Source organism: Helicobacter sp. T3_23-1059, assembly GCF_053654515.1.
The window spans coordinates 1-50,218 of record NZ_JBSIUV010000020.1; the positions used below are offsets into that span (position 1 = coordinate 1).

Sequence of the window (50,218 nt, forward strand, 5' to 3'; positions counted from 1 at the left end):
CAGATGCTTTATCTATACTACAAAGCAAAAAATAATGCAAAAAAGCGCAAAAAGACAAATGCGATTGTAACAAAAAAAAAAAAAACGAGTTTAAAAAAGAGGCAATCAAATTGGTTTTGAAAAAGTTTTAAGGAAAAAGAGCTAGCGGGACTTTTAGGACGGTTTTAAAAACTTCTGGGATTTTTTTGGCAGTAGCACCACCAAAATCTTCTAGCCCAAGCCCACCTGCGTGGACATCTTGCGGGAAAAATACCGCCAAAGTGCCTGCATTTAGAAAAAGTTTGGAGCAATGATTGGGCGTTTTATACACGAGCAAATCCCGCTCGGCATCGTATTTTTCCTCAATGGTGCATTCGCTACTAGGGGCTATCAAAAAATACTCCTGCCCACGCACAATCAGCTGAAAATCTACAAATTCTTTATGGCTTTCAAAAAACGCTTTAGATTCTAGCTTGAGGGGGTAGCTTTGTTCAATGGCATAGATATTTTTGGTGATTTGGATTTTGCTCTCGCCCTTTGTGGATAGGATTCGCTGGTGGATAGGACTTTTGGGCGTGAGTGCTTCTAGCATATATGGATACACATATTGCAATGCTTCAAATACATTTGGAGGCTCTTCATTTACGCTATTTGGTTTGATTTGCGCTTGATTTTCATTTAGATTTAGACTATCAAAAAACTCTGGTGCAAAGACTTGCAAAAGCCCACCTGCTTTACCAAATACTGCCATTTTTTACCCCTTGTTTTGCTCCGTTTTGCAACGAAAGTATGCTAGATTTCCCTTTATTATAGCGTGATTGCAAAATCTTTTTGCAATATTTTTTTGCTATCCTTTATTTATGTGTTTTTATATTGCGTTTATTTCATCTGCGCAGCGACTTCATCAGCGAAATTTTCAGCCTTTTTTTCTATCCCCTCGCCAAGCTCAAATCTCACATATTCTAGGATTTTTATATTATCGTTCCATTCTTTTGACTTATCGCTCAAAACTTGGGCTATGGTTTTTTTGTCATCTAGGACAAAAAACTGCCCTAACAAAGTCAGCCTTTGGTCAATTAGCGTATTATCCGAGATAAATCGCTCAATTTGCCCGGGGATAATCTTATCCCATATCGCTTCAGGCTTTCCCTGCTTGGCTAGATTTTCTTTTAGTTTGGATTCTTGTTTTGCTAGCACATCATCGCTAAGCTGGGCGCGTGAAACATACTCTGGCACATTTTTTAGAGGCTTGCCAAGTCGCTTTAGCTCCTCATTTTCTTTTTCTATTTCAGCTGCAAGTGCTACGCATTCTTTTTGCAAAAACTCATCACTAAATCCCGTATAATCAAGCACTGTTGGCTTCATAGCCGCTGCGTGCATACATAGATTTCGCACAAGTTCGGCGATTTTTTCTGTATTTGCACTATTGTCAAATTTCGTGCTGATAAGCACCCCTACCCGCCCATTAAAATGCACATATCCATTTACAAGCGTATTTTTGCCTGCATTTATGCTTTTGATCCTGCGGACGATGATATTTTCGCCAATCTTTGCGATTTGACTTTTTAGATAATCATCGAAGTTAGCGCAATCCACTTGCAGTTGTTGCAAATCTTGCACATCATTCACAGAATTTTGATAAGCAAGCGAAGTTGTCTTTGATACTAAGTCTTTGAAATTATCATTTTTAGCGACAAAATCTGTTTCGCTATTTATCTCTACGAGTGTGGCTTTGGAAAAATCTTTTGCTACTTCCACAGAGATGACACCCTCCGCGGCTACTCTATCGGCTTTTTTTGCCGCCTTGCTTAAGCCTTTTTCACGCAGATACTCTACTGCCTTTTCCAAATCGCCATTTACTTCTACAAGAGCCTTTTTGCAGTCCATCATTCCTGCATCTGTCATTTCTCTTAGCTGTTTTACAAGCTGTGCGCTAATCTCACTCATTTTCGTCCCCTTGCGTCTTGCTAGGTTGTGCCTTTGTCGCTCTTGGCGTGCGAGTGGCTCTAGGCGTCCTAGCGCGTGGTTTTGCCTCATCTGTCTCGCTTGTATTTCTTGTGCTTCTTGCTTTATCTACGCTAGATTCCCTCTCTAAGCCTTTTTCTAAATCTTTGTTTGATTCTTGCATTGCTTCTTGCAAGACTTCTTGCTTTTCTTTATCGCTTGCTGGCACTCGCTCACTAGATTCTGCAAAATCATTTTCATTTAGATTATCCGCATTCATCTCGCGCCCCTCAATGATAGCCTCACTCATTTCCTTACAAAAAAGCTGTATGGAGCGGATAGCATCATCATTCCCCGGGATTGGATAATCCACTTTGTCAGGGTCGCAATTTGTATCAAGCGGTGCTACTACGGGTATGCCTAGCCTGCGCGCTTCTGCTACGGCGATTTTTTCTTTTACCACATCGATGACAAAAAGCATATCAGGGGCTTTTTTTAGATGTCGCACACCGCCTAGATATTGTGTTAGTTTTTCTTTTTTGCGAAGTAGCATTAGTTTTTCTTTTTTGGTTAGCAAATCGATTTGTCCGCTAGATTCCATTTCTTCGATGATTTCTAGCTTTCTCACGGAGCGTTTAATCGTGCTAAAATTGGTTAGCATACCGCCTAGCCAACGATAATTCACATAGGAGACATTTACTTTTTGTGCTACCTCTTTGATAGCATCGCTTGCCTGCCTTTTTGTCCCTACAAACATTATCACTTTGCCTTGCGAAGCTGCCTCTCGCACGATATTGTAAGTGTATCGAAAGTATCTTAAAGTTTTTTGTAAGTCGATAATGTGGATATTTTTTCTCACTCCAAAGATAAATGGTTTCATCTTTGGATTCCACCGCCTTGTCTGATGCCCAAAATGCACGCCGCATTCAAGCAAATCTTTCATCGTTACCATTGTAAATTCTCCTCTTTAGATTGGTTTGTCCTCCACGCTCTTTAACGCTAGAATCCTATGCCAAAATCCATACTATAAAATGGCGATAAATAGCGATTTTAGATTCTATAACGCAACGCAAATAAGGAATAAGCGTGTGTGAAATATGCCCAAATATCATAAAATATTTTGGCAAAAAGACGAGGGGGATTTTAGCCTAGTATTCCTAATTTTTTGCTTAAATCTAGCAAAATCAAAGCAAATCCATCGCGCAAAACAAAACAAACAAAACAAATTTAGCTTTTTGCGATAAAATGCGCGTTTTATCGATTGGGGCAATCAACTAAAACAAAGATTAGATTTTGTATATTTTGATTTAGGAAGTTTGGGCTATGCAAAAGCGTTCGTATTTTATGCTTGGGATTGAGCTATATATGGAGGATTTTTCGCCATTAGAAATGTATGCAAAGCTAGGACTTCGCCCAAATGAGTGCAAAATTGCTAAAAAAGAAGCGATAATTTTAAGCTACAAAGAATGGAAAAAACAATTAGAAAAATACGAAAAATCCACACAAGACGCGCAAGATAAAACCACGCTAAATGACATAAAAATCGAAGATACAAACGCCATAAAAGGATTTTACAAAATCCGCTCCAAAATCTTTAATGCTAGCTCTTTTCGCAAAGAATGCGATAGATTTATCTCTAAACTAGAAAAAAAGAAAAAAACCCTGCTTAGCATAAAGCAAACACACAACGCATTTATCGTGCTTAGAATCTATGCTTTTGTAAATAAAAAAGATTTTCTAGGGCTAAATCTATCCACAAATGCTAGCAGATTTTGCGCAAGTGTGAATGCTAGGATTTTGACGCAAATAAAAGTGCTATGAAGCAAAATCTAACATATAAAATCATTAAAATAAAAAACGCAAAAAAACATTTAAGAATCAAAAAAAGGCAAAAATCCAAAATCACAAATGAAATCAAACTTAAGGAATCAAAATGCAACAACTCCCCGACACAAAAACCACCGATTCTACCCCAACGATAACGCCAAACACGCTACCAAAAAAGCCAAGCAAAATGCCATTAAAAGTAATGCTTATTAGCTCGCTACTTTTAAGTAGCATAATCATCATCGCAAACTACACCGTGCAGTTTAAGATAGGCTCTACGCCACTCACTTTTGGTGCGCTAACTTATCCTTTTAGCTTTTTGTTGCTTGATATTTTGAGCGAAAAATACGGCAAACAAGAAGTGATAAAAGTGCTATTTTTGGGACTTTTGATAGCTTTTTATCCCTCATATTTTGCCTCCACCCCGCAAATCGCCTTTGCTTCAATCATCGCTTTTTGCGTATCCCAACCACTTGATGTGGCGATTTTTTACGCGCTTAAGACTTACGCGCCAAAGCATTGGTGGCTACGAAATGGAGGCTCGACACTAAGCGCGCAATTTATCGATACGATGGTGTTTTTTTGCGTGGCTTTTTGGGCTGTGCAAAGCGTGGGAGAATCGCTACAAATGGCATTGGCGGATTATTGTATTAAGACTATTGTAAGCCTTGCAAATACGCCATTTTTTTACATTCTTGCCATTCGCGCCAAACGGATTTGGCAACATATTACTTAGGATTTTGAAAATATTTTCAAGCGACAAAAAATCGTTTTTAGATTTTGCATAGCACAAAATCTAGCAAGATTTTAGCAATAAAAATCAATGATGAAATAACGCTATTTATTTAATTGAGCCTTAAGTTTTATTGTTTTGTCATACTAAAAGGCTAAGCCCGAAGCATTTAAAAAACACATTCTGCAAAAACGCCACCTTTTAACATAATGCAACATTTAAAAATTTGGATACTTTGCTTGCTAAAGTATGATAAGAATCCACACAACAAAATCTAACCTCAAAGCAAAGACAAATCAACAAAACAAAACCACACTCCCAATACCACTATTTTTAAGAAAATACTATAATTCACCTCTGCAAAAAATGCAAAATTTTTACAAAAAAATCTAAAAACACCAAACCACAAAAATCCCCTAAGGAGCATAAGTCTAATGTTTGCAAAAGTTAAAAACACATTTGGTATCAAAATCTTGCTAGTGCTAGCAATGATGGGCTGGGGGCTTGTGTGGGCATTATCCAAAGTGCTTTTAGAGTATGCCTCCCCCGCGCAAGTTGCCTGCGTTAGATTTCTTATCGTTTCTATTTGTTTTATCCCGCTTTTTTTTGTCCTAAAAATATCTTTTAAAATCCCTCCCAAAGCCTACGCCCCGCTAGCTTTTACCTCGCTTTTTCATATTGCTTACTCTTATGCTATGTATGCGGGTATGGAGTTTGGCGATGCGGGTAGTGCGGGGGTGATTACCGAAGTGTTGCCTCCCATTATCGCGGCGTTTTTATGGAGTGTGTGGAGGAAGCAAAGCCTACTAAGGCGTGAAAAATGGGGGCTAGCACTTGGCATATTAGCAGGTGCGTTTCTCACAAATCTTTTTGGCGACATAAGCGCGATTTTCCACCCTTTTAATGCCATCTATCTTTTTGCCTCGCTTGGCTGGGCATTTGTGATGATAGGCTCTCGCCTAGCAAGTGAGAATCTAAACCCGCTTTGCGTAAATTTTTATATTTGCATTATTAGCGCGCTTGCTTTTTTGCCATCACTTTTTATGCTAGATTCTAGCGGGGTTAGCGGATTTAGCAAAATCTTAGAGGCAGATTTTATCTTTTGGGTTAGCATTATCACAGCGGCTTTGTTTTGCACGGTGTTTTCTACGAGTGTGTTTTATCACGGGCTATTTGTGCTAGGCGTTACTCAAGGTGGGATTTACGCGCTACTAACGCCTGTGTTTGCGCTGATTTTTGCGTATTTTATATTGGGCGAGATTCCGCAGTATTACACGATTGTAGGTGGTGTGCTAGCAGTGGGGAGCGTGTGCGTGATAAATCGCATAGATTTTGGAATCTTTACGCGCAAAAAGCCACAAAAAACATAAATCCACATTAACCAACTTATAAAGCAATTTATGCTATGATACTTCCCTAGAATCCAAACACAAAACTCACAAACAAACAAAAACAAAGGAGACAAAATGAAAATGATGAAAATCTTACTAGCAGCTACGCTTACTACTAGCGCGTTTAGCACATTGGCAATCGCAGATGAAGACCTCACAATGTATAAAGTCGCAAATATGCTAAAACAAGGCAAAGGCAATGTCTGCAAAACCCCAACTAAGCGCAAAAATGTAACCGCAGTATGCTACAACAACCTTGTCTATCTCTACAATATCAAAGAATCCGTAGAGCTACACCCAGAGCTAGATAACAACGGCAAAAAGCTAGAATGCAAATGCCCTCCTAGAAAAAAATAGCCTCTTTTGGTTTTATAGATTTTGAGGCTTTGGAGGGGGGATTTTAGCTTTTACCACTTTTTACTTCATACTACTTTTTACCACGACTTTATTTCACTTTTACGCATTTTGGTTTTAGCTGATTTTTAATGACTTAAGGAGGCATAAATGCCATTTGTCAATATTCGTATCACAAAAGAAAACGGAGAACCCACAAAAGAGCAAAAAGCTCGTCTCATCGAGGGTGTAACGGATTTGCTAGCCCAAGTGCTAGGCAAAAACAAATCTAGCACCGTGGTAATAATCGATGAAATCCACACCGATGACTACGGGCTAGGAGGCAAGCCAATCACGCAAGTGCGCAAAGAACAAGCAAAAGCACAAAGCAAATCCCAAGCAAAAAAGCTCAAATAATGCGAATCTATCTAGCGGGCGGGTGCTTTTGGGGTGTGCAGGCGTATTTTGATTTAATCAAAGGCGTGCTTGATTCTCAAGTGGGCTATGCAAACGCGCTCCCGCAATACACTAAGAATCCAAGCCAAAAATTAAGCTATGAAGTGGTGTGTAGCGGGCTAAGTGGCGCGGTAGAAGCAGTGGAGATTGACTTTGATGAGGGGATTTTGCCTTTACATTCTCTGCTTGCGAGGTTTTTTAGTATCATAAATCCCACAAGCATAAATAGACAGGGCAACGACATAGGCACGCAATATCGTAGCGGAATCTACGCGCTAGATGAGCGCATTTTAGCGCGTGCAAAAGAATTTATCGCTAGCAAGATCGCTCCACAAATCGCCCTAAAAGCCTCTTTGAGAATTTCCCCTTTGACAACGCCCCCTTTGACAACGCCTTTGCAAATCGCCACCGAAGTCCTGCCTTTAGCCAACTTCACACCCGCAGAATCCTACCACCAAAAATACCTCGCAAAAAACCCCAATGGCTACTGCCACATTGATATAACAAAGGCATTAGAGCCACTACAAACAATCTAAAATCTATTTAGCAAAATATGCTACAATCTAGCCTATTTCATTGCGCTTTGATTGCGACTAAGTGGCGGCTAAGAAAGACAAAAGCCCACCAAGCAAAGCCCTAAATAGGCGTTTATAGCAAAAAATCGTTGATACAACGAAACAAAGGAGTGTGAAATGGCTGAAAAACCTAGCAAAATCAATGTCCCAAGAATCAAAGAAAAAAATGTAAAGCTAGATTTAAAAGATGAGAGTGAAATCAAAAAAGGCGATGACGCGGTTATGCTTTATGTCATCGGCGGGATTTTAATCGTCATAATGTTTATCGTGCTATTTCTAAACGGAGTATAAGCAGTGTAGGCACAAACGCCAAAACACAAAAAACGATGATTTTAAGCACTAGGGCGCAAAGTGCAAGGCTATATTTTACACACACAAAAGCAAAAAGGAGAAGACTTAATCGTCTATATCCTTACTGATTCTGCCATAAAAACGCTATATCGATTCTATGGTGCGAGGCATTCAGCCATTCATCTTGGGCATAGAATCGACTTTGTCCAAGAATCAAATGGGCTTTTTATGCCAAAACTTCGTAGCGTTATGCACTTAGGATTTCTCTGGGAGAGGGAGCTAGATCGCGTGTATGTGTGGCAGAGATTTATCGGGCTACTTCACAAACATTTGCAAGATATTTTTGAGGTTGAGGGGTTTTATATGGAGATTTTAGATGAGGCAGCACACAAGCTAGAGCGACAAAACCCTATGCGCGTGATGATAGAAGCCTACTGCCAAATCCTCCAAAAAGAGGGGCGAAATCCAAACCAAACCCACCATAACCAATGTTTTTTATGTGGCGAAAAGCTGGGCGAGGACATAGCCCTTGTGCGCTCGTTTTTGCCTGCACATAGGCATTGTGCCAATGGATTGCACACACAAAAAAGCAAAATCAAAGATTTTTTTAGCACGCAAAGTAGCCTAAATCTAAGCGATGATGAGGTGCGGGGATTTTATGAAGTGCTGTTGCTAGGATTTTAGATTTTGTGCTTTATGGGCATTTTTATGTGGTATTCTTGTCGTTTTAGATTTTTTGATTTACACAGATTTAGATACAATCTTTTTTTGTTTTGCATAATATTTTGCATTTGATGTTGATGTCCAAAATGTTAAGGAGTTTTTTTGCATAGATTTGGTAGTTTTGGTAGATTTTACTCTGTTTTGGTGGCGGCTTTTATAGTGGCTTTTAGCAGTGGCTGTGCCACAAAAGACAAAAACCAAACAACCCTCACTCAAACAAACTCCACGCAAAAAAACCTCACTAAAGTAATCCTAAATATCTCTAGCTACACCGATGGATACAAAAAACAAAAATCCGTCCTATCATATTGGTGCAAACTAGAATCTAACTTAGAATCTAATTTGGAATCTAGCGCAAATTTAGCTGATAATATAGATTTACAAGATGCCAACACCACGATAGATTCTCCAAAATCCCCCGCACAATCCCAAACCACAAAATCTAGCACAAAAACTTCTACCACAAAAACTACTGCCACCCCACACAAATGCAAAGCCATTGGCGGTGCAAATGCGTTTTTTCGTGCATTTGGGACTTCATCGTTTCGCGCTCCTAGAGATGAGGTGGTGGAGCTAGAGGCAGGAGAGTATTACCTAGCAGCATTTGAGATAGAGACAAAAAAAACCATTATGCAATCCTGTGATAGCCTAGCTAGGCAAAATCCAAAAGACGCCTATAAATGCGGAGGGTGGGATTATGAGGCAAATAAACCTAGATTTTTATCATTTAGTGTAGGCGAAATTGCGACAACGCAAACAAGCGAGCCAAAACCAAATCCATCGCCAATCATATTGCCAAAAGTCCAAATCCACCTAAAAGCTAAAGAGCAAGCAAACAACGCAAAATCCACCACGCAAGCAAAATCTAGTAAAAAAAGAAATGAGGATTATGAAGTAGTGTTTATTGTGGAGGATTTTGACAAAAATATCAATGGGCAGGATTTAGAACAGGCTAACGATGTGCAACAAGATTTAGCACAAAATGTGGCACAAGATGGCACACCACAAGATGAAAAAAGCGCGCAAAACTCCCAAAATCTAGCACAAAATGCACAAAATCACTCATATAAAGCCAACTCTAAGCGTGGTAATGCTATATTTTCGCTTGGCTCTAGTGTGAGATTTGAGTTTGCAGATTTTGCAAATCAAAAAAACGATAAAAACAATCAAAAAAAGCAAGTCCTGCCAAACAAATCGCAAGATAACGCCCCTGCAAATATCGATTCTAGCGCAAATCCCACACAGGATACGACCAAAATAGACACTCAAACAAACGGAATATAACTTGCTTTAAACCAAACAACTCCACAAACTAACAACATAAAAGAGGTGCATAAATGTCTGAAGTCATAACGATTACTTCTGGTAAGGGAGGCGTAGGCAAATCTACTGCTACGGCAAATATCGCAGTAGGGCTTGCCCAGATGGGACAAAAAGTCGTAGCAGTAGATTTTGATATAGGACTGCGAAACTTAGATATGATTTTGGGGCTAGAAAATCGCATAGTCTATGATGTCATCGATGTGATGGAGGGGAAATGCAAACTATCCCAAGCCCTTATCCAAGACAAAAAAACACCAACCCTACACTTCCTCCCCGCAAGTCAAAGCAAAGACAAAAATATCCTAGACAAAGCCAAAGTCCAAACACTTATCGAAGAGCTAAAGCAAAGTTTTGATTTTATCTTGCTAGATTCTCCTGCGGGGATTGAGGGGGGGTTTGAGCATTCGATTTTTTGGGCAGATAGAGTGCTAGTGGTGGTTACCCCTGAGGTAAGCTCTGTGAGGGATAGCGATAGAGTCATAGGGCTTATCAACGCAAAATCTTACAAAGCAAGCGAGGGCGTAAAAATCCCTATCCACCTTATCATAAACCGCATAAAGCCCGAGCTAGTAGAATCTGGCAAAATGATAAGCACGCAAGATGTGATAAAAACCCTTGCCATCGAGCTTATCGGGCTTATCCCCGAAGATGACAAAGTAGTAACTGCTACCAACAAAGGCGAACCTGTCATCTATGACAAAAATAGCATAAGCGGGGAATGCTACAAGCGCATAGTCGCTAGAGTGCTAGGCGAAGAAGTGGATTTTGTAGAGTTTAAATCTAGCGGTGGGTTTTTAAAATCACTTGGCAGGATTTTTAAATAACCCCACACAACAAGCAAAAAAAGACAAATCAAACAAAAACTAAGCAAAAGGGATAGACAATGGGCATCATAAGTTACTTTACCAATAGAGACAATAGCGCGAAAGTCGCCACAGATAGATTGCAGTTTATCCTAGCCCACGAGCGCACCGCCAAAATCCCCTACATCGAGCAAATGAAGCAAGAGATTTTAGCCGTAGTCAAAAAATACACAAACACCGATAATATCTCTATCAAAGCCGATTCTAACCAAGACATTAGCACACTTGAAGTAGAAATCATTTTAGACAACAAATAATCCATAAAGGCGAACTTTGGAGGTTTGAGATGCGTATATTTGGCAAAAAAATAAGCACGATTCTTATCGTGCTACTGATGGCTGGTATCGGGCTATATTCGTATAAAATTTATGAAGAAGACACCGCAACTAGCCGAGAAAAAGCAAAAGTCCAAAAACAAGCCCAAACAGATTCTAAAGAATCTAGCTGGGGAAATCTTTTTGAAAAAGGGCAAAAATTTATCAGCGACAAAGTCAGTGGCGCGACAAATGCTTTTAGCAAAAAACCCTACCTTGCTATCATAATGGACGACATAGCCTATCCTAAACAATTTGATGAGCTTCAAAAACTAGGGCTAAAAATCACACCTTCATTTTTCCCTGTAAGCTATTATTCTCCCGAGACTGCGAGGCTTGCTGCAAAAAGTGAATTTTATATGGTGCATTTGCCACTAGAAGCGATGAATGCCCAAAGTCCTAAATTTGAATGGATGCGCGTAAATATGGACATAAGCAAAATCCAAGAAATCATCGCCAAAATCAAAAAAGATTTCCCCAAGCTAGAATATATCAACAACCACACGGGCAGCAAGTTTAGCTCTAGTTTTAGAGATATGCAGCGACTGCTTTATGTGATGGATTTGTATGGGATTGATTTTGTGGATTCTCGCACGAGTGCCAATACCCAAGCCCCTAGAATCTATGAAGAAAGCAAAAGACCCCTGCTAAGTCGAGATGTGTTTTTGGATAATGAGCAATCTGTCTCATACATAAACTACCAAATAAGCCAAGCCATAGAAACTGCCAAGCAAAAAGGCTATGCCATAGCGATTTGCCACCCGCATTCTGCGACTTTTCGTGCGCTAAAAGAGGCAAAATCTACGATTTTAAATGAAGTAAATCTAGTCTATGTAAAGGATTTGCCCATAGCCAAACAACATCGCCCGCGACTCCAAATCGCCCTAGATGACAAAACAAAATCTAAAATCAACCCAAAACTATTTGAGGGTATCCCTGATTCTCGCTATGCAAACATAGACAACACAATGTTTATAGAGAGCAAAAGAGAAAAAACTAACCCCCAAATAACCCCCGCTAATGCCTCTCCTAGTGTCGCCAAACAAGCTGGCTTTAGCCAAACCCCCGCTAAAGAATCAGAAGTAGCCCAAATGGCAAAATACAACAAATCCACAAAAGATAATTCCATAAAATCCCAAGCAGGCATTCTAAGCACGCAAACAAGCCCGACTAACACTACTCAAAACATAGCTTTACAAAAATCTTTCCCCACCCAAAATCCCCAAAAGCCCACCCCCAAACCCACTAAACCACACCTAGCCCAAAACCAAAATCCACCAAGTATTGCCAATACACAAACACCACAAAGACGCTACACCCCACCCACACCACCAAAATCAAAGCCCAGCTCTATCTGCTCAGGCAATGAGCTAGAAGCGTTTGTCTCAGGCTGTGCAAATGGTGGCGATATGAGCGTGAGCGCACGCGAGTATGAAAAAAGCCAAAAAAATAACCAACATTTCTTAAACGTCTCAATGTGTAAAGACGCGGGTGGCAAATGGCAAAATGGCAAATGTCAGCAACCAAAAGGTGCGCACTCTTTTAGCTCACAAAGCATATCAATAGAGGGATTTTAGCCACCAAATGCAAAGCCATTTTTCTAGCTTTTTGTTAGATATTCCAAACGAATTTCTTAGCTTAAAAAACCCTCCCCAAAAGCTATTTTTCACAGGGGATAAATCCCTGCTAGATTTTACCCCAAAAGTCGCTATCATCGGCTCTAGGAAGCCAAACCAATACGCACAAATCCAAACAGCAAACCTTGCAAAATCTATCATTCGCGCAGGCGGAGTGGTGGTAAGCGGAGGTGCTTTGGGAGTGGATATTATCGCCCATAGCGCAGCACTTCCGCGCACGATTATGTTTTCTCCTTCTAGCCTTGATACGATATATCCTGCAAATAATGCAAATATTATCCGCCAAATCGCCACAAACGGACTAATAATCAGCGAATACGAAAACAATCCCCATCCAAAACGATACGAATTTTTGCACAGAAATCGCCTTGTTATTGGCATTAGCGACATAGTGATAATCCCTCAAGCAGATAGGGCAAGTGGCTCTCTCTACTCCGCAAATCTCGCCATAGAATCAAAAAAACCCCTCTTTGTCCTATCCCATCGTATCGGCGAATCACTCGGCACACAAGATTTACTCATAAAAAACAAAGCACAAGCCATTTTTAGCATAGAATCATTCCTAGAGTGCGTAGGACTAAAATCTAGCATTGCCCCCCATGCAAACCAAACCAAAAACACAGAATCTACCACCAATCTTATCTCCCAAGACGCATCACAACAAAACTCTAGTCAAATCTCTAGCCCAAACTCTAGTGATGCTATTTTAGATTTTTGCAAAAACAATCCCAGCTTTGAAGAGGCGTATTTACGCTATGGCGAAGAGATTTTATCCCTAGAGCTAGAGGGGATCATCTCACGCGTAAATGGACGAGTAGTTTTGCTATGAAAACGCATTTAATAACTTTGTAACGCCACAAAAAGATTCTATGAATGCAAAATCTTAGCCAAAACCACAATCAATCCCCAATCATCGCCTGTGATATAGGACTAAAGCGCATAGGGCTTGCTACCATTATAGAGGGCATTATCTTGCCCCTAGAGCCGATATTTCGCAAAAATCGCAACCAAGCCGCACAAGACTTGCGCAAAATACTACAAAAGCGCGGTGCAAAAAGGCTAATCGTAGGTTTGCCAGAGGACATACAAGACAAACAAAATGCTAGCCCAAACGACACCACACTTAGCCAAAATCCCACCTCCACGCGCATAAAGCATTTTATATCCTTGCTAGATTGTGCTAGTTTGAGCTGCGAAGTAGTCTTTGTAGATGAGAGTTTTAGCTCACAATTCGCCTTAGAAAATTTATCTCACGCCACAAAATCTACCCGAAAAAAAGCAAGCAAAGATGGCAGGCTAGATTCTCTCGCAGCGTGTGAAATCCTCCGCCGATACATAGCCTCTCTAGCTACATAGTTTTTTGTGCTATTTTGCCCGCTATTTTAGTAGCACGACACAGGCGCGATATTTTTTGCAAAATCGATTTTACAAAGGCAATTTTTGTCGCGTTTTTTAGACAAAATGTTAGGCGTAAATCATTTTTTTACTCTAAAAAGCCTAAATTGTGCGTTTTGAAAAATGAGATTTGTGCGCTCTATAAAATCGCTTGAATCTATGTTTATCCCACCATAGCCCTCCCACAAGCTAACCTCCCACAGCACAAAATCCACCTCATCAAATCTAGCGATATTATTACTTGCAAAGGCGATTCTGCCCGTGTTTAGATACAGGACACGCGGTTTGTGAAATAAAATCACCGCTTCTTGTGGCGTATGTTGCTTGATAAAATCCCATACTTCACGCGCTTCCTTTGTATATGCCCCAGAGGTAGAAACTTTGTGTGTAAAGCTAATGTTTTTTGCACCAAATGCAAAATATGCCAGCACAAAAGCCAAAAGCACACTCATAATTCGCCCAAATAATGCCTTTTTACCATTTAGGTAAATTAGCCCTTTTGCGCCCCAAAACACAGCAAAAGGTAGCACCAAATACACAAAGCGAATCCCTTGAGTGCCTATCCACAAGAGTAAAAGCAGCATAAACCCACATACAAAAACTACATAAAAAATATTCTCACTAGCATTTGCCCCCTTTAGATTCTCTCTAATCCCAAGATAAATTAGCGGCACACTTAAAAGAATAAAAATTCGTAAAAATTTATGCGCTTTTTCTGCGACAAAAAAATCACCAAAAGTCTTTACATAATACCCAATATGATGAAAAATGATTTTTGCATTTGTGTTTGCAATCTCGCTAAAATGCCCGCTACCACCGCTTGAGAGATGGAGGGCAACGACTAAAAATCCAATCGCAAAAATGATATAAGGAATGGCGTGAATATGCGGTGGGTATGGCGAATGCACGCGCTCCAAAAACTGCAATGCGCGGATTTTAAAGATTTGTGGCGCAAATTGATTTGCTAAAAGTATCCCCTGCATTGTTATCAACACACACAAAATCACAAAACCATTCATACGAATAAGACTTGCAAAAAGCATAAAAACCCCACCAAAAATAGCGATACACAAGCCGTGAAATTCCCCCTCCATTGCGGAGTGGGTTAGGGGGTGGGTAGAATTGTTATTGTTAAATTTTGCGTCATTATTTTTTTGTGTGTTACACCCACCCCCTTTATCCCCCTCTGCAATGGAGGAAGAATGCCCAAAATCGCAAAACAACTTTGCCAAAATGACAAGCGCGACAAATCCAAATAGCAAAAATGACACATCACTTAGCACATTATTTGCTACAAACCCCGTCATAGAGGGATTTATCGCAAAAAATAGCGTAGCAATCAGCGCGTAGATTCTAAGCAATCTCTTTGCGCAAAAAATATAAAAAATCCCCACAAAAATAGCGTAGCAAACAATATTTATCGCCTTAAAAGCGACTAGATTAAAACCAAAGATTTTATAAATAATCGCAATAAATAGCGGAAACCCCCACGGATACGCATAAGGACCATAAAGCCAATCGCACTTATCCATCATTAGCGTATTTTCGCTTATGTATTGCTCCGTTGTGCCTTGCACTAGGGCGATTGCCTGTGCGATATATCCGCTAAAATCCCCACCCCAATTATGCCCGCTATCCATTTTCCCCACACATAAAAAAGCCGTGATTATCACCAAAATCAGCGCGATTACATAATCAACCCTACCAAAAGATACAAGTTGAAAATTTGCTAGATTTTGCTTAATGTTTATGTGATTTTTCATTTTTTGCCTTATTTTAATTTTTAATGTTCATTACTTTTTTTCGCGCACTTCGTGGTAGCTCTCTTCTGCATTTACCTGCCAAACCGCGCTTTTTTCACTGCTAGATTCTATTATGCACTTTGCCACTTCAAAAGCACTTAGCATCGAGTGATCCATATTATTGTAGCGGTGCATTCCATTGCGTCCGCATACAAAGAGATTTTCCACACTATCCAAAAACTCCCTAACCACCCCAAACTCGCTATATGCGCCACTATATGATGGATATGCTTTTTTAATGCGTGCGATATGCGTGTCGATTATGTCATTATCTTGCGCAAATCCTAGCTTTTTTAGCTCATCTATGCCAAATCTGGCAAACTCCTCATCACTCATTTTCCATAGCCAATCGCCCTCAAAGCACATATATTCCATTCCCACAAAGCAATGGTTAGAATTTGCCACCATATATTCACTCCAATTATGAAAAAACTGAAGCCTAGCCACTCGCACAAAAGGCTCTTGTATATAAATCCAATTATCCTTTATCGCACTCTGTCCCAAATCTATGCGCTTTAGCAGCACCCCCATAGTGATAAAGTCCCTATATTCTAGCTTTGTAGCGATATTAGCGATATTTTTGGGTGCATTTGACATAGCGACAAACAAATCTTTTATCGGCATCGTAGAGATGAAAAAATCCGCGTTGATTTCTCGCGTCTCATTTTTTGCAGATTTCACTTGCACGCAATCTATCTTATTATTTTTTAAATCCAAATGCACAATTTCGGCATTTTTATAAATCTTTCCACCCATTTTGATGATTTCATCTGCTACGCATTCCCATAGTTGCCCCGGACCAAATTTAGGATATAAAAACTGCTCAATTAGGCTTGTCTCAATATTTTTTTGCTTAAAATCTTTTGGTTTTGGCTTTAGCGCGCTTAATATCGCTTTGTAAATTGATAGCCCTTTCACGCGCTGTGCACCCCAGTCAGGGGAAATCTCGCTAGGCTTTATCCCCCACACTTTGTAAGTGTAATCACGGAAAAATAGATTATAAAGCTCCCTCCCAAAGCGATTTATGTAAAATTTCTCCAAACTATCGACATTTTTGTATGGAAAAAGCACTGCTCTTGCGTAGCTAAAGCCGATTTTCACACACCGCCAAAATCCTAGATTTTTTACTAAATCCACACTTAAACTTAACGGATAATTAAACAGCTTTTTTAAAAAATAGATTCTACTCAAACGACTACGAATAAGCATAACTTTATCCACACTCTCGGGGTTTAGCTTCTCATTTTGCAATGGCATAATATTTGTCCAAAAGTCCATAACCCTATCGCTTTTGCTAAAAAATCTATGCCCGCCAATATCCATTCGATTGTCCTTATACTCAATCGTTTGTGAGATGCCCCCTATGGCATTACTTGCTTCAAAAATCTCTACTTCAAAATCCTTAGCTTTTGTCAAAATCTCATATCCAGCACTTAGCCCCGCAGGACCAGCCCCAATGATTACTACTTTTTTCTTAACACTCATTTTCTATCCTTTCGTCTTAAAAGATTTGTATCCCTAAAACTAAAAAATTTATGCCCCAAAAAATTGCAAACAAAGCAAAAGCCTATCCCGCAAATATGCGCGATTAGCTTTTGCCACTCAAGCGAAATACCCATTTCATTTACAAGGCTTGCGCCCTGCAAGATTTCAAGCACAAAAATTGCAATACCTGTTTGCACAAAAAGCCCCACACACGCCACAAGAGAGAATCTCACAAAGGCGATTTTGGTGCTTTTGTATTTATCTTTTGGGAAAATATATTTTTGGCTTATGGCAAAATTTACAAAATGCCCACTTACATAGCCCAGCGCGACACTCACGCCAAAGCCAAAAAATAGCTCATAAAAAATGCGCGAGGCTAGATTCACACACATTGCCACAAACGCCGAGCAAAAATAGCGCAAAAATTGTGAATGAAAAAGATTAGCAATAAACATAAACAATCTCAAAAGTAGATTTTGCACAAAATACAAAGGCTCAAGACAACTTAAGCGGTTGTTTTCTTATCATTTTTAGTAAGATTTTATACAAATCTTGCTGTCTAATTTGAGTATTATATCTAAATTCTGTTTCTTTTAAATGAAGCAAGAAATTCTCTTTTTTGATTCTTTTAAATTTGCTTAATCTATGTTTTGCATAGCCACTTTTGCTTGTAGTTGCAAGTGAAATGAAGCAAAAACACAGAAGTTTTTTTGCCAGCTTCTCACCCTCTTTTGCCTCTCACTCTTTTAGCACCCAAAATCTATATCAAAAGGTTGCTTTCATCAACTTCAATTTCACCTTGCATTTTAGAAGTTTTCTCATATTCTTTGGCGATTAAAATGCGGATTTGATTGATGATTTTATTGACACTTTGGCGAGAAATGTTGCTTAATTTTGCAATTTTAATGGCTTCAATATCAAGACTTCTTGCAAAAGCTACGAATGTAAGCGAAGTAGAAATATATTTAAGAATCTTTTTTTAAATCTCTCTTGTGTTTGATTCTCTTAGATTCTTAAATTCTTGCAAAGGTTTTTTATTATGTGGTGGATATACTTGTTTTTCATCGTGTGCATCATAACTTAAGACTCCTTTATGTGAGGTTAAGTTGTCTTGAGCCTTGAAAATTAGTTTTTGCAAAAAATGTCAAAACTAGCTAATATCGCTCCATAGCGATTACGCCACTACGCAAAACCTCTTTGGGTTTAAATTTGCTTAGGGCTTTGATTAGGCTTGTTATGCGGTGGGGTTTTTCGGTGGCTACGATGATTATGTATTTTTCATTAGCGTTAGCGATTTTGCCATTATAAGCGCGGACTAATGCCTCTATCCCTGCCAAATCCTCATCAATCCCCACTTTGATAAGCGCGGTTTCTTTTTCTAGCAAATCATCATCATCGCTTACTTTTAGCACGGGGATAAGTTTGTGAAGCTGTTTTATGATTTGCTCTAGGACGCGAGAATCACCCTCTGTGGCAATGGTGATACGAGATAAATCCGTATTTGGTATGGGGGCTACGGTTAAGGATTCGATATTATACCCCCTCCCTGCAAAAAGCCCAGATACACGCGCTAAGACGCTGTGTTCATTGACTACGGTCACGCTTATGATTTTTCTTGCCTGCATTGTTTGCCTTTTTAAGTATGTGTGGATTTTGGTATGTAGCGTAATAAAAATACAAATTTTCCAAACGCGTATTTTAGCGCAAAATCCGCAAAAATCTATGTAAATCCAACAATCTAATACAAATCTATGTATTAAGTCTAATAAAAATTTAAACAAAATATATTACAATTTTAGGATTTTTGCGCTTATAAAATCTGCGTTGCTTGTATTTAGATTTTGTGAAAACCTGCATAAATAAAAGGAGAAAAAATGTTTGATGCTTTGAGTGCTTCTTTTAAATCTATCGCTTCTAAAATCCGCTTTAATGATGATGAAAAAGCTCTAAATCGCGCTTTAGATGAGCTAAAAAAAGCCCTATTAAAAAACGATGTCCATCACAAAGTAGTAAAATCCCTGCTAGAATCTATTTCATTAAAAACTAAGCAAAAAGGCATAGGCAAGCAAAGTTTTTTGGAGGCGATGAGTGAGGGGCTAAATGAGATTTTGACTACGAGTGGAAATTATGGCTTTGTGTATGCGCCTCGCCCCCCTACAATCGTGCTAATGTGTGGTTTGCAAGGAAGTGGCAAAACCACTACTAGCGCAAAGCTGGCAAACTACCTCAAAACTCGCAATAAAAAGGTGCTACTTGTGGCGTGTGATTTGGCACGGCTTGCAGCAGTTAGTCAGCTAAAGATTTTAGGAGAGCAAATACAAGTGGAGGTGTTTAGCCCTGAAAATCTTGCCACAAAAAGCGTGAAATCTGGCGTGAAATCTAGCGCAAAAACTGATGAAAATATAACGCCACAAATGGTGGCAAAAGCTGCAAAAGAGCGGGCTTTGCAGGGGGGATTTGATGTGATGATAGTCGATAGCGCGGGCAGGCTAGCAATCGATGAAAATCTAATGAATGAGCTAGAGGAGGTAAAAAAAGCGATTTTGCCTAATGAGGTGTTTTATGTCGCAGATTCTCTAAGCGGGCAAGATGGCATAAGGAGTGCGGAGGCATTTCACAAAAAAGTCGCTTTAAGTGGTGTGATTTTGAGTAAATTTGATAGCGATTCAAAAGGGGGAATCGCCCTAAATATCGCTTATCAACTACAAATCCCGCTTAGATTTATAGGCAATGGAGAGAAAATCCCAGATTTAGACATCGCAATACCTGATAGAATCACATCTAGGCTTATGGGCGCGGGAGATATTATCTCTTTGGCTGAAAAAACTGCCACTGTGATTGATGAAAAAGAAGCAAAAGACATAACCAAAAAGCTAAAAAAAGGGCAGTTTGGGCTTGAGGATTTTCTCTCTCAAATCGAAAATGTCAAAAAACTAGGCTCTATGAGTTCGCTAGTATCAATGATACCAGGGCTATCTCAAGTCGCAGGGGGGCTAAAAAATATTGATTTAGACAACTCAAAAGAAATCAAAAATATCCGCGCAATGGTGGATTCTATGACAAAAAAAGAGAGGGCAGATGTGAGTTTGCTAAATGGCTCTAGACGCAAGAGAATCGCGCAAGGTGCGGGGCTAGAAGTCGCCGATATAAATCGCATAATAAAGCAGTTTGATAATGCGGCTAAGATGGCAAAACGATTTAGTGGCAAAGGTGGAATGCAAGAGCTAATGGGGCTTATGGGGCAGATGAAGCAGGCAAAACAAATGCGCTAGATTTTATGTGTGCTAGATTTTATGAAATTTATTATTGTTTGACTTTGGGTTGTTTTGGATAAAAAGTAAATAAAATGCGTGTGAAAGCGCGTAAATGCGGTGTTTCTAAATAGTGTTATAATGCGCTTTTTATTTTAACGCAGAGGAGACATTGCTATGAAAACAAAGACAACAAAAACAAGCCAGCCTAGTGCAGCAGGATTTATTATAGCTTATCAATTATTATTAGGATATGAAACAAACTATAACTTTCGTAGATTTTCCATAGAAGATAACACAATGTATGATTTGGCACAAATGGCTGAATTTTTGCAATATGAGACAGAAAAATTACTAAGCACAAACAATGACTTAAAAGAAGCATTTGATAAAACGCAACAAACATTTACAGCCTACAAAGAGGCAAAAACAAAGGCTTTTGAAGTGGCAATGCAAGCAATGGAAGATTTAGATAAAAGTGCTTCAAGAAAAGAAACGATAAAAAAATGCGATGAGTGCTTGGGGGAATTGGTAGAAAAAATGGCTACGCATAATCAAACATTAACAGCATACATAGAAATCGCAAAAAATCTCATACCACAACAATCAAGCAACACAGACATTCAAAACTAATCATTTTGTAAAAATGCAAAAAAATACTAGAATCTAAAGTGCGTAAAATGGCATTTACGCAGCTAAAAAACTATGCAAGCAAAGAATCTATGTATGCTAAATCATTGATTTTTTTAAATACAAATGCGTTTTGAATACTTTGCGAATTATCAAAAATCTCTATTTTTTCACAAAGTGGGGCGATTTTTTTTAGATTTTGCAATGATTGTGTATATCGTTTTTCAATTAAATAAGACTCAATATTATGCCCACCTTTTTTCACGCGCATTGCTACACGCTGCTTTGCCAAAGCGATAGAATCTAGCACGATATAATAAAGATAGATTTTATACCCCACCTTTTGCAAATGGTGAAATAATCGCATAATCCCCTTGCCACAAAGCGTAGTTTCTTGGTTGAAACTTTGTTTGTTGGCTATGTAGTTTGCGCGGATTTTTAGAGCGATTTTAGAAGCGCGAAATTGGTCTTTTGCCTCACGCCAATCCCCAAAAGAGCTTACAATCTCATCAATATTTATGCGAAATCCAAAATGCTCCCCTTTTTCTAATTTATCATAATAAAATGTGGTTTTGCCCGCGCCATTTACCCCCGCAAAAATATATGCTCTTGGGGCAGGATTTGTTTTTTTGGTTTTTTTACTCATCGTGTCGCCTTAAGGAGTTTGATAAATGTGTGGTTTTCTTTTTAGATTTTGGATTATAGCACAAAAATTTTGTATGTAAATTTTTGCAAAATTCTTTAACAATTTGTAGCAAAAAGTCAATGAAGTCCAAAAAAACATAACAAGATTTTAAGATATAATGCAAAATCTTAAAACAAAAATCCCATAAAAAAGGATAATAAATGCAAGTAACACCCCTAAAACCTATCACAAACGCCGACTTAGAAAAGCTAGGATTATCGTGGCATACCGATGCAGATAGCACGCCATATATCGAGCCTGAAATGGTGGAAATAAGCGAGGAGCAAAGCGAGGCGTTTTATAATGCTGGAAATGAGCTGTATGATATGTTTTGCGAAGCGGCAGAATATGTCATAAACGAAAATCTATACTTTGAGCTAGATATACCAAACGCGCTAATCCCTATGATAGAGCAAAGCTGGGAAGAGGAGGTGCATTGGCATTTGTATGGGAGGTTTGATTTTAGCGGGGGGCTAGATGGCAAGCCTATAAAACTGCTAGAATTTAACGCTGATACGCCAACCCTGCTGTATGAAAGCTCCGTGATAGCGTGGGCTATGCTAAAGGCAAATGGCTATGATGAAAATGCGCAATTTAACAACATTTATGAGGCTTTGGGTGAAAATTTTAAGCGAATCATCACGCTTGGCGAGGATACAGCTAGATTTAGCGAAATCTATGAGGGGTGGAAAATCCTCTTTGCAAGTATAAAAGGCAATGCAGAAGAAGAAAAAACGACAAAATTTTTGCAAGAAATCGCACAAGGCGCGGGTTTTGCTACCAATTTTTGCTACATTGATGAGGTGAAATTTAGCGAGAGTGAGGGGGTGTTTTTTAACGATGAGAATTATGAATTTTTATTTAAGCTACTTCCGTGGGAATCTATCGCTATTGACGAGCCAGAGCTAGCATTGCTTATGCGCGGGATAATGCAAAATAAAGCAGGGATTTTCCTAAATCCAGCCTATACGCTACTTTTTCAAAGCAAGCGAATGCTAAAGATTTTGTGGGATTTGTTTCCAAACCATCGCTTGCTTTTGCCCGCTAGCTTTGAGCCACTAAGCAATACTAAGCAAGTCAAAAAAGCGAGCTTTGGCAGAGAGGGCGGGGGGATAGAAATCATTGATGAAAATGGGGCGATTATCGCGCAAAATCTAGGCGAATATGACAACTTTAAGCCCGTGTATCAAGAGTTTTGCGAGCTAAATGAACATAATGGATTTTACTACCAGCCAAATATATTTTTTGCGTATGAGTCTTGTGGGCTAGGATTTCGCAAAAGTGCTAAAAGCGGCAAAGATGGGCTAATTTTGGATAATTATTCAAAATTTGTAAGTCATAGGATTGTGTAGGTTTTGTGTGGCTTGCATTGCGCTTGATGGCGAAACACGCGTGTGGCAATTTATTTTGTTTTTGCATTTTAATGTGGATTGCCACACTCTTTTCGCTCGCTCGCAATGACGGAGTTTTCTTTGTCATTGTTTATAATAACAAAATCTTCTTTCGTCATATTGAGCGCGTGAGCGCGAAATATCTCTATTTGTGTTTGTAGATTTTATAAAGAAGTTGTGCTTTGAGATTGCTTCGCTAATGCTCAGTATAACAAATGTTTTTTGGCGCAAAAAAGTTGTCGTCATTGCGAGCGATTAGAATATGCTTTTTACGCAGATTCTAATGCGTGGAAATCCAAAATAAGCCCCTCCCTTGAAAGAGTGGCAATGCTTCTTAAATCCCCCTCCCTTAGCACGAGGGGGATTTATCCTTTTGCCCCCTCCCATTGCGGAGGGGGTTTGGGGGTGGGTAGATTTTGCGCTAGCAAAATTTGCATTATTAGATTTTGCATTTGCAATATCCGCCTTGCTAGAATCTGCTTTTTCTTGTTTTTGTAGGTTTTGGCTTTTTAAGAAAGCGGGTGATTTGGATACTTCTAAAGATACCCACCCCCTTAATCCCCCTCCGCAAGGGAGGGGGAAATAAAACCACCTCCAAAAGTCCAAGCCTAAACCCTCTCTTTACAAACGCTCCAAGATTTGCCCAAAAATAAGACTTACCCATCAATGTAATAAACCTTTTTCTTAGATTTCTTTTCTTTCTTTTTCTTTGACTTTTTGGACTTCTTAGACTTTTTGCTTCCCTCGACTATGCTTCTAGCTACGGCGTTGCCGTCTTTATCCGTTACATAGTCTGTGCCACCAAACCAATGAGCATATTTTAGATTTAGTGCCGTGCTTACGCCATTAAATTTATCAGACACTTCTTTGCCAAATTTGTTTGCGTAAAATAGCCCATTATACCCGAAACTTAGCTCGTGGTTTTTCTTTACCACCCAGATAAAATCAAGCACTAGATTCCCATACACCGCAGGCAAAGTGATTTCCCCCACGCCACTTAAACCACCGATACGAAAGCTAGATTCAGGTTTGTTTAGTATGTTGTATCGTAGCCCTGCTACAAGGTTTGTGCGAAATGTATTTCCCCATACTTTAAAATACTTCATACTAGCACTTAGTTGAGGCAAATGCCAATACTGCGTATCGTAGTATTCATTCCCACCTAGATTGTATTTTGCTTTTTCTAGCTTCATACCCACTAGGCTTAGCATATCATAGCCTAGCCCGATTTCAGGGCTTACATAGCTATTTCTCTTAAATTGATAAAAAGTAAGCCCTCCTCGCACTTCTGCCCCTAGACTCCACATAAGAGGTATTTTTACTCCTTTTGTGTTAGATTCTAGTTGAAATTTAATATTTGGCAATGGGCTTTGGGTAGTGAGTTGGGGTAAGTCTATGCCTAACCTCACATCAGATTTTATATGCGCTTCCCAAGTCTTTCCTGTGATGGGAAAAAGCCTAAAATAGCTTACCCCACCTTGCAAAGCGTTTGTATGTATAGGTGTGTTTGCACCGAGCATTTGCGTGGTGTTGTAAGCGTATTCATAGCTAAGATAGCTTGTTAGGATTCCATTTGCCCTTAGGTTTCTTTGGATACCACCTACTGCGCCACCTGCCCATTCCACAGAGGTATTATCTAGCCCTATATCTGAGTAGCTATGACTAGCATAAGGCACAGCAAAAAATCTCCAATCTCTACGCCCCGTATAAGGGATAAAAATCGCATCTAGTTGGTCTATTAGCTCAAAATTATTATAGCCCTTATCAAGATTTTGCCCTTTAGATTGCTCTAAAGTGAGTTTGGCGATTTTCTCACGCGCTTTATCGACTTTCTTTTGATTTTTGCGTGTGTTTTTGGCAAATTTGCTAGAACGATTTGTAAGGCGAGACATATCATATTGCAATAGCCGAAGTTCTACTTCTTGGTTGTAATATCTATCGCTATGAAATGTCTTTGTCGTCATCGTATCGATGATATTTTTTACCATTATGCTTCTTCTAGCGTAGCTAAGTGCTAATGAGCGATACAAAGCAGAGCCATAGCTAGTGGCAGGGTCTGCACTAAGTCTAAATTTACCATTACCTAAATCCGTAATCTTAGTCCCTAGCCCCGCTCGCAAAGAGCTAAAATCAACTTTGTTGTTATTGCCATTGCTATCCACCATTATGACTTTGTTGTAACTATAAGCATTGTCTTTTTCTTTTACACCCTGGCCTATGTTGATTCTTATCGCTCCTGCTCCTATGGTGCCTACATTACCATTTTGAAACGATATATGTTGGTATCCATCATTAGTGTTGTGCGTATGACTATCCCAAGTAGCACTATCTGCATCGATGGATAATGTAGCTTGATAGACATTTAGGTTTGTTATTGTGCCACTTCCGCCTATTTTATAAGAGCCTAGCAAGCTAGCATAGTCCCCGCTAAACTCGTAATAACCGATATTTACTTCCGCGAGTGTGCCATTATTTTCAAAGCTACCCACAAAAGTGCTTCTATCACTTCCGCCATAACCTCCGTATATTGCGACTATGTTTGTCGTTTTTGCATTTGTGTCAAAAGTAAGTTTGCCGATATGTGTGCCTCCGTGTATATCCACATCCATTTGTTTGCCATAGACGATTTGGCTACCCCAGCTAGTGTTATTTAGTGTTCCATTTATAGTAAGGGATTTTAGCGTAGAGGGGTTGCTAAAGTGATTTTTATCCGAGTAGGGCAGTAGTATTCCTGCGTTACCTGAACCTGTGAGTGTGAAATCTGTATCAGGTGCATTTACCGAGCGAAATATGGTGAGTCCGTTATTACTCCAAGATACCGAGCCTGCACCGACATTTAGTGGGTTTGTTTCTCCTCTGCCTAAGTTAATAAGCGTATTTTTGCTGTTTATGGAGGTTTGTAGCTCACTAGCAGTGATACTACCTGTGCAATCTATCCTGTTGGGGTTGCCAAAGGTTTGACACGCCGCCACTAGACTATCTATGCTAATGCCAGCTAAAATCGCACTAGTGGCTAGGGAAATGGCTAGCTTTTTGGGTTTTAAAAGCCCCTCCCCTTGCGGGAGGTGTTTGGGGTGGGGTATATTTGCATTTGTCGACTTAGTTTTGGAAGTAGAATCTAAAGATACCCACCCCCTAGCCCCCTCCGCAATGGAGGGGGGACAAGAAGTTTGCGAATCCGCAATGGAGGTGGAATAAGAGTGTTGCAAATCCGCAATGGAGGTGGAAATCCTATCATTGCGAGATTTTGCATTTTTGTCATTGCTAGAATTTGCGACTTTGTTAAAAGTTGCAAATTCGTGGCAATCTATTTTGTTTGTCTTGCATTGTGGATTGCCACGAATTCCTGCGGAAGTCTCGCAATGACGATTGAATTTTGTCATATTGAGGGCAAAGCCCGAAATATCTCTGTTTTTATTGGCTTTTTGAGATACTTCGCTACGCTCAGTATGACAAATATTGGTGGTAGCGTTGGCTATTAAAGCCCCCTCCCTTGCGGAAGAAGCCCAAAAATAAGCCCCTTCCCTTGAAAGAGTGGCAACCCTTCTTAAAGCCCCCTCCCTTGCGGAGGGGGTTTGGGGGTGGGTGTCATTGCGAACAATTAGATTCTGTATTTTTGCAGAATCTAATGCGTGGCAATCTACTTTTTTTGTATTATAGGATAGATTGCCACGCTCGCTTTGTTCGCTCGCAATGACGGAGTTTTCTTTGTCATTGCCTACAATGACGGCGGTGGAATCTAAAGATACCCACCCCCTAGCCCCCTCCGCAAGGGAGGGGGAAATAATGCCGTCATTGCGAGAATTTGCGACTTTGTTAAAAGTTGCAAATTCGTGGCAATCCACCTTTTTTGTTTTGTCAAATAGATTGCCACGCAAGTCTTGCGACTTGCTCGCAATGACGAAGTTTTCTTTGTCATTGCTTATAATAATAAAATCTTCTTCGTCATATTGAGCGCGTGAGCGCGAAATATCTCTATTTATTTGCGTATTTAGAGATACTTCGCTACGCTCAGTATGACAAAGTTTTGTTGCATTTTGAGATACTTCGGCTAAAGCCTCAGTATGACAATTTGCGGTGTGTGGATTGCCAAGCGGATTTTTCAAATCCGCTTGCAATGACGGGATACTTTGCTTACGCTTAGTCCTGCAATTTGCCTTTTTAGAGCTAGAAAGATTTAGCGCGGAGCTACTCTCTCTCTCTCTCTCTCTCTCTCTCTCTCTCTCTCGTTTTTGCGCTTGTGTTTTGACTAAGCGCGACTTGCTTTACGCTCTTTGTGTTTGTTTGAGTTTTCATCGTGTCTCCTTAGGTTTTGCCTTAAGACTTTTGAAGCATTTTCAAAGTCTTAAGGTTTTTGGATTTATCTATTTACCCCAAAATCTACCAAGTTTTTTTGAAGTTTTTTGAAGTTTTTGCTACGCAAGATTTTGCAAGATTTGGCGTAGTTGGCTTAAAAAGTTGTCAAAATTTGCGTTTGAATCTTGCGTTTTAAACCTCAAATCAAAACTTCGCAAAAAAGTTTAAGATTTTGCTAAAAGTAAATAGTGCGTAAATGTTAGTTAAATATTTCTTAAACAATCCTTAAATATTTAAAAAACATAGTAAAAAAACGCAAAAAAACAAAAAAAAAAAAACGACACGAAAAATGGGAGAAAAATGTGGAGATTTGGGTGGAAATTTTAGGGGAAAATTTGGGGAGAGATTTTGGAGGCAATGTAAAAGAATGTAAGGGAATGTAAAAAAATGTCAAAAAAAAATTTGGTGGGTTTTTGGTGGGAAAATGTCAAAAGAAATGCAAAAAATGGCAGGTTTTGGTGTAAATGTGAAAAAGTGAAAAATAAAAATATAAAAAATAGATTTAAAATCTAGCAAAAATGTGAAAAATAGCGGATTTTGGCAAAAAATTGTGAAAAATGGTTGGGATATTTTTTATGGTGGCAATGTTTTGGCATTTTCAAAAGAAAAACTGCAAATGGGTTTTTGTGGGAAATTGATTGTGTTTTTGTGATTTTTTTATGGATTGCCACGCGGATTTTTCAAACCAGCGTGGCAATGACGATAAAGATTCCCCCTCCCTTAGCACTAGGGGGTGGGTAAATCTTAATGAATCGTCATTGCGAGAATTTGCGTTAGCAAATTCGTGACAATCTATTTTTTGCCATACTAAAAATGCTTGTCATACTGAGGCTTTGAAAAAGCCGAAGTATCTCTAAACTATTGACAAAAATAGAGATATTTCGCACTTACGCGCTCAATATGACAAGTTTTTATGGATTGCCCAAAATCTAGTCTTTTTAACAAACACCTAGATTCTCGCAATGACGGCGAAGGTGTGGATTTCCACGCATTAGATTTTGCAAAAGCGCAGGATCTAATTGCTCGCAATGACAAAAAACCCACCCCCAAACCCCTCCGCAAGGGAGGGGGGAAATCAATGCTCGCAATGACAAATAAAAGCCTAGTATTTCCACACATATTTTAGTGTGAAATTTCTAGCAGGCTCGACTAATGGGTTTGTGATAGAATAAGGTGCATTTATTTCTTCAAATACCACAGGATTTCGCCCTAGCGTGTTAAAAAGATTTGACACGCCAAAGATTAGCTCCATATCTTTCATTTTCGATTTAAACGCACCTAGCTTTAGCCCTGCGTAAATATCAGTCATTGTATAGCCCTTTGTCTTGCGCTCTTGTGTAGCATCTATCCTCCACTTTGTCGCATAAAATCTCTGCGCAATCCCAAAATACACCGCATTAAAATTAAACTTCAAGTTTAGATTCCCATATAAAGGCGCGATATAGGCTATTGGCTTATGATTGCTTATATCTTGTCCGTAAGTGTAAGCAAGCACATAGTTTAGCCCTATTAAAGAATCTAAAAAACTATGCCTCCCCTCTAGCTCCGCTCCTGTGATATAAGCCTTGCCTATGTTTTCATATTTTTTTGCTTGAGTATTTAAAATCGGCTCAAAATATGTCCCACCTAAAGCGATTTTGTCGTGACAGTAGGTAAAAAACCCCACGATTGAAGCAAAGTGATTGTTTGTGTGGATACGAAATCCTAGCTCTGCGCTTTGAGAGTATTCAGGGTGGAGCGTGGGATTTATCATTGTCGCAGGAGTGCCAGCAGATACGGAGTAGCGATAGCTATATGAGTCTTTAAAGTTATGACTTATGTTAAAAATTTGACTAAAATATTCGCTTATTAGCCACACAGAGCCTATACTGCCTGTAAGCGCACCACTATGCAATACATCATTTTTATCTAGTTGCCTTGTTAGCTCTGCTTGTGTAGAGTTGCTAGCTTGTTTTATTTCGCTAGACATTTTATCTTTGCCAACTGTGGATAAAAAATAATCCCCCCTTATCGCACCTGATAAAATCCACCTATCAAACACTTTGTAGTCATCTTTTAGAAATAGCGCAAAATCTGTATTTGTGCTAGGGCGGGCAGCGATATTTACGCTTCCTGTGGGATTATTTGTATTGCCCGTATGAAAAATCTGTCTTGTGCCTCTAGGGTTTATTGCGCTTACTATTTCTGCGCCGTAGCCAAGCGAGTGTTTGCCAGCTGTGCTATCAAAGATTAACTTAAATCCTACTATGTTGTTGTTATAGACTTGTTGTTGGATATTTGTCTTGCTTGTGCCATAAGTAGAATCTGCGCGGTAATTCCAAATATCCGTGTCCCAATGGCGAATGTATGTATAAATATCCATAGAATTTGCAAAGGATAGATTTTTTTTGCTAGCACCCATTCGTAGATAATACTCCCTAAGCGGAATCTCACTTACAAAAATCCCATAGCTACTACCGGGGGCTGCACTCACTCCTGCTCCGCCACCTGCGCGGTGGGATTCTATGTTTGAGTAGCGTCCTTGTGCGTAGTAGCGAGTGTTGGATTTTGTCGTGTAGCCTATGTTAAAATCTAAGTTAAACGCTTTGTAGTTAGAATTTATCGCTTTTAGATATTTGCCGTTTTCTTGCGCAGGCGTTAGATAATCCCCGCCGATTCTACCACTTGCCCCTATGAGTAAGTCCCATCCTTTGCCTCCACCTAGCACTTCTGCGCGTCCTGCAAAGCCATTATTTACGCTTTGATATTCAATAGCGCGAAGTCTAGCAGTCGCGCTAAATTTCTCGCCACCTACATTATAATTACTTTTGCGCGATACAAAATTGATAAGCCCATTTATGCCGTAGTTGCCATAGAGCGAGCCAGCAGAACCTCGAATCACTTCGATAGAATCAAATTGATTTACATCTAGCACATTAAAATCTAGCGTGCTTCGCCCTGTGAAAGGCACTCCATCTATCATTATGAGTGTGTAGCCGTTGTTAGAATTTTGCCCGCGCATACTTATTTGCCCATTTACTCCGCCACTACGCGAATAAAGCACGCTAGGGACAGATTCTAATGCGCTTTGCGCTCCACCTAGAGTGATTTTCTCTAGCAATTTTTCTTTTGACACGATAGAGATTTGCCTGCTTTGCAATTCGATAGGTAGGCTACTTAGCCCGATTTGCGCTCCTTTAGATGCGCTTATAGATACGCGCTCTAGTTGTTTGGTTTCTATGTTTTCGTAATTTTCTTGATTTTGCTGATTGTTTGCTATCGCATTTGAGCTGATAAGCAGGATTGTCAATGTTGCTAATATGTTGTTTTTCATTTTGGATTCCTTGTTTTTTATTGTTATGTTGGTTTGTTAGTGTTGTCATTGCGAAAATCTGCATTGTCATCATTGCAAGCGAGTGAAACGAGTATGGCAATCTATTTTGCCATACTAAAAATCCTTGTCATACTGAGGTTTTGAAAAAGCCGAAATATCTCTAAACTATTGACAAAAATAGAGATATTTCGCGCTTACGCGCTCAATATGACAAGTTTTTTATGGATTGCCCAAAATCTAGTCTTTTTAACAAAAGCCTAGATTCTCGCAAAGACAGCGAAGGTGTGGATTTCCACGCATTAGATTTTGCAAAAGCGCAAAATCTAATCGCTCGCAATGACAAATAGTAGGCGTGGCAATGAGAAAAAACCCACCCCCTAGCCCCCTCGTGCTAAGGGAGGGGGAAATTCAGTCATTGCGAGAATTTGCGATTTTGTTAAAAATTGCAAATTCGTGGCAATCTATAACCTTGTCATACTGAGGGCGTAGCCCGAAGTATCTCAAAATAAGCAACAAAATAGAGATATTTCGCGCTTGCGCGCTCAATATGACAAATACTAAAAAAACTAAGACAAAGGCTTAAAACCTAATGACAAAGGCTTTTAAAGCCTAATATTTCCACACATATTTTAGTGTGAAGTTTCTAGCAGGCTCGACTAATGGGTTTGTGATGCTTAAACCATAAGTTGCATTTACTGCCCCTACTGTTACGGGATTTCGCCCTAGCGTGTTAAAAAGATTTGACACGCCAAAGATTAGCTCCATATCTTTCATTTTTGATTTAAACGCACCTAGCTTTAGTCCTGCGTAAATATCTGTCATTGCATATTCTTTTGTCTTGTATTCTGTCGCACCGCCTGTGCGATTTTTGCCTCCATAAAATCGCTCGGTTAGCACAAAATACACCTTATCAAAGTTAAATTTCAAACTTAGATTTCCATAAAGTGGGGCAAGATATGCGATAGGTTTGTTTTCTGTCAAGTCCTGCCCATAATTGTAGCTAAGCGCGTAATTTAGCATTATCATAGAATCTAAAAAACTATGCCTCCCCTCTAGCTCCGCCCCTGCGATAAACGCTCGCCCGATATTTTCATAGCGATTGCGCCCGTCTTGAAACAATATGCCTAAAACCATATCTTGATAATTGGTGTAAAAACCTATGATTGAAGCGAAGTGATTTTCGCTAGTAAAACGAAAGCCAAATTCTGCGGTTTGGGAGTATTCGGGCTTAATGTTAGGATTTGCAAAAGTAGGTGTGCTAGAAGCAGATGGCGTAGAGCTAAGTCGTGCAGAAGCACCTGGATCTACGAAGTTATGGCTTACATTGATGACATTGCTGATATAATCTGTGATAAACCACACAGAGCCAAGTGAGCCTGTAACCGCACCTGTGTGGATAAGCGGATTTTCATCTAAGATTTTTGCGCTTTGGGCTTCTACTTGTGCTAAGTTTTCATTATTGTTTCCTTGACCGTTGCCATTGTTGTTTATTCGATTGTTTTCTATATCGCTTCGTTTTTTAGAAATCGTAGTTAGCACATAGTCCCCTCTTATCGCGCCTGATAAAATCCACCTATCAAACACTTTCCAATCATCTTTTAGAAATAGTGCAAAATCTGTATTTGTATTTGGACGGATAGTCGTGCAACTATCCGCCTTACACTCGCCTTGATTAGTGCCTAAGAAATTTTGCCTATAAGGAGTTAGATTTATGCTACTTAAAATCTCTGCGCCATAGCTAAAGTAGTTATTTTTATAGCGCGTGTCAAAGGTGATTCTGCCTCCTACATATTGATTTGCATAGACTTCTTGGTGGATAAAAAGATTTGTTGCGCTACTTCCATTATCACCCTTATATGTTCGTCTATCATTCCACAAATCCGTATCCCAATATCGATAATACACATAAGCATCCATATTATCTGCGTATTTTAAGTCTTTCGCGCTTGCTCCAAGTCGCAAATAATATTCCCCCATAGGATTTTCCCTAAAATAGATTCCATAATCCGCACCCGGTGCTGCTGCTAGCCCACCTGCGCGAGAAGTTTCTATATGTGAGTAGCGTCCTTGTGCATAAAATCTAGTGGAGTTTTTGTTGGTATAGCCTATGTTAAAATCCGCGTTATAAGTGGTGTAATATGAGTTTTTTGCCTTTAAATAATGTCCATTTTCTTGTATAGGGGTTAGATAATCCCCGCCATTTCTCGCACTAGCACCGATTAGTAAATCAAAGCCTTTGCCACCGCCTAGTATCTCTGCTCTGCCTGCTACGCCGTTATTTACGGAGTTATACTCTAGGCTTCGGATTCTAGCCGTTGCCCTGAAAGTATCGCCACCTAAGTTATAGTTACTCCTGCGCGAGCGAAAATTTACCACGCCATTCATCGCTTCACTTCCCCACAATGCACTCGCTGCCCCGCGAATGACTTCGATAGATTCAAATTGATTTGGGTCTAGCACATTAAATTCTAGCAGGCTTCGCCCTGCAAATCTCACACCATCTATCATCACTATGGAGCGTTGCGAGGTGGAGTTTTGCCCGCGAAAAGTGATTTGCCCATTTATCCCCCCACTCCGTGAATACAAAATCCCCGGCACACTCTCTAGCGCACTTTGTGCGCCTCCTAGTGTGGGCTTTTCTAGCAACGCGCTTTTTTCCACGATAGAGATTTGTTTGCTTTGTAGCTCTATGGGTAGCTCACTTTGGCTTACTTGGGCGGTTACACTTACTTTTTCTAGCTCTTTTGCTTTTATGCCATCATAGTTGTTGCTATTGTCGTTGCTAGATTTTGGGCTATTTTCACGCATTTCTTGCGCATAGTCTTGCTGTGTGCTTTGCTCATTGTCTTGCATTTCTTGCGTGCGATGACTTTGAGTAGAATCTTGCGCGTTAGATTCTGTGGATTGCCACGAATCGCGTTGCGATTCTCGCAATGACAAATTTTCGTTGTCATACTGAGTGTAGCGAAGCATCTCTGCATAGCGATCTAGTTGCCGTGCCTCAAAACTTGAGTTAGGTTCTGCTTTTATAGCAGTCAAAAGGCTCGCACTTGTGATAAGTGATAATGAAAAACTAAAAGGCTTCATTGTAAAACTCCTTATGAGATAGATTTTGATGATTTGGCAATAAATTTCCGCTGACATATAGTGAAAATTGTTACCAATCAACGCAATACTAATCAAAAAAAAAAAAAAACAACTTAAATTTGCAAATTTTTATCAATTTTTTGGTAGCGTTGTAACGAGATTACTCAAAAAGTATATCTATTCTCAAAATAAGTGTGTTTTTAAGACTTAAAAAGCGAAGTATTTTGAGAATTTTTGATAAAAAATTGAGTAGTTTTATCGCTTTTTGATTTTTGGCGATAAAAAGCGATAAAAATCTAGCCAAGATAAAAAATCACAAAAAGGAGAAACAATGAGTGTGCAAAACTGCGTCTGTGAGGCACAAGAGAGCATAAGCGAAAATCTCGCACAAAGACTAGCAGATGTGTATAGCCATAAAGAGATTTTGCGCTTTGGCAAGGTAGCTTATATCGATTCTTATGGCTATGAAAGAGATGGAATCTATGAGCATTTTTTGTATAAAAACGCGTTAGATTTTGTGGATTTGTATAGCGATTTTGAAAAACTAGAGCTAGGCAAATACTGCGCTATGGTGTTAGGAATGAGTATCGATGAGGTGGAGCTGTGGCGACATAGAGACAAACTCTATGAGTTTTTGGATAATGGCGGGATTGTAGTTAGCTTTTGTCATAACTACACGGGGATTTTGCCAAATAACGCGGGCTATATAAAAAGCCCCGTAGAAATCCGCGATAGAGAAATACGGCTGACAGGACACGCTCTCACAGAGGGCGTGCGCGAATATGATATAAACTTCCGCAGAGGTGTGAAAGGGTTTTTTAATCGCGGGTATTTTGAGATACCAAAATATCTTTTAGAATCTCAAAACACAAATACACATTGTTATACTGAGCCTTTAGGCGAAGTATCCAAAGAATCTACATTTTCTTGTCATACTGAGGCTTTTGAAAAAAGCCGAAGTATCTCAAACTTGCAAGATAGAGATATTTCGCTTGCGCTCAATATGACAAACAACGACAGAGATATTTCGGTTTCTAGGAAACCTCAATATAACAATGCGGATACTTCACTAGCTCCGCTCCCTCAATATGACAAAGATTCTATGGATTGCCACGAATTTGCTAACGCAAATTCTCGCAATGACGGATTTCCCCCTCCCATTGCGGAGGGGGATAAATGGGGTGGGTATAAACCTTTTGAAATCTTTTTGCGTGATAGCGAGGGGAAATGCGTGGGCTATATCGATAGAATCTCTACAAATGGCGTGATTCTCGCCACTGCAGGCGCGGATTTGCTTACCTTTGGCGTGTTTGAAAACAATAGTGCTAGGAGGTTAGGGCTAAATCTGCTAAGCTGGCTAGGAAATGAGCTAAAAAACAGGGAATCTAATCCGTCATTGATAGCGAGCGCAACGCGTGGTGAGCGTGGCAATCCGCACGCTACAAATTGTCATACTGAGGCTTTAGCCGAAGTATCTCAAAATAACCAAAACAGAGATATTTCGCTACACGCTACGCGTTTTGCTCAATATGACAACAATTCTGTGGATTGCCACGCCGACAAGTCGGCTCGCAATGACACCCACCCCCACCCAACGGGTTGCGAGGCGTTAGCCAAAGCAAAAACCCCCTCCTTAAGGGAGGGGGTTTTTATGGCTACAACCTCACATTGTCATACTGAGGGCGAAGCCCGAAGTATCTCGGGCAATAATATATCAAATAATCTAGAATCTAGAGATTTTTCGCCTACGGCTCAAAATGACAAAGATATAGATATTTCGCTCGCGCCCAATATGACAAAGCCTGCCACAAATGCGAGCCAAAGCGGGCGGTTTCACTTTGACATAGACACCATAAAATCCCAAAATCCCAAAAATCCCCTGCGCAAAAATCCTACGCTAAAAAATGCCATCATCACAGGCGGGGCAAGCTATGAGCGCAACTTTTTCTACAACAAAGACGCAAAATACGCGCATTTTTTTGACAAGCGAATCTACCACAAAGACGCGCAAAACACCGATTTTAGCGGGCTTGATTATATCGTCATCGCTTCTAGGGCAAATCCGCGCTTTTTACTGCCCTGCAAAGAGAAATTTGTAGAGTTTCTAAAAAATGGCGGGAGCATTGTGAGCTTTGGCGAGGTTACGCAGGGGTATTTGCCAAATATCGCGTGGAAAGAATATGGCGTGAATTTTTGGTGGTGGCTCTCTCAAGGTGCGGATATGTCCTTTGAGGTGGGCGAGTATGGCAAACGCCTCTTTAGCAAAATGGAGCTTTTCACGGCTAAATGGCACTATCACGGCGCATTTTATCCGCCTAAAGATTCGCAAATGATTTTGGCAAACGAGCTAAATGAGGCGATAATCTACAAAGATACGAGTTTCAAAGGCGGGCTGTATGTAACCTCTCTTGACCCAGATTTTCATTTGGGGCAGGGCTTTATGCCAAAGACAGAGCCGTTTTTTGATGCGTTTATGGAGTGGATAGAAGAAGATATTTTACATTCTAGAATGTAAAAAATTCGTCTTTGGGTAGTCATTGCAGAGATTTGAGAGTTTGCCACAAGGCACGCACGAGTAGTGCGCTAACCTTGTGTCAAACTCCAAAAACTCCACAAGCATTACCGCAAAATACTAGAATTTAGGTTTTGTAAATGTGCTTATTTTCTTGTCATTGCGAACGAGCGCGAAGCGTGAGTGTAGCAATCTATTTATTTGTCATACTAAAAATGCTTGTCATACTGAGGGCTTTTAAGCCCGAAGTATCTCTCAACTTCGCATAAAAGAGATATTTCGCTATCGCTCAATATGACAATATGCGACTTAAAAATTAGGTTGGACAAAAAATAGATTGCCACGATTTTGCGACCTTATTAAAAATCGCAAAATCTCGCAATGACAAAAAACAAAATCAAAACAAAGGAAAACAATGAACACACACAAAAACATACTTTTTGCAATGTTTGCAAATCTTGCATTTATTGCGCACGCCTTTAGTGCGAGTTTCCCGCTGACACTTGTCGATGATGATGGGATAAAAGTAACTATCACAAAAGAGCCACAAAAAATCGCCATAGCAGGGATTTGGCCCCTGCCATCTGTGATGATAATGCTCGATAATAGCGCGAAAAGAATCGCGTATATGCCACAAGCCTCTAAAAACGCGCTTTTGTATTCCTTTATGATAGATTTTTATCCGCAAATCGCGCAAATCCCCACAGGCAATAGCGAAAATATCGAGGAGTTGCTAAACTACAAGCCCGATGTCTTTATCTGTCATAGCGCAAATAAGGCTATTTGCGCGCTTATGCGCAAAAGTGGCGTGCCAACCCTTGCCATAAGCGTGGCAAAATGGGGATACAACTCGCATAAGACTTTGGAGGGGTGGTTTAGGCTAATCGCCCCCCTGCTAGATAAAGAATCTAAAGCAAAGCAGATTTTGCAAGAAATCAAAAAACAAGAGGAACTAGCACAACAATCATACACACAAAAACTACCTTTGCAAAATCTCCCCACACAAAATCTATCTGTGCAAAATACACACGCGCAAAATCCACAAAATCTTAGCGTAAAAAATGCAAAAAACTCTAGCACACATAGAGCGCACGCCCAAAAAGAATCAACCGCGCTTCCAAAAGCGATTTTTATCCACACTTACGCAAGCGATGAAAAGCTCGTAATCGCGGGCATTTTTGGCAAGTATTTGCTAGATTTTAGCGGTGGGATTCACGCGCTAGATTCCCTGCGGAGCGCGACTACTTCGATTGAGGAAATCTACAAACTAAACCCTGATATTATTTATATCAACAACTTTACGCCACTTTTGCCAAAGCAGATTTTAGAATCTAAGCGGTGGCAGGGCATAAAAGCAGTGCAACATAAGCGCGTATATAAACTCCCTTTAGGGAGCTATCGTCCATTTGCGCCGGGCGTGGATTTGCCTATTCTTTTAGCGTGGCTACGAGCGCATAACGCAGAATTTATAGAATCTAGCAACACGCATTTAGACAGCGCAAAAGAAGTGATAAAAGAGGACTACAAGGCGTATGCAAAGCAATACTACAAAGAAATTTTTGGGCTAGACTTAAATAATGCACAGATTGACAAAATCTTTAATCCCTCAAGCAAGGCAGGGCATCTACAATGAAAAATCAACAATCACATCAAACAATGATTGCCCGCGTTGCAAAAAAAACGGCATTTGTGTATATTGCAAGCCTTTTAGCTGTGCTATTTATCGCATTTGTAGCACTAAGTGTGGGGAGGTTTTATATCGGGCTAGATGAGATTTTGGCTATGGCGTCAAGGTGGGTTAGCGCGTGTATTCAAAACAATGCGCAAAATCTAGTTACGCAAGCCCAAAATGCGCAACATTACGACACGCAACTTTACATAAAAGAATTTGTCCTGCTAGATTTTCGCGCTCCGCGCGTCTTGCTTGCCATCGTTATGGGAGCGGGGCTAAGTATGGCAGGCTGTGCGTTTCAAAGCCTTTTTAGCAATCCTTTAGCAACCCCTGATATTTTGGGCGTTACAAGCGCATCTAGCTTTGGAGCGGTGCTCGCTCTTATGTTTGGGTGCAGTATGCTTGGCGTTTTTGCGTTTGGATTTATGTTTGGAATCATCTCTTTGATGCTTGTCGTGGCGGTTAGCTACTCGCGCTTTGTCCCGCTTAGCACCATTAGTATGGTTTTGAGCGGGATTATCATCTCCGCGCTGTTTTCTAGCCTTGTAAGCCTTGTGAAATACCTTGCCGACCCGCAAGATACGCTCCCTAGCATTACTTATTGGCTTCTTGGCTCTCTATCAAGAGTGTGGAGTGGCGAGCTTGCATTAGGCGTAGTCGCGGTATGTCTTGGTTGCGTGGCGTTGTTTTTAGCGCGCTGGAAGCTAAATATCCTCTCTCTAAGCGAAGAAGAGGCAAAATCTCTAGGAGTAAATCTAAACGCCTTGAGAGCAGTGGTAATCCTCTCTTGCACGCTTATTGTAAGCGTGAGCGTGAGTTTGTGTGGGATTATCGGCTGGGTGGGATTGCTTGTGCCTCACATTGCGCGATTGCTCGTGGGGAGCGAGAGCTCACGGCTTTTGCCACTTAGTGGCATACTTGGCGCGGGCTTTGTCATCATCATCGATACGCTCTCACGCTCACTTAGTGCAAATGAGATTCCCATCTCTATCCTTACAGCACTCATTGGTGCGCCATTTTTTATCTACATTTTGCATAAAAACAAAGGAGGCATAAAGCTATGAATAAGATTATGGAGTCAAAATCCTTGCCAAAATCTAGGCAGGACACTTCGCAAGAATCTAAGCACAATCTTGCGCAAGATTTTGGAAATGATTTGTCGCAAGATGTTTTACAAAATGCTGGGCGAGATTCTAAAACGTCCCTGCTGGAAGTCAAAGATTTGTGTTTTTGGCGTTTTGTGGGGTTGCAAAAAATGCACATTTTAAAAAACATTAGTTTTTCGCTTCAAAAAGGCGAGATTTTAAGCATATTAGGGCGCAATGGCGCGGGAAAAACGACATTGCTAAAATGCCTTTTGGGATTTTTGAAAAGCAGTGGGGAAATTTTATTGCAAGGGCGACATATCACCGAGCTTAGAGGTGCTATGTGGGATAAAGTGTCCTATGTCGCGCAGATTAAGGGTGCAACCCTGCCTATAAGCGCGCTTGAAATGGTGGTGCTAGGGCTCAATAATGCTATTAAATTTCAGCCAAAAGAAGAGCATTTTATGCGTGCTAGAGAGGTATTACACGAGCTAGGAATCGCGCATTTAGCGGACAAAAACTGCGCTTCGCTAAGCGGAGGCGAACTCCAAATGGTGCTTTTTGCCCGCGCATTAGTCAAACGGCCAGAGATTTTAATCCTTGATGAGCCAGAATCAAACTTAGATTTTGCCAATCAAAAGATGATTTTAGACACGCTAAAATCTTTAAGCAAGCAGGGCGTATCTATCGTGCTAAATACGCATTTCCCAGCCCACGCGCTATTTTTATCGCACAAGGTTTTGTTGCTCTCAAAACTTCGCAACGAGGGCGAAATAGATTCTAACGCGCTCTTTGGCACAAGTGCGGAATTATTAAACCAAACGCATTTGAGCAAGCTTTATAGTGTGCCTTTGGAGCTTCATTCTAAGGTTAGCCCTTTTAGCCACGATGAATTTATCGTGCGGATTTAAGAGATTTTTGGGAAGTTTGGGGGTTTTGGGATTTTAGGGAAAAATGGGGGAATTTTTGGGAATTTAACTGCGTATTTTAGATTTTGCGTGCGAAGTTTTATCGTTTGTGGATTTGGTGGGATTTGTTTTTTAGTCTTTTAGATTCTCTAAGTTTGCTTATTTTTGACTGACAAAAAGCCCGAGCAAAGTGAGAATCCCGCCGATGATAAGATAAGGCGTGAGAGACTCGCCCAAAGTGAGAGTGGCGATAAACACGCCCACCACAGGAATCGCATAGATATACGCGCTCGCTTGCAATGTGCCAAGTCGCTTTAGGCAGGCGTTCCAGCTTAGATAGCATAGCGCGCTTGCCACAAGCCCTAAAAAGAGCAAGTTTAGCGCGTTGGTGGGATTACTAAAGCGCGAAGATTCTATAATCTTGCTAAAATCCCCACCGCTTAGCTCCACGCTCTGCCACAGCGCGAAAGGAAGCGTAAAAATAAGCCCATAAAAAAAGATTTTGCGCGTCATTGCGATAGCATTCTCCCCGCGATACACACTAAAAAGTCGCTCCAAAATAATCGTATAAACCGACCAAACAAGCCCCGCTAAAATGCAGAGCATATCGCCAAGCGGGGATATTTCCACGCTAAAGCTACCATTAAGCACCACAAGAATAATCCCAACAAAGCATAGCCCAAAGCCAAAAAAATAGAATCGCCCAAGCCTTTTGCCAAAAATCACTCGCGCAAGAAGTGCGGTGGTAATGGGGTTAAACGCGACTAAAAGCGAGGCGTTTGACGCGCTTGTGTAGTTAAGCGCGATATTTTCTAGTAAAAAATACAAACAAGAGCCACTAAGCCCAGCTCCTGCGAATAATAGCTCATTTTTCACGCCACGAAAGGCGATAGCTGTGCGACACAAAAGCGCGAGGAATATATATGCCAAAAAGAAGCGTATAAAGAGAATCTCCGCAGGTGCAAAATCGCCTAATAACGCCTTTGTCGAGCTAAAAGTGCTCCCCCACACGATAATGGTAAAAATGGCTAAAAAATGCCCTAAGGTGTTTTTAAAGAAATTATGGTTGTTTTTGAAAAAATGGTGTTTAGTAAGTTTATGCTTAGTGAAATTATCGCTCAAAAATGTTCCTTAACTAAAATTTGTGCTTTTAAGTTTTTGTAAAAACTAAGCCAAAATCTTTTCGCCAACTTTATAGCTCATCACACAAATCGCATAAATATAAATACAAATAAGCGCGTTTCTATGAAACATACTAGAGATTTTGCTAACGATATAAATCCCAACTGCCACGCCTACTAGCGAGGCTAGCCCTATGCTTAGCCCACCTTGTATCACTTCATAGCTCAAAACCCCTGTGTGATATAGCGAAAAAGTCCCAGAGATGGAGGAAAATATCACAAAAAATAGCGACAAAGGGACTACTTTTTTAGAATCATATCCTAGATAATACGCCAAAATCGGCGCGATAAGTAGCCCCCCTCCAATCCCTAGCGAGATGGCAAATACGCCTGTTATCATTCCTGCGCAAACTAAAATCATATTTTTTCTAAATGGCGTGAGAGTGGGAGGGGTAGGGCTTAGCTGTGGTTTGATTTTAAAAGCGAAGCGATAGAAGGCGATTAGATTTAGGCACAAAAAAAGCACGCTAATGACTATATCGCTAAGCACGCTTAGCAAAACCCCACTAAAACTAGCCCCGATAAGCCCGCCAATACCGATAAAAACGCCATCTTTTATGTCAAAATTGCGCTTTTTGTAGTTGATAAAAGAGCCAAAAAGAGAGGAAAAAATCATCTGCATTATCGACATTCCAATCGCGTGCGTGATAGGAAGCCCCAAAAATATCATACTAGGCACGATGATAATCCCCCCGCCAATCCCAAAGCTACCCGCTGCTATGCCTGCGATAAGCCCTACGATGATAAATTTTGCCAAATCCAAAACACTCATAGAGCTAAAAAGATTTTGCAAAAACTCGCTAGTAAAATCCATAAACTACCCTTCTAAAACAAATCAAACCAATAGATTTTAGACTACCCCTTGGTCTATCATCGCATCGGCTACCTTGCGAAATCCTGCGATATTTGCGCCCATTACGAGATTTGTAGGTTCGCCAAATTCTTTTGCTGTGTTTGAAGCATTTTGATAAATATCTTTCATAATGCGGTGCAAATGCCCATCGACATTTTCAAAAGTCCAGCGATTCATACTTGCATTTTGTGCCATTTCTAGCCCGCTTACCGCTACTCCGCCAGCATTTGCAGCTTTGCCCGGTCCATAAGCGATTTTTGCTTTTAGAAATAAATCAATGGCTTCATTGGTGGAGGGCATATTTGCACCCTCGCTTACGCATTTGCAGCCATTTTCTAGCAAGATTTTGGCATCTTTTGCGCTTAGCTCATTTTGTGTAGCACTTGGAAAAGCCGCAAAACAAGGGATACTCCACACGCCATTACACCCGCTTTCATAGCGATTTGCAGGAGTGTATTGCGCGCTTTTTTTGACTTTTGCATAAGATTCTAGGGATTCTCTTTTGACTTCTTTTATCTCTTTTAACAATGCTAAATCAATGCCATCTTTGTCATAAATCATTCCTTTAGAATCGCTCGCAGTTACGGGCTTTGCTCCTACTTGATAAAGCTTTTCTATGGTATAGGTTGCCACATTTCCAGCACCTGAAACGGTGCAGATTTTGCCCTCTAGATTTTCGCCTCTCTCTTGTAGCATTTCTTGTGCGAAATATACACAGCCATAGCCCGTAGCCTCAGGACGCACAAGGCTTCCACCCCAATTTAGCCCTTTGCCTGTTAGCACACCATCAAAGCGATTTACTAGCTTTTTATACTGCCCAAAAAGATAGCCGATTTCTCGCCCTCCTACGCCTATATCGCCCGCAGGGACATCGGTGTGCGCTCCGATATGGCGAAATAGCTCATTCATAAAACTTTGACAAAATCTCATCACTTCGCCATCGCTTTTGCCGTGCGGATCAAAATCACTTCCCCCCTTGCCTCCGCCCATAGCAAGCGTGGTTAGCGAATTTTTAAGCACTTGCTCAAAACCTAGAAATTTTAGCATTCCAAGCGTAACGCTAGGGTGAAATCTAAGCCCACCCTTATAAGGTCCAATCGCAGAATTAAACTCCACACGATAGCCATAATTTATCTGCACTTCGCCTTTGTCATCTACCCAAGCGACACGAAATATCAGCGAACGCTCTGGCACGGTTAGACGCTCTAAAATCTTGTGTTTTTGGTATTTTGACTCTTTGTCAAGTAGCGGTTGGAGCGAGCTTAGAGCCTCGCTTACGGCTTGATGAAACTCACTTTGGGCAGGGTTTTTGTCCTGCAATGCCTTGATAATGCGTGATGAATACGACATAAGAACTCCTTATGGATTTTGGTTTTGCTTTTTTGCATTTGCGCTTTTGCATTGTTTGCGTGCATTTGCTTAAAAGCTAGGCACATTATACACAATAAATGTTGGCACACAAATATAATGCTTAAGATTTTGTTGCACAAACACAAAAACAACAAAAAATAATATAAAAATACAAACGCAAGGTTTATATAAGATAAGGTTTGCTACAATCGCAGTTTTATTTTATTTCCTAATCATTTTAAGGGATTAGGGACAAATTAGAGACAAAGGACTTCTATGAAACGAACTTATCAGCCTCACAACACACCACGCAAGCGCACTCACGGCTTTAGAGAGCGAATGAAAACCAAAAACGGACGCCGTGTGATAAATGCTAGAAGAGCAAAAGGACGCAAGCGACTTGCCGTGTAAGATTTGACGAAAATATTTGGTAGTCAAAGTAGCATTAGATTTTGGCTAGATTTTGCAGGCAATGCCTAAAAAAGCTAAAAACTTAGAATATCTAAAAAGCACGGCAATGCAAACCCTAAAAACCAAAAAAGAGTTTGACTTTGTGTATAAAAATGGATTTTTGCGCTATGGCAAGGATTTTGCTATATATTTGTATAAAGAAAATCCACAGCATTTTTTTCAATCCAAAAATCTCAAAAATGCTTTGCCACAAAATGCGACTTTTTCACAAAATGCGACTTTTTCAAAAAATGGTAGCGGTAATAGCGAGTATGAAAAATATAGCGAGCAAAAAAAGCCTAGTAATGCTAGAGAATCCAAAGCGATTGCAAAATCTATGGAATCCAAAATCGGCTTAAGTGTGAGCAAAAAGATTGGCAATGCGGTCGCTAGAAACAAAATCAAACGCCGTGTAAGAGCGATTTTGCGAGAATGTAGGCAAAATGATTTTAGAGAGATTGAAAATGGATTTAGGATTATATTTGTAGCAAAAGTAGGGATAAATGCGCTAAGTTTTATAGAGCTAAAGCATAGCTTTGAATCTACGCTTAGATTTAGCCTAGATAGGCTTAGCTATAATAAACTTAGCCACAAGCACCACACGCAAAAAACCATACAAAAAAAAGGGAGTTTTCAAAAAGTCTATGACAAAAAATATGATAAAACAAACACCAAATAAACAAGATTTTGGATTAGGTTTTGGCAGGCAAAATGCGCTTATAGCCTTTTTGGACGCATTTTTACGCGCTATTGTATCAAAGGCAAAATCTATATTTTTTAGCGCGTTAAAAATGCTATTTAAGGGCTATAAAATATGTGTTTCGCCACTGCTGCCTAGTAGCTGTCGTTTTTATCCCACTTGTTCGCATTTTGCGTATTTGTCTTTTAGGTATTCAAATCCTTTTTATGCGTTTGTCGCGGTTATTTTTCGCCTTGTGCGCTGTCAGCCTTTTTGTAAAGGGGGGTTTGATTATCCTGTGATTTATGCTAGTTTAGATAGTTTTATGGATTCTAAAAATCCTACATTTTCTAAAAATCTTAAAATTTCTGCGTGGCTTATCCCGCTAAATCCAAAATCATTAGTCCAAAATATAGCTCCAAACAAAATCGATTTTCAAATCCGCGCTAAAATGTCAAAACAACCCTACTTGCTAATCCCAAGTCTAAACTAAAACAACCTACCATAAAAAAAGGAGAATCTAAGAATGAGAAAAGATGATATGAATCAACGAGTGCTTTTAGCCGTGCTTATTTCATTTGTATTTATTATCGTGTATAGTTTGATATTTCAAGACTCACAAAAGCAAAAAATTTCCGCTTCAAATGACGCTTCAAATGCTTCAAATCCTGCGACTTCAAGCACAAATCCAACCCCAAATACGCAAAATCTAGCGCAAAATCTGCAAAATCCACATACAAATCTTACGCCATCTACCCCCGCGACTAACACAACCGCTCCAGCCACAAAGCGCGAAATCATTTCTACCATTACTTCAGATGGCGTGGAGGTGCAAATCGATGATTTAGGCAGAATCGCCCAAGTCTATCTAAAAGACAAAAAATTTACCGCCCCCAAACAAGAGGGGATTTTCACGCATTTAGGCCGTTTATTTGGGCTTGCTAGCACGCCAAAAGCGCCTCTAGAAAAATTGCCACTTTTATCGCCAAACGCTGTTTTTCCGCTTGAGATGCGTTTTGAAGATGCTATGCTTAATATCGAGGCTACGCAGACTCCATACACCGCTTCGCTAAAATCCATTTCGCTAGATTCTAGCCAAAATCAAATCCTAACACTAACCCAAAAGCTATCCACGCTCACCATCACTAAAACCATAGAATTTATCTATGATGAAGACGGGCTAAAATACAAACTAGACATAGCCCTAAGCACTCCTAAAGTATATTTTTTATCAAGTGGCTCTCGCCCCATAGCCGATGATGATGGCTATGCCTTTCACGGCGTGGTGCTAAAGCAAGGTGGCATAAATGGCGTAATCGAAAAAATCGAGGACAAAGATGCCAAAATCGAGGGGCAAAACTTCTCTCAAGTCCCTTTTGTATCCGCTTCGGATAGATATTTCACTACGCTACTTTTTAGTCGCGAGGATAGCGGGCTAGCGGTGCAAGTGCTAGGCACAAGCGATACCAAAAATCCTATCCCCTACATTATTTTAGCGTCTAATACCTCTCTAGAGGGCTATGTAGGACCAAAAGATTATAGGGATTTGGCAAAAATCTACCCTGTGCTAACAGATGTGGTAGAATACGGGCTTATCACATTTTTTGCAAAACCTGTGTTTTTATTGCTTGATTGGCTTTATGGCTTGCTAGGGAATTGGGGTTGGGCGATTATTGGTGTTACGCTTGTGGTTAGAATCATTTTATTCCCGCTTAGTTACAAGGGCATTATGAGTATGCAAAGGCTAAAAGATTTAACGCCAAAAATGAAAGAAATACAAGAGCAATATAAAGGCGACCCACAAAAAATGCAAGCCCAGCTAATGCAACTCTACAAAAAGCACGGAGCAAATCCGCTAGGTGGCTGTTTGCCCATTATTTTGCAAATCCCTGTGTTTTTTGCGATTTATCGGGTGCTGTATAATGCCGTAGAGCTAAAAAATAGCGAATGGATTTTTTGGATACACGATTTATCGGTTATGGACCCGTATTTTATACTACCGATTTTGATGGGTGTGAGTATGTATATACAGCAGATTTTGACTCCAAATACCCTAGACCCTATGCAGGCGAGAATCTTTAAACTTTTGCCTGTGATTTTTACCATTTTTCTTATCACATTTCCTGCGGGGCTTGTGCTGTATTGGACGGTAAATAATATTTTTGCAATCCTTATGCAAATCGCTATAAACAAAATCATCGACAAACAAAAAGCACAAGCTATCTTAGAGCATAAAGAACACAAAACTACAAAATCCACACCAAAATCCACACAAGGAGAAAAGAAATGACAAAAGTAAGCGCAAGCACCCTGCAAGAAGCCCTCTCAAAAGCAGCCCTAGAGCTAGAATGCTCCGTAACCGAGCTAGATTATGAAGTAGTCCAATACGAATCAAAAGGCGTGCTAGGGCTAGGCAAAAAAGACGCCATAATCATCGCAAATGTAAAGCACACTCTAGCTCCTAAAAATGCGACCCCCTCAAATGCTAAAACCCCAAATATGCCTACTTCAAACGCGCAAAACAACCCACAATCTAGCACGCAATTTGAGCAAAATCCACAGCCACATATAAATGATTTTGCTAAAAACCCCTCCCAAAATCTTGCCCAAAATCCTACCGAGCCACCAAAACAAGCAACAAACCAAAATCTACAAAATAATTCCAGCCAACAATACTACCAAAATCAAGACTATCAAGATGACAAAAAAATGGAGGACAAAAACGCGCAAGAATCAAGCTTTTTTGACGCATCAGAGTTTATAAATGATACCAAACCTAGCAAGTCAAATACTGCTAGCTACTATACCAATGGGGGCTATGAGATAAACACGACTCAAACGCCTGCAACTGAAATGAAAAAATTTCAAACCAAAGAAGAAGTCGCAGATGAAATCACAAAACTTATACAAGAAATGCTTAGCTACACGCCCTATAAGATTGATAATGTCAAGGTTAGTTTTTATGACAACCAAACACTATCCATTTATATCGATGGGGAGGATTCTGCCCTACTCATCGGCGAGAGAGGCTATCGATACAAGGCGATTTCTTACTTGTTGTTTAATTGGATTCAGCCTACTTATGGATACAATATCCGCTTAGAAATCGCACAATTTTTGCAAAATCAAGAGGACGCTATTGATGCCTACTTGGTTGGTATCATCAATGAAGTCCGCAGAGAGGGCAGAGCGCAGACTAAGCCACTAGATGGGATTTTGGCGTTTATCGCGCTTAAAAAATTGCGAGAGCAATTCCCTGATAAATATATCTCTTTTAGGGAAAATCCACAAAATGAGCGATATATCATCATAAATGATTTTTATCATTAAGCATTGAATGACTTAAGCCACGCATAAATAGGCTAATCGCCACAACGCTAAAAAGCTAGTCAAATGACAAATCTAGCCCTATCTTTGCGACCCAAAAATCTAAATGATTTTGTCGGGCAAAGCCATATATTTGGCAGAGGCAAGCCTCTTTATGAAGCCCTAAAATCAAAAAAATTGCCTCATTGCTTTTTTTATGGCACGCCGGGCAGTGGCAAAACCACCCTAGCTAGAATCATTGCTAGCGAGCTAGGAAGCGATTTTTTAGAATTTAACGCGACAGATTTTAAGCTAGAATCCCTGCGCGTAAAGCTAAAATCTTATAAAGACGCACTTATTGTCCCGCTAATTTTTATTGATGAGGTTCATCGACTAAGCAAGACACAGCAAGAGGCTCTTTTGCCCATTATGGAGGAGCGTAGAGCTATCGTGCTAGGGGCTAGCACGCAAAATCCATTTTATACCCTTACCAATGCGATTCGCTCTCGCAGTATGCTTTTTGAGTTTAAGCCGTTGAAAATTTTTGAGCTAGAGCACATTCTCACAAAAGCATTAGAAATCTTAGGGATTTGCATAGTAGAATCTAGCAATGATTCTAAACCGCGTCCAAAATCAAATGCAGATTCTAGCCTAGAATGCGACAAATCCATAGAAAAAGACGCCTTTAGCTATATCATCTCAAGCAGTGCAGGAGATGCCCGCGCTATGCTAAACCTACTAGAAGTCCTAGCCCTAAGCCCCAAAATCACGCTAGAAAATGCAAAAACCCTGCGCCCTTTTAGTCTAAATGATGGCTCAAGCGAAGATGACACACATTACAACCTAGCCTCAGCCCTTATAAAATCCATTCGCGGAAGCGATGTAGATGCTAGCATTTACTACTTAGCTAGGCTTATCGCAGGCGGAGAAAACCCAGAATTTATCGCTAGAAGGCTTGTGATTTTAGCAAGTGAGGACATAGGCAATGCCAACCCAAATGCCCTAAATCTCGCCACCTCCACCCTCATAGCCGTAGGAAAAATCGGCTACCCAGAAGCGCGCATTATCCTCTCTCAATGCGTGATTTTTCTAGCCTCCTGTCCCAAATCAAACACCGCTTATAAAGCCATAGATAAAGCCATAGAAGCGATAAATGATGGCGAGATTTTGCCTATTTCGCCACATATTTTGCCACATTCCAAATCCTACAAATACCCGCATAATTTTGGTGGGTGGGTAGAGCAAAAATACCTTACCAAAGATTTGCATTTCGTAGAATCCACCGCTAAAGGCTATGAAAAGACGCTAAATGAATGGCTAGAAAAAATCAAACAAAGCAAGTAATAAACGCGCAAAAAATCAAGTCTCTAAACCAAAAAAAAAAAAAAAACGGCTATAATTTGGGCTTTGATTTTTTGATTTGTAGCGTTTTTGATTTTGCGTTTTTTTAAGCAGCGTTTAGCACATTTTTTATCACAAATAAGGAACAATATCAATGCAAAAATCTAATGTGATTTATGACTATCTTATCGTGGGGGCGGGGCTTTTTGGCTCTGTGTTTGCATTCGAGGCAAGTAAAAGGGGCAAAAAATGTCTTGTAGTTGATAAGCGAAGCCATATCGGCGGGAATTGCTATACGGAGAGCTTTGTAGATTCAAGCGTAGATTTAAGCAAATCTAGCGCAAATTCTAATTTGGATTTTAGCGCGAATCCACAAAATGCGAATCCAAATGCAAAATCTACATTAGATTCTAACGCACCTTTTGAAAACAAACCCAAAATCAATATCCACAAATACGGCGCACATATTTTTCACACTTCAAATGCGAAAATTTGGCAATATATACAACAATTTTGCGAGTTTAATCACTTTATAAATTCTCCACTTGCAAACTTTAGGGGCGAAATTTATAACCTGCCATTTAATATGAATACCTTTGCGCAGATTTTTGGCAACGCTTCAAAATTGCGCCACGCCACGAGAGAGAGAGAGAGAGAGAGAGAGTTGCCCACGCGCTAGATTCTAATAAATCCCCCTCCCTTGCGCGTAGCGATTTCACAGCTTCCCCCTCCCTTGCGGATGGGGATAAAGGGGGTGGGTGCAAAGCACAAAGAAATAGTAGCGCAAAATTTATAAACAGTGATTCTACCCACGCCAAAGCCCCCTCCGCAAGGGAGGGGGAACAAAAAGAAAATTCTCACAATGGCAAAACGGCTTGTCATACTGAGGGCGAAGCCCGAAGTATCTCTAAAAGTTTAAACAATAGAGATATTTCGTTTTCTACGAAAACTCAATATGACAAAGTTGCCGTTATTGCGAGCGAGCAACGCGAGCGTGGCAATCCACTAAAAAATAAAGTCATAGATTGCCACGAATCGCTACGCGATTCTCGCAATGACAAAACTACACCCTTAACTCCAAATTTCCTAACCCCCGA

At 40.1% G+C, this 50,218-nt stretch carries 47 protein-coding genes and 3 pseudogenes; 33 read left to right on the top strand and 17 right to left on the bottom strand.

The window, feature by feature from the left end; translation table 11 throughout:
• Window positions 1-127: 127 nt before the first annotated feature.
• The 3 genes and pseudogenes from ACWIX0_RS07035 to rpsB form a co-directional block, all read right to left on the bottom strand.
• Window positions 128-730 carry a YhcH/YjgK/YiaL family protein gene (locus ACWIX0_RS07035; protein WP_454173134.1) on the bottom strand — a complete coding sequence of 201 codons (603 nt, stop codon included), beginning with the start codon at window positions 728-730 and terminating at the stop codon, window positions 128-130.
• A gap of 128 nt (window positions 731-858) precedes the next feature.
• Window positions 859-1,926, bottom strand: a complete 1,068-nt coding sequence (gene tsf, locus ACWIX0_RS07040; RefSeq protein ID WP_454173214.1) for a translation elongation factor Ts — start codon at window positions 1,924-1,926, stop codon at window positions 859-861.
• A gap of 151 nt (window positions 1,927-2,077) precedes the next feature.
• Window positions 2,078-2,875 (bottom strand): annotated as a pseudogene (gene rpsB, locus ACWIX0_RS07045) (30S ribosomal protein S2); the annotation flags it as partial.
• A 371-nt stretch (window positions 2,876-3,246) separates the two neighbouring features.
• Here rpsB and ACWIX0_RS07050 point away from each other — a divergent pair.
• The 14 genes and pseudogenes from ACWIX0_RS07050 to ACWIX0_RS07115 all read left to right on the top strand — a co-directional run bounded on the left by ACWIX0_RS07050 (window position 3,247) and on the right by ACWIX0_RS07115 (window position 13,745).
• The gene (locus ACWIX0_RS07050) at window positions 3,247-3,744 is read left to right on the top strand and encodes a DUF4279 domain-containing protein (protein ID WP_454173136.1); all 498 of its coding nucleotides are present in this window, start codon (window positions 3,247-3,249) and stop codon (window positions 3,742-3,744) included.
• Window positions 3,745-3,856: 112 nt separating this feature from the next.
• Window positions 3,857-4,486 carry a queuosine precursor transporter gene (locus tag ACWIX0_RS07055; RefSeq protein ID WP_454173138.1) on the top strand — a complete coding sequence of 210 codons (630 nt, stop codon included), beginning with the start codon at window positions 3,857-3,859 and terminating at the stop codon, window positions 4,484-4,486.
• A gap of 431 nt (window positions 4,487-4,917) precedes the next feature.
• Window positions 4,918-5,853, top strand: coding sequence for a DMT family transporter (locus tag ACWIX0_RS07060; RefSeq protein WP_454173140.1), 936 nt, complete (start codon window positions 4,918-4,920; stop codon window positions 5,851-5,853).
• A gap of 96 nt (window positions 5,854-5,949) precedes the next feature.
• Window positions 5,950-6,231, top strand: coding sequence for a hypothetical protein (locus ACWIX0_RS07065; RefSeq protein ID WP_454173142.1), 282 nt, complete (start codon window positions 5,950-5,952; stop codon window positions 6,229-6,231).
• A gap of 147 nt (window positions 6,232-6,378) precedes the next feature.
• Complete coding sequence (locus ACWIX0_RS07070) at window positions 6,379-6,624, top strand: 2-hydroxymuconate tautomerase family protein (protein WP_454149707.1); 246 nt, start codon at window positions 6,379-6,381, stop codon at window positions 6,622-6,624.
• A pseudogene (msrA, locus tag ACWIX0_RS07075) lies at window positions 6,624-7,181 on the top strand (peptide-methionine (S)-S-oxide reductase MsrA); the annotation flags it as partial. The gene ACWIX0_RS07070 and the pseudogene msrA, both read left to right, overlap by 1 nt.
• A 174-nt stretch (window positions 7,182-7,355) precedes the next feature.
• The gene (locus ACWIX0_RS07080; protein WP_454173144.1) at window positions 7,356-7,529 is read left to right on the top strand and encodes a hypothetical protein; all 174 of its coding nucleotides are present in this window, start codon (window positions 7,356-7,358) and stop codon (window positions 7,527-7,529) included.
• Window positions 7,530-7,589: 60 nt separating this feature from the next.
• The gene (gene recO / locus ACWIX0_RS07085; RefSeq protein ID WP_454173146.1) at window positions 7,590-8,213 is read left to right on the top strand and encodes a recombination protein RecO; all 624 of its coding nucleotides are present in this window, start codon (window positions 7,590-7,592) and stop codon (window positions 8,211-8,213) included.
• A 141-nt stretch (window positions 8,214-8,354) separates the two neighbouring features.
• Window positions 8,355-9,536 (top strand): hypothetical protein, encoded by a 1,182-nt coding sequence (locus ACWIX0_RS07090; RefSeq protein WP_454173148.1) that lies wholly within the window; start codon window positions 8,355-8,357, stop codon window positions 9,534-9,536.
• Window positions 9,537-9,589: 53 nt separating this feature from the next.
• Window positions 9,590-10,399, top strand: a complete 810-nt coding sequence (gene minD, locus ACWIX0_RS07095; protein WP_454173150.1) for a septum site-determining protein MinD — start codon at window positions 9,590-9,592, stop codon at window positions 10,397-10,399.
• A gap of 59 nt (window positions 10,400-10,458) precedes the next feature.
• Complete coding sequence (gene minE, locus ACWIX0_RS07100) at window positions 10,459-10,695, top strand: cell division topological specificity factor MinE (RefSeq protein WP_454173152.1); 237 nt, start codon at window positions 10,459-10,461, stop codon at window positions 10,693-10,695.
• A gap of 29 nt (window positions 10,696-10,724) precedes the next feature.
• Window positions 10,725-12,329 (top strand): divergent polysaccharide deacetylase family protein, encoded by a 1,605-nt coding sequence (locus ACWIX0_RS07105; protein WP_454173154.1) that lies wholly within the window; start codon window positions 10,725-10,727, stop codon window positions 12,327-12,329.
• A gap of 7 nt (window positions 12,330-12,336) precedes the next feature.
• Window positions 12,337-13,218 carry a DNA-processing protein DprA gene (locus tag ACWIX0_RS07110; RefSeq protein ID WP_454173156.1) on the top strand — a complete coding sequence of 294 codons (882 nt, stop codon included), beginning with the start codon at window positions 12,337-12,339 and terminating at the stop codon, window positions 13,216-13,218.
• 44 nt (window positions 13,219-13,262) lie between these two features.
• Complete coding sequence (locus tag ACWIX0_RS07115; RefSeq protein ID WP_454173158.1) at window positions 13,263-13,745, top strand: RuvX/YqgF family protein; 483 nt, start codon at window positions 13,263-13,265, stop codon at window positions 13,743-13,745.
• Between the two features lie 119 nt (window positions 13,746-13,864).
• On the opposite strand, the gene ACWIX0_RS07120 is transcribed toward ACWIX0_RS07115, so the two are convergent.
• From ACWIX0_RS07120 to ilvN, 5 genes and pseudogenes are all read right to left on the bottom strand, one after another.
• Window positions 13,865-15,547 (bottom strand): hypothetical protein, encoded by a 1,683-nt coding sequence (locus ACWIX0_RS07120; protein WP_454173160.1) that lies wholly within the window; start codon window positions 15,545-15,547, stop codon window positions 13,865-13,867.
• Between the two features lie 30 nt (window positions 15,548-15,577).
• Entirely contained in the window at window positions 15,578-17,071 is a 1,494-nt protein-coding gene (locus ACWIX0_RS07125) for an NAD(P)/FAD-dependent oxidoreductase (protein WP_454173162.1), read from the bottom strand.
• The gene (locus ACWIX0_RS07130) at window positions 17,068-17,526 is read right to left on the bottom strand and encodes a GtrA family protein (protein WP_454173163.1); all 459 of its coding nucleotides are present in this window, start codon (window positions 17,524-17,526) and stop codon (window positions 17,068-17,070) included. Before ACWIX0_RS07130 ends, ACWIX0_RS07125 begins: the two co-directional genes overlap by 4 nt.
• A gap of 40 nt (window positions 17,527-17,566) precedes the next feature.
• Window positions 17,567-17,728 (bottom strand): annotated as a pseudogene (locus ACWIX0_RS07135) (IS1595 family transposase); the annotation flags it as partial.
• Between the two features lie 497 nt (window positions 17,729-18,225).
• A complete protein-coding gene (ilvN, locus tag ACWIX0_RS07140; RefSeq protein ID WP_454173165.1) occupies window positions 18,226-18,696 on the bottom strand; it encodes an acetolactate synthase small subunit in 471 nt (156 codons plus the stop codon).
• Between the two features lie 249 nt (window positions 18,697-18,945).
• Between ilvN and ACWIX0_RS07145 the strand changes: the two genes are divergently transcribed.
• Window positions 18,946-20,343, top strand: coding sequence for a signal recognition particle protein (locus ACWIX0_RS07145; RefSeq protein ID WP_454173167.1), 1,398 nt, complete (start codon window positions 18,946-18,948; stop codon window positions 20,341-20,343).
• Window positions 20,344-20,499: 156 nt separating this feature from the next.
• Window positions 20,500-20,955: a hypothetical protein gene (locus ACWIX0_RS07150; protein ID WP_454173169.1), complete on the top strand. Its 456-nt coding sequence runs from the start codon at window positions 20,500-20,502 to the stop codon at window positions 20,953-20,955.
• Between the two features lie 70 nt (window positions 20,956-21,025).
• Here the strand turns inward: ACWIX0_RS07150 and ACWIX0_RS07155 are convergent, their stop codons facing one another.
• Complete coding sequence (locus ACWIX0_RS07155; protein ID WP_454173171.1) at window positions 21,026-21,598, bottom strand: zeta toxin family protein; 573 nt, start codon at window positions 21,596-21,598, stop codon at window positions 21,026-21,028.
• A 200-nt stretch (window positions 21,599-21,798) separates the two neighbouring features.
• On the opposite strand from ACWIX0_RS07155, the gene ACWIX0_RS07160 reads away from it, so the two are divergent.
• Window positions 21,799-22,989 (top strand): glutathionylspermidine synthase family protein, encoded by a 1,191-nt coding sequence (locus ACWIX0_RS07160; protein ID WP_454173173.1) that lies wholly within the window; start codon window positions 21,799-21,801, stop codon window positions 22,987-22,989.
• Between the two features lie 294 nt (window positions 22,990-23,283).
• On the opposite strand, the gene ACWIX0_RS07165 is transcribed toward ACWIX0_RS07160, so the two are convergent.
• Both ACWIX0_RS07165 and ACWIX0_RS07170 read right to left on the bottom strand, forming a co-directional pair.
• Window positions 23,284-23,634 carry a hypothetical protein gene (locus tag ACWIX0_RS07165; protein WP_454173175.1) on the bottom strand — a complete coding sequence of 117 codons (351 nt, stop codon included), beginning with the start codon at window positions 23,632-23,634 and terminating at the stop codon, window positions 23,284-23,286.
• A 50-nt stretch (window positions 23,635-23,684) separates the two neighbouring features.
• Entirely contained in the window at window positions 23,685-27,146 is a 3,462-nt protein-coding gene (locus ACWIX0_RS07170; protein ID WP_454173177.1) for a hypothetical protein, read from the bottom strand.
• A gap of 876 nt (window positions 27,147-28,022) precedes the next feature.
• On the opposite strand from ACWIX0_RS07170, the gene ACWIX0_RS07175 reads away from it, so the two are divergent.
• Window positions 28,023-28,172, top strand: a complete 150-nt coding sequence (locus ACWIX0_RS07175) for a hypothetical protein (protein ID WP_454173179.1) — start codon at window positions 28,023-28,025, stop codon at window positions 28,170-28,172.
• A gap of 125 nt (window positions 28,173-28,297) precedes the next feature.
• Window positions 28,298-28,510, top strand: coding sequence for a hypothetical protein (locus ACWIX0_RS07180; protein WP_454173181.1), 213 nt, complete (start codon window positions 28,298-28,300; stop codon window positions 28,508-28,510).
• On the opposite strand, the gene ACWIX0_RS07185 is transcribed toward ACWIX0_RS07180, so the two are convergent.
• Entirely contained in the window at window positions 28,487-30,697 is a 2,211-nt protein-coding gene (locus ACWIX0_RS07185; protein WP_454173182.1) for a TonB-dependent receptor, read from the bottom strand. The two genes, ACWIX0_RS07180 and ACWIX0_RS07185, sit on opposite strands and share 24 nt — an antisense overlap.
• A 221-nt stretch (window positions 30,698-30,918) precedes the next feature.
• Here ACWIX0_RS07185 and ACWIX0_RS07190 point away from each other — a divergent pair, with 221 nt between their 5' ends.
• Together ACWIX0_RS07190 and ACWIX0_RS07195 are read left to right on the top strand one after the other, a co-directional pair.
• Window positions 30,919-31,044 (top strand): hypothetical protein, encoded by a 126-nt coding sequence (locus ACWIX0_RS07190; RefSeq protein WP_454173184.1) that lies wholly within the window; start codon window positions 30,919-30,921, stop codon window positions 31,042-31,044.
• Window positions 31,045-31,055: 11 nt separating this feature from the next.
• A complete protein-coding gene (locus tag ACWIX0_RS07195) occupies window positions 31,056-31,178 on the top strand; it encodes a hypothetical protein (RefSeq protein ID WP_454173186.1) in 123 nt (40 codons plus the stop codon).
• A gap of 128 nt (window positions 31,179-31,306) precedes the next feature.
• On the opposite strand, the gene ACWIX0_RS07200 is transcribed toward ACWIX0_RS07195, so the two are convergent.
• A complete protein-coding gene (locus ACWIX0_RS07200; protein ID WP_454173188.1) occupies window positions 31,307-33,784 on the bottom strand; it encodes a TonB-dependent receptor in 2,478 nt (825 codons plus the stop codon).
• Between the two features lie 331 nt (window positions 33,785-34,115).
• On the opposite strand from ACWIX0_RS07200, the gene ACWIX0_RS07205 reads away from it, so the two are divergent.
• The 5 genes from ACWIX0_RS07205 to ACWIX0_RS07225 all read left to right on the top strand — a co-directional run bounded on the left by ACWIX0_RS07205 (window position 34,116) and on the right by ACWIX0_RS07225 (window position 39,964).
• Window positions 34,116-36,299, top strand: a complete 2,184-nt coding sequence (locus ACWIX0_RS07205) for a hypothetical protein (protein WP_454173189.1) — start codon at window positions 34,116-34,118, stop codon at window positions 36,297-36,299.
• Window positions 36,300-36,436: 137 nt separating this feature from the next.
• Window positions 36,437-36,565, top strand: a complete 129-nt coding sequence (locus ACWIX0_RS07210) for a hypothetical protein (protein ID WP_454173191.1) — start codon at window positions 36,437-36,439, stop codon at window positions 36,563-36,565.
• Between the two features lie 146 nt (window positions 36,566-36,711).
• Window positions 36,712-37,929 carry an ABC transporter substrate-binding protein gene (locus ACWIX0_RS07215; RefSeq protein ID WP_454173193.1) on the top strand — a complete coding sequence of 406 codons (1,218 nt, stop codon included), beginning with the start codon at window positions 36,712-36,714 and terminating at the stop codon, window positions 37,927-37,929.
• Window positions 37,926-39,032 (top strand): FecCD family ABC transporter permease, encoded by a 1,107-nt coding sequence (locus tag ACWIX0_RS07220; RefSeq protein ID WP_454173194.1) that lies wholly within the window; start codon window positions 37,926-37,928, stop codon window positions 39,030-39,032. Before ACWIX0_RS07215 ends, ACWIX0_RS07220 begins: the two co-directional genes overlap by 4 nt.
• The gene (locus ACWIX0_RS07225) at window positions 39,029-39,964 is read left to right on the top strand and encodes an ABC transporter ATP-binding protein (protein ID WP_454173196.1); all 936 of its coding nucleotides are present in this window, start codon (window positions 39,029-39,031) and stop codon (window positions 39,962-39,964) included. The genes ACWIX0_RS07220 and ACWIX0_RS07225 overlap by 4 nt, the downstream gene beginning before the upstream one ends.
• Before the next feature lie 156 nt (window positions 39,965-40,120).
• Here the strand turns inward: ACWIX0_RS07225 and ACWIX0_RS07230 are convergent, their stop codons facing one another.
• The 3 genes from ACWIX0_RS07230 to gdhA form a co-directional block, all read right to left on the bottom strand.
• Window positions 40,121-41,083, bottom strand: coding sequence for a DMT family transporter (locus ACWIX0_RS07230; RefSeq protein ID WP_454173198.1), 963 nt, complete (start codon window positions 41,081-41,083; stop codon window positions 40,121-40,123).
• A 45-nt stretch (window positions 41,084-41,128) separates the two neighbouring features.
• Window positions 41,129-41,914, bottom strand: coding sequence for a sulfite exporter TauE/SafE family protein (locus ACWIX0_RS07235; protein WP_454173216.1), 786 nt, complete (start codon window positions 41,912-41,914; stop codon window positions 41,129-41,131).
• Between the two features lie 78 nt (window positions 41,915-41,992).
• Complete coding sequence (gene gdhA / locus ACWIX0_RS07240; protein WP_454173200.1) at window positions 41,993-43,345, bottom strand: NADP-specific glutamate dehydrogenase; 1,353 nt, start codon at window positions 43,343-43,345, stop codon at window positions 41,993-41,995.
• A gap of 276 nt (window positions 43,346-43,621) precedes the next feature.
• On the opposite strand from gdhA, the gene rpmH reads away from it, so the two are divergent.
• The 7 genes from rpmH to ACWIX0_RS07275 all read left to right on the top strand — a co-directional run bounded on the left by rpmH (window position 43,622) and on the right by ACWIX0_RS07275 (window position 49,800).
• A complete protein-coding gene (gene rpmH / locus ACWIX0_RS07245; RefSeq protein WP_034560283.1) occupies window positions 43,622-43,756 on the top strand; it encodes a 50S ribosomal protein L34 in 135 nt (44 codons plus the stop codon).
• Between the two features lie 61 nt (window positions 43,757-43,817).
• Window positions 43,818-44,474, top strand: coding sequence for a ribonuclease P protein component (rnpA, locus tag ACWIX0_RS07250; RefSeq protein WP_454173202.1), 657 nt, complete (start codon window positions 43,818-43,820; stop codon window positions 44,472-44,474).
• Window positions 44,440-44,967: a membrane protein insertion efficiency factor YidD gene (gene yidD, locus ACWIX0_RS07255; RefSeq protein WP_454173204.1), complete on the top strand. Its 528-nt coding sequence runs from the start codon at window positions 44,440-44,442 to the stop codon at window positions 44,965-44,967. The genes rnpA and yidD overlap by 35 nt, the downstream gene beginning before the upstream one ends.
• Before the next feature lie 33 nt (window positions 44,968-45,000).
• Window positions 45,001-46,764 carry a membrane protein insertase YidC gene (gene yidC, locus ACWIX0_RS07260; RefSeq protein ID WP_454173206.1) on the top strand — a complete coding sequence of 588 codons (1,764 nt, stop codon included), beginning with the start codon at window positions 45,001-45,003 and terminating at the stop codon, window positions 46,762-46,764.
• Window positions 46,761-47,804 (top strand): Jag N-terminal domain-containing protein, encoded by a 1,044-nt coding sequence (locus ACWIX0_RS07265; protein ID WP_454173207.1) that lies wholly within the window; start codon window positions 46,761-46,763, stop codon window positions 47,802-47,804. Before yidC ends, ACWIX0_RS07265 begins: the two co-directional genes overlap by 4 nt.
• A gap of 63 nt (window positions 47,805-47,867) precedes the next feature.
• Window positions 47,868-49,124 (top strand): replication-associated recombination protein A, encoded by a 1,257-nt coding sequence (locus tag ACWIX0_RS07270; protein ID WP_454173209.1) that lies wholly within the window; start codon window positions 47,868-47,870, stop codon window positions 49,122-49,124.
• A 151-nt stretch (window positions 49,125-49,275) separates the two neighbouring features.
• Entirely contained in the window at window positions 49,276-49,800 is a 525-nt protein-coding gene (locus ACWIX0_RS07275) for an NAD(P)-binding protein (RefSeq protein WP_454173211.1), read from the top strand.
• Here ACWIX0_RS07275 and ACWIX0_RS07280 read toward each other — a convergent pair.
• Window positions 49,797-49,982, bottom strand: a complete 186-nt coding sequence (locus tag ACWIX0_RS07280) for a hypothetical protein (RefSeq protein ID WP_454173212.1) — start codon at window positions 49,980-49,982, stop codon at window positions 49,797-49,799. The genes ACWIX0_RS07275 and ACWIX0_RS07280 overlap by 4 nt on opposite strands.
• Between the last annotated feature and the right edge of the window lie 236 nt (window positions 49,983-50,218).

Coding starts and splice junctions, on each gene's coding strand:
- ACWIX0_RS07120 (WP_454173160.1), bottom strand. CDS start 15,547: ATGAAAAATCACATAAACATTAAGCAAAATCTAGCAAATTTTCAACTT.
- ACWIX0_RS07035 (WP_454173134.1), bottom strand. CDS start 730: ATGGCAGTATTTGGTAAAGCAGGTGGGCTTTTGCAAGTCTTTGCACCA.
- ACWIX0_RS07160 (WP_454173173.1), top strand. CDS start 21,799: ATGCAAGTAACACCCCTAAAACCTATCACAAACGCCGACTTAGAAAAG.
- ACWIX0_RS07205 (WP_454173189.1), top strand. CDS start 34,116: ATGAGTGTGCAAAACTGCGTCTGTGAGGCACAAGAGAGCATAAGCGAA.
- ACWIX0_RS07105 (WP_454173154.1), top strand. CDS start 10,725: ATGCGTATATTTGGCAAAAAAATAAGCACGATTCTTATCGTGCTACTG.
- gdhA (WP_454173200.1), bottom strand. CDS start 43,345: ATGTCGTATTCATCACGCATTATCAAGGCATTGCAGGACAAAAACCCT.
- ACWIX0_RS07235 (WP_454173216.1), bottom strand. CDS start 41,914: ATGAGTGTTTTGGATTTGGCAAAATTTATCATCGTAGGGCTTATCGCA.
- ACWIX0_RS07200 (WP_454173188.1), bottom strand. CDS start 33,784: ATGAAGCCTTTTAGTTTTTCATTATCACTTATCACAAGTGCGAGCCTT.
- ACWIX0_RS07125 (WP_454173162.1), bottom strand. CDS start 17,071: ATGAGTGTTAAGAAAAAAGTAGTAATCATTGGGGCTGGTCCTGCGGGG.
- ACWIX0_RS07220 (WP_454173194.1), top strand. CDS start 37,926: ATGAAAAATCAACAATCACATCAAACAATGATTGCCCGCGTTGCAAAA.
- ACWIX0_RS07065 (WP_454173142.1), top strand. CDS start 5,950: ATGAAAATGATGAAAATCTTACTAGCAGCTACGCTTACTACTAGCGCG.
- ACWIX0_RS07060 (WP_454173140.1), top strand. CDS start 4,918: ATGTTTGCAAAAGTTAAAAACACATTTGGTATCAAAATCTTGCTAGTG.
- ACWIX0_RS07270 (WP_454173209.1), top strand. CDS start 47,868: ATGACAAATCTAGCCCTATCTTTGCGACCCAAAAATCTAAATGATTTT.
- ACWIX0_RS07070 (WP_454149707.1), top strand. CDS start 6,379: ATGCCATTTGTCAATATTCGTATCACAAAAGAAAACGGAGAACCCACA.
- ACWIX0_RS07225 (WP_454173196.1), top strand. CDS start 39,029: ATGAATAAGATTATGGAGTCAAAATCCTTGCCAAAATCTAGGCAGGAC.
- ACWIX0_RS07130 (WP_454173163.1), bottom strand. CDS start 17,526: ATGTTTATTGCTAATCTTTTTCATTCACAATTTTTGCGCTATTTTTGC.
- ACWIX0_RS07145 (WP_454173167.1), top strand. CDS start 18,946: ATGTTTGATGCTTTGAGTGCTTCTTTTAAATCTATCGCTTCTAAAATC.
- ACWIX0_RS07055 (WP_454173138.1), top strand. CDS start 3,857: ATGCAACAACTCCCCGACACAAAAACCACCGATTCTACCCCAACGATA.
- ACWIX0_RS07150 (WP_454173169.1), top strand. CDS start 20,500: ATGAAAACAAAGACAACAAAAACAAGCCAGCCTAGTGCAGCAGGATTT.
- ACWIX0_RS07215 (WP_454173193.1), top strand. CDS start 36,712: ATGAACACACACAAAAACATACTTTTTGCAATGTTTGCAAATCTTGCA.
- minD (WP_454173150.1), top strand. CDS start 9,590: ATGTCTGAAGTCATAACGATTACTTCTGGTAAGGGAGGCGTAGGCAAA.
- ACWIX0_RS07185 (WP_454173182.1), bottom strand. CDS start 30,697: ATGAAAAACAACATATTAGCAACATTGACAATCCTGCTTATCAGCTCA.
- rnpA (WP_454173202.1), top strand. CDS start 43,818: ATGCCTAAAAAAGCTAAAAACTTAGAATATCTAAAAAGCACGGCAATG.
- ACWIX0_RS07180 (WP_454173181.1), top strand. CDS start 28,298: ATGGATTGCCCAAAATCTAGTCTTTTTAACAAACACCTAGATTCTCGC.
- tsf (WP_454173214.1), bottom strand. CDS start 1,926: ATGAGTGAGATTAGCGCACAGCTTGTAAAACAGCTAAGAGAAATGACA.
- ACWIX0_RS07155 (WP_454173171.1), bottom strand. CDS start 21,598: ATGAGTAAAAAAACCAAAAAAACAAATCCTGCCCCAAGAGCATATATT.
- ACWIX0_RS07080 (WP_454173144.1), top strand. CDS start 7,356: ATGGCTGAAAAACCTAGCAAAATCAATGTCCCAAGAATCAAAGAAAAA.
- ACWIX0_RS07190 (WP_454173184.1), top strand. CDS start 30,919: ATGGATTGCCCAAAATCTAGTCTTTTTAACAAAAGCCTAGATTCTCGC.
- ACWIX0_RS07110 (WP_454173156.1), top strand. CDS start 12,337: ATGCAAAGCCATTTTTCTAGCTTTTTGTTAGATATTCCAAACGAATTT.
- ACWIX0_RS07265 (WP_454173207.1), top strand. CDS start 46,761: ATGACAAAAGTAAGCGCAAGCACCCTGCAAGAAGCCCTCTCAAAAGCA.
- ilvN (WP_454173165.1), bottom strand. CDS start 18,696: ATGCAGGCAAGAAAAATCATAAGCGTGACCGTAGTCAATGAACACAGC.
- ACWIX0_RS07195 (WP_454173186.1), top strand. CDS start 31,056: ATGAGAAAAAACCCACCCCCTAGCCCCCTCGTGCTAAGGGAGGGGGAA.
- yidD (WP_454173204.1), top strand. CDS start 44,440: ATGACAAAAAATATGATAAAACAAACACCAAATAAACAAGATTTTGGA.
- ACWIX0_RS07275 (WP_454173211.1), top strand. CDS start 49,276: ATGCAAAAATCTAATGTGATTTATGACTATCTTATCGTGGGGGCGGGG.
- ACWIX0_RS07050 (WP_454173136.1), top strand. CDS start 3,247: ATGCAAAAGCGTTCGTATTTTATGCTTGGGATTGAGCTATATATGGAG.
- rpmH (WP_034560283.1), top strand. CDS start 43,622: ATGAAACGAACTTATCAGCCTCACAACACACCACGCAAGCGCACTCAC.
- yidC (WP_454173206.1), top strand. CDS start 45,001: ATGAGAAAAGATGATATGAATCAACGAGTGCTTTTAGCCGTGCTTATT.
- ACWIX0_RS07115 (WP_454173158.1), top strand. CDS start 13,263: ATGCAAAATCTTAGCCAAAACCACAATCAATCCCCAATCATCGCCTGT.
- ACWIX0_RS07210 (WP_454173191.1), top strand. CDS start 36,437: ATGTGCTTATTTTCTTGTCATTGCGAACGAGCGCGAAGCGTGAGTGTA.
- minE (WP_454173152.1), top strand. CDS start 10,459: ATGGGCATCATAAGTTACTTTACCAATAGAGACAATAGCGCGAAAGTC.